Origin of the sequence: Aureimonas pseudogalii (genome assembly GCF_014196835.1) — a bacterium.
Classification (GTDB): Bacteria; Pseudomonadota; Alphaproteobacteria; order Rhizobiales; family Rhizobiaceae; genus Aureimonas; species Aureimonas pseudogalii.
The window spans coordinates 617,692-675,362 of sequence record NZ_JACIEK010000001.1; the positions used below are offsets into that span (position 1 = coordinate 617,692).

At 69.6% G+C, this 57,671-nt stretch carries 42 protein-coding genes (1 of these 42 running past the window's edge); 26 read left to right on the top strand and 16 right to left on the bottom strand.

Features of this window, described 5'->3' with window-relative positions:
* Positions 1–165 precede the first annotated feature (165 nt).
* Genes GGR04_RS24370 through GGR04_RS02795 form a run of 4 tightly spaced genes read left to right on the top strand, consistent with a single transcriptional unit; the run spans position 166 to position 4,536 of the window.
* Positions 166–1,647 carry an FAD-dependent oxidoreductase gene (locus GGR04_RS24370; protein WP_183197609.1) on the top strand — a complete coding sequence of 494 codons (1,482 nt, stop codon included), beginning with the start codon at positions 166–168 and terminating at the stop codon, positions 1,645–1,647.
* Positions 1,644–3,008 carry an MFS transporter gene (locus tag GGR04_RS02785; RefSeq protein WP_183197611.1) on the top strand — a complete coding sequence of 455 codons (1,365 nt, stop codon included), beginning with the start codon at positions 1,644–1,646 and terminating at the stop codon, positions 3,006–3,008. Before GGR04_RS24370 ends, GGR04_RS02785 begins: the two co-directional genes overlap by 4 nt.
* Complete coding sequence (locus tag GGR04_RS02790; protein WP_183197613.1) at positions 3,005–3,742, top strand: thioesterase II family protein; 738 nt, start codon at positions 3,005–3,007, stop codon at positions 3,740–3,742. The genes GGR04_RS02785 and GGR04_RS02790 overlap by 4 nt, the downstream gene beginning before the upstream one ends.
* Complete coding sequence (locus GGR04_RS02795) at positions 3,739–4,536, top strand: 4'-phosphopantetheinyl transferase family protein (protein ID WP_183197615.1); 798 nt, start codon at positions 3,739–3,741, stop codon at positions 4,534–4,536. The genes GGR04_RS02790 and GGR04_RS02795 overlap by 4 nt, the downstream gene beginning before the upstream one ends.
* A gap of 456 nt (positions 4,537–4,992) precedes the next feature.
* On the opposite strand, the gene GGR04_RS02800 is transcribed toward GGR04_RS02795, so the two are convergent.
* Positions 4,993–5,886, bottom strand: a complete 894-nt coding sequence (locus GGR04_RS02800) for a helix-turn-helix transcriptional regulator (protein ID WP_512698875.1) — start codon at positions 5,884–5,886, stop codon at positions 4,993–4,995.
* A 157-nt stretch (positions 5,887–6,043) separates the two neighbouring features.
* On the opposite strand from GGR04_RS02800, the gene GGR04_RS02805 reads away from it, so the two are divergent.
* The 11 genes from GGR04_RS02805 to GGR04_RS02855 all read left to right on the top strand — a co-directional run bounded on the left by GGR04_RS02805 (position 6,044) and on the right by GGR04_RS02855 (position 16,521).
* Complete coding sequence (locus tag GGR04_RS02805) at positions 6,044–6,931, top strand: DMT family transporter (RefSeq protein WP_183197617.1); 888 nt, start codon at positions 6,044–6,046, stop codon at positions 6,929–6,931.
* 343 nt (positions 6,932–7,274) lie between these two features.
* Entirely contained in the window at positions 7,275–7,895 is a 621-nt protein-coding gene (locus GGR04_RS02810) for a cupin domain-containing protein (RefSeq protein WP_183197619.1), read from the top strand.
* 238 nt (positions 7,896–8,133) lie between these two features.
* Positions 8,134–9,069 (top strand): ABC transporter substrate-binding protein, encoded by a 936-nt coding sequence (locus GGR04_RS02815; RefSeq protein WP_183197621.1) that lies wholly within the window; start codon positions 8,134–8,136, stop codon positions 9,067–9,069.
* A gap of 60 nt (positions 9,070–9,129) precedes the next feature.
* The gene (locus GGR04_RS02820) at positions 9,130–9,924 is read left to right on the top strand and encodes an ATP-binding cassette domain-containing protein (protein WP_183197623.1); all 795 of its coding nucleotides are present in this window, start codon (positions 9,130–9,132) and stop codon (positions 9,922–9,924) included.
* Positions 9,921–10,946, top strand: a complete 1,026-nt coding sequence (locus GGR04_RS02825; protein ID WP_183197625.1) for an ABC transporter permease — start codon at positions 9,921–9,923, stop codon at positions 10,944–10,946. Before GGR04_RS02820 ends, GGR04_RS02825 begins: the two co-directional genes overlap by 4 nt.
* A 4-nt stretch (positions 10,947–10,950) precedes the next feature.
* A complete protein-coding gene (locus tag GGR04_RS02830) occupies positions 10,951–12,045 on the top strand; it encodes a phosphotriesterase family protein (protein ID WP_183197627.1) in 1,095 nt (364 codons plus the stop codon).
* A gap of 26 nt (positions 12,046–12,071) precedes the next feature.
* On the top strand, positions 12,072–12,839 hold the full coding sequence (locus tag GGR04_RS02835) for a glutamine amidotransferase (protein ID WP_183197629.1): 768 nt from the start codon (positions 12,072–12,074) through the stop codon (positions 12,837–12,839).
* Between the two features lie 15 nt (positions 12,840–12,854).
* Entirely contained in the window at positions 12,855–13,760 is a 906-nt protein-coding gene (locus GGR04_RS02840; protein ID WP_183197632.1) for a PfkB family carbohydrate kinase, read from the top strand.
* A complete protein-coding gene (locus tag GGR04_RS02845; RefSeq protein WP_183197633.1) occupies positions 13,757–14,599 on the top strand; it encodes a BtpA/SgcQ family protein in 843 nt (280 codons plus the stop codon). The genes GGR04_RS02840 and GGR04_RS02845 overlap by 4 nt, the downstream gene beginning before the upstream one ends.
* Positions 14,596–15,843 (top strand): Zn-dependent hydrolase, encoded by a 1,248-nt coding sequence (locus tag GGR04_RS02850; protein WP_183197635.1) that lies wholly within the window; start codon positions 14,596–14,598, stop codon positions 15,841–15,843. Before GGR04_RS02845 ends, GGR04_RS02850 begins: the two co-directional genes overlap by 4 nt.
* Positions 15,844–15,885: 42 nt before the next feature.
* Complete coding sequence (locus GGR04_RS02855; RefSeq protein WP_183197637.1) at positions 15,886–16,521, top strand: hypothetical protein; 636 nt, start codon at positions 15,886–15,888, stop codon at positions 16,519–16,521.
* A gap of 281 nt (positions 16,522–16,802) precedes the next feature.
* Here the strand turns inward: GGR04_RS02855 and GGR04_RS02860 are convergent, their stop codons facing one another.
* The 7 genes from GGR04_RS02860 to tkt form a co-directional block, all read right to left on the bottom strand.
* Positions 16,803–19,082 carry an NADP-dependent malic enzyme gene (locus GGR04_RS02860; protein ID WP_183197640.1) on the bottom strand — a complete coding sequence of 760 codons (2,280 nt, stop codon included), beginning with the start codon at positions 19,080–19,082 and terminating at the stop codon, positions 16,803–16,805.
* A gap of 125 nt (positions 19,083–19,207) precedes the next feature.
* A complete protein-coding gene (locus GGR04_RS02865) occupies positions 19,208–22,312 on the bottom strand; it encodes an efflux RND transporter permease subunit (protein WP_183197642.1) in 3,105 nt (1,034 codons plus the stop codon).
* Complete coding sequence (locus GGR04_RS02870; RefSeq protein ID WP_183197644.1) at positions 22,309–23,604, bottom strand: efflux RND transporter periplasmic adaptor subunit; 1,296 nt, start codon at positions 23,602–23,604, stop codon at positions 22,309–22,311. The genes GGR04_RS02865 and GGR04_RS02870 overlap by 4 nt, the downstream gene beginning before the upstream one ends.
* A 122-nt stretch (positions 23,605–23,726) precedes the next feature.
* Positions 23,727–27,521: a methionine synthase gene (gene metH / locus GGR04_RS02875; protein ID WP_183197646.1), complete on the bottom strand. Its 3,795-nt coding sequence runs from the start codon at positions 27,519–27,521 to the stop codon at positions 23,727–23,729.
* Between the two features lie 109 nt (positions 27,522–27,630).
* On the bottom strand, positions 27,631–28,485 hold the full coding sequence (locus tag GGR04_RS02880) for a Cof-type HAD-IIB family hydrolase (protein ID WP_210291608.1): 855 nt from the start codon (positions 28,483–28,485) through the stop codon (positions 27,631–27,633).
* The gene (gene gnd / locus GGR04_RS02885) at positions 28,482–29,459 is read right to left on the bottom strand and encodes a phosphogluconate dehydrogenase (NAD(+)-dependent, decarboxylating) (RefSeq protein ID WP_183197648.1); all 978 of its coding nucleotides are present in this window, start codon (positions 29,457–29,459) and stop codon (positions 28,482–28,484) included. Before gnd ends, GGR04_RS02880 begins: the two co-directional genes overlap by 4 nt.
* 77 nt (positions 29,460–29,536) lie before the next feature.
* Positions 29,537–31,639, bottom strand: coding sequence for a transketolase (gene tkt / locus GGR04_RS02890; protein ID WP_183197651.1), 2,103 nt, complete (start codon positions 31,637–31,639; stop codon positions 29,537–29,539).
* A gap of 394 nt (positions 31,640–32,033) precedes the next feature.
* Here tkt and exbB point away from each other — a divergent pair, with 394 nt between their 5' ends.
* From exbB to GGR04_RS02905, 3 genes are read left to right on the top strand one after another with little or no spacing between them, the layout of a single operon-like run.
* On the top strand, positions 32,034–33,137 hold the full coding sequence (exbB, locus tag GGR04_RS02895) for a tonB-system energizer ExbB (protein ID WP_376769813.1): 1,104 nt from the start codon (positions 32,034–32,036) through the stop codon (positions 33,135–33,137).
* A 4-nt stretch (positions 33,138–33,141) separates the two neighbouring features.
* Positions 33,142–33,645, top strand: a complete 504-nt coding sequence (exbD, locus tag GGR04_RS02900; RefSeq protein ID WP_183197655.1) for a TonB system transport protein ExbD — start codon at positions 33,142–33,144, stop codon at positions 33,643–33,645.
* The gene (locus GGR04_RS02905; RefSeq protein ID WP_183197657.1) at positions 33,642–34,637 is read left to right on the top strand and encodes an energy transducer TonB family protein; all 996 of its coding nucleotides are present in this window, start codon (positions 33,642–33,644) and stop codon (positions 34,635–34,637) included. The genes exbD and GGR04_RS02905 overlap by 4 nt, the downstream gene beginning before the upstream one ends.
* Positions 34,638–34,736: 99 nt before the next feature.
* On the opposite strand, the gene GGR04_RS02910 is transcribed toward GGR04_RS02905, so the two are convergent.
* Complete coding sequence (locus tag GGR04_RS02910; protein WP_183197659.1) at positions 34,737–36,056, bottom strand: NAD(P)H-dependent oxidoreductase; 1,320 nt, start codon at positions 36,054–36,056, stop codon at positions 34,737–34,739.
* A 247-nt stretch (positions 36,057–36,303) separates the two neighbouring features.
* On the opposite strand from GGR04_RS02910, the gene GGR04_RS02915 reads away from it, so the two are divergent.
* The 5 genes from GGR04_RS02915 (at position 36,304) to GGR04_RS02935 (ending at position 42,870) form a co-directional block, all read left to right on the top strand.
* Positions 36,304–36,978 (top strand): response regulator transcription factor, encoded by a 675-nt coding sequence (locus GGR04_RS02915; RefSeq protein WP_183197661.1) that lies wholly within the window; start codon positions 36,304–36,306, stop codon positions 36,976–36,978.
* Complete coding sequence (locus GGR04_RS02920; RefSeq protein WP_183197664.1) at positions 36,968–39,451, top strand: sensor histidine kinase; 2,484 nt, start codon at positions 36,968–36,970, stop codon at positions 39,449–39,451. Before GGR04_RS02915 ends, GGR04_RS02920 begins: the two co-directional genes overlap by 11 nt.
* Before the next feature lie 266 nt (positions 39,452–39,717).
* Positions 39,718–40,671, top strand: coding sequence for a Bug family tripartite tricarboxylate transporter substrate binding protein (locus GGR04_RS02925; protein WP_183197666.1), 954 nt, complete (start codon positions 39,718–39,720; stop codon positions 40,669–40,671).
* The gene (locus tag GGR04_RS02930) at positions 40,668–41,162 is read left to right on the top strand and encodes a tripartite tricarboxylate transporter TctB family protein (protein WP_183197668.1); all 495 of its coding nucleotides are present in this window, start codon (positions 40,668–40,670) and stop codon (positions 41,160–41,162) included. Before GGR04_RS02925 ends, GGR04_RS02930 begins: the two co-directional genes overlap by 4 nt.
* Before the next feature lie 97 nt (positions 41,163–41,259).
* Positions 41,260–42,870: a tripartite tricarboxylate transporter permease gene (locus GGR04_RS02935; RefSeq protein ID WP_183197670.1), complete on the top strand. Its 1,611-nt coding sequence runs from the start codon at positions 41,260–41,262 to the stop codon at positions 42,868–42,870.
* Between the two features lie 111 nt (positions 42,871–42,981).
* On the opposite strand, the gene GGR04_RS02940 is transcribed toward GGR04_RS02935, so the two are convergent.
* A complete protein-coding gene (locus tag GGR04_RS02940; RefSeq protein ID WP_183197672.1) occupies positions 42,982–43,161 on the bottom strand; it encodes a hypothetical protein in 180 nt (59 codons plus the stop codon).
* Positions 43,162–43,418: 257 nt separating this feature from the next.
* On the opposite strand from GGR04_RS02940, the gene GGR04_RS02945 reads away from it, so the two are divergent.
* Positions 43,419–45,407: an AI-2E family transporter gene (locus GGR04_RS02945; protein WP_246392640.1), complete on the top strand. Its 1,989-nt coding sequence runs from the start codon at positions 43,419–43,421 to the stop codon at positions 45,405–45,407.
* 527 nt (positions 45,408–45,934) lie between these two features.
* On the opposite strand, the gene glgX is transcribed toward GGR04_RS02945, so the two are convergent.
* Positions 45,935–48,211 (bottom strand): glycogen debranching protein GlgX, encoded by a 2,277-nt coding sequence (glgX, locus tag GGR04_RS02950; RefSeq protein WP_246392648.1) that lies wholly within the window; start codon positions 48,209–48,211, stop codon positions 45,935–45,937.
* Positions 48,212–48,351: 140 nt separating this feature from the next.
* On the opposite strand from glgX, the gene GGR04_RS02955 reads away from it, so the two are divergent.
* Positions 48,352–48,780 (top strand): CBS domain-containing protein, encoded by a 429-nt coding sequence (locus GGR04_RS02955; RefSeq protein ID WP_183197675.1) that lies wholly within the window; start codon positions 48,352–48,354, stop codon positions 48,778–48,780.
* On the opposite strand, the gene GGR04_RS02960 is transcribed toward GGR04_RS02955, so the two are convergent.
* Genes GGR04_RS02960 through GGR04_RS02970 form a run of 3 tightly spaced genes read right to left on the bottom strand, consistent with a single transcriptional unit; the run spans position 48,758 to position 53,158 of the window.
* Positions 48,758–49,363 carry a DUF533 domain-containing protein gene (locus tag GGR04_RS02960; RefSeq protein ID WP_183197678.1) on the bottom strand — a complete coding sequence of 202 codons (606 nt, stop codon included), beginning with the start codon at positions 49,361–49,363 and terminating at the stop codon, positions 48,758–48,760. The genes GGR04_RS02955 and GGR04_RS02960 overlap by 23 nt on opposite strands.
* Positions 49,364–49,391: 28 nt before the next feature.
* Positions 49,392–49,778 (bottom strand): response regulator, encoded by a 387-nt coding sequence (locus GGR04_RS02965; protein ID WP_183197680.1) that lies wholly within the window; start codon positions 49,776–49,778, stop codon positions 49,392–49,394.
* Positions 49,775–53,158: a response regulator gene (locus GGR04_RS02970; protein ID WP_183197682.1), complete on the bottom strand. Its 3,384-nt coding sequence runs from the start codon at positions 53,156–53,158 to the stop codon at positions 49,775–49,777. Before GGR04_RS02970 ends, GGR04_RS02965 begins: the two co-directional genes overlap by 4 nt.
* A 121-nt stretch (positions 53,159–53,279) precedes the next feature.
* Here GGR04_RS02970 and GGR04_RS02975 point away from each other — a divergent pair, with 121 nt between their 5' ends.
* Positions 53,280–55,052, top strand: coding sequence for an SLC13 family permease (locus GGR04_RS02975; RefSeq protein ID WP_183197684.1), 1,773 nt, complete (start codon positions 53,280–53,282; stop codon positions 55,050–55,052).
* A gap of 4 nt (positions 55,053–55,056) precedes the next feature.
* On the opposite strand, the gene GGR04_RS02980 is transcribed toward GGR04_RS02975, so the two are convergent.
* Together GGR04_RS02980 and GGR04_RS02985 are read right to left on the bottom strand one after the other, a co-directional pair.
* Positions 55,057–56,505: an alkaline phosphatase D family protein gene (locus GGR04_RS02980; RefSeq protein WP_183197686.1), complete on the bottom strand. Its 1,449-nt coding sequence runs from the start codon at positions 56,503–56,505 to the stop codon at positions 55,057–55,059.
* 165 nt (positions 56,506–56,670) lie between these two features.
* A protein-coding gene (locus tag GGR04_RS02985; RefSeq protein ID WP_183197689.1) for an ABC transporter ATP-binding protein crosses the window boundary here: on the bottom strand, positions 56,671–57,671 show its 3' portion. 115 nt of this gene lie beyond the right edge of the window; 1,001 of the gene's 1,116 nt are visible here — the last part of the coding sequence; the start codon falls outside the window, past its right edge; it ends in the stop codon at positions 56,671–56,673.

Below are 57,671 nucleotides of genomic sequence, written 5' to 3' on the forward strand. Positions count from 1 at the left end.
GCTGAGCCTGCATCCGATCCGGGGGTCGGCAACCCCCGGCGCCCTACGGACCGCGCCGATCGAGCGACGGCCGGTCATCGACCCATCGACCGATGCGGAGCCCCGTGGTCGGCAGCCCCGGCTGCCCGGCCGGCCCCCTCGCGCCGATCCCACCGGAGTATCGCCGTGCCCGAAGCCAGACCCGCCGCCTTCGCCGGACAGAAGATCGTCATCGTCGGCGCGGGCCTTGCCGGAACGCTCTGCGCGATCATGCTGGCGCAACGCGGCGCCCGCGTCGAGATCATCGAGCGACAGACCTTCGATCCCAAAGACGACTACAGCAACCGGCGCTCGTTCAACGTCACGGTGAGCAGCCGCGGCGAGGCGGCGATGAAGGCCGCGGGGATCTGGGACCGCGTGAAGGCACGCACCATCGCGATCACCGGCCGCACCTGCCACGAGGGCCTCGGTTCGACCTTCTTCTCCTACAGCCGCGACCGGTCCGTCGCCCTCCATGGGGCGCGCCGCTCGGACGTGAACGGCGAACTTCTGGCTGCGGCGGCCGAGCACGAAGGCATCGCCATCCGCTTCGGCTGGACGCTTCGCGATCTCGACAAGGCGAGCGGCGCCCTGACGATCGCCCCCGTCGCCAGCGACGCGCCGGCCGAGACGATCGGCGACGCCGACTTCGTCATCGGCGCGGACGGGGTTCATTCGGCCGTGCGGCGCCTCATCCATCGCGGCGAGCGCGCCGACTTCACGCAGCGCTATCTCGACTGGAACTATCGCGAGATTGCCATCCCCGCCGGCCCGGACGCGGACCATCCCTGGCGGATGGATCCGAACTCGCTGCATCTCTGGCCACGCGGCGATCTCATGATGTTCGCGCTGCCGAACCCGGACGGCTCGTTCACCGGCAACTTCATCTACCCCTGCGCGAGGGAGGCCGACTTCGCGGCGATCGGTCTCGTCGGCGAGATGTTCCGCCGCGAGTTTCCCGACGTGGCCGCGCTCGTTCCGGACGCCGAGGAGCGCCTGCGCGTGACGCCGCCCTCCTACTTCCCGACCCAGCGCAACTCGAAATGGTCGCATGGCGACCGGTTCGTGCTGCTCGGCGACGCCGCCCATGCCACGGTCCCCTTCTACGGGCAGGGCATGAACTCGGCCTTCGAGAGCGTGCTCGAGCTCGTCTCCTGCCTGGAGCGCTTCCCGCGTTCCGAGCGGGCGCGGGCGTTCGAGGCCTATCAGAGCGCCCGCAAGCCCCACACCGACGCGGTGGCCGACCTCTCGATCGAGAATTTCGACGAGCTGCGTTCGCGCTTCCGCCACGTCGTGCCGCAGGCCCGGCGGCGGGTCGAGGTCCTGCTCAACCGCCTGCTGCCGAACGCCTTCGTGCCGCTGCACGTCAGGGTCTCGCATTCGCTGGAGGGCTACCGCACGGCCATCGACGCCTGCGCCCGGCGCGATCGCCTCCTGCGCTGGTTCGGCTTCGATCTCCTCGTCTACGCCGCGGCGGGCGGGCAGATCGCCGCCACCGCGCTCCACCGCGTCTGGCACGGCGGCACGGGGCTGTCGGAGCATCTCGCACGGAGGCGCGCCGTGGCCGCGGCGCATGTCGAGGCCGAGGCGCTGCTGCCCGGCGATCCGTCGTCGGAGCGCCCGGCGTGAGCCCCGCCGCTCCGACGCGCAGCCTCGCCCCCTTCGCGATCCTCATCGGCGGCCAGCTCGTCTCCTTCGTCGGCACCACCCTGACGGGCGTGGGCATCGGCATCTGGGTCTTCGGCCAGACCGGCTCGGTGATGACCTTCGCCTGGCTGACGATCCTCACCCTGGTGCCGGCCATCCTGATCTCGCCCTTCGGCGGCGTCATCGCCGACACCTGGCGGAAGAAGCCCGCGATGCTCGCCGTCGACAGTCTCTCGGCGCTGTCGAGCGCGACGATGCTGGCGCTGCTTCTGTCCGGGCGCCTCGAGTTCTGGCATCTCTACGCCAATGCCGTCGTCAGCGGGCTGGCGCTCGGCCTGCAGCGTCCGCTCTTCGAGAGCACGACGCCGCTGATGGTGGACGAGCAGCGCCTTGCCGGCGTCAACGGCATTGTCCACTCGGTGGCCGGCATCGGACAGGTGGTGGCGCCCGTCCTCGCCGGCACGCTCGTCGCCACGCTCGGCCTCTCCACGCTCCTGATCCTCGACGCCTGCACCTTCCTCGTCGCCTTCGGCTGCACGCTTGGCGTGAAGGTGCCGAACGCCCCCCGCCGGGACCGGGCGGACGAGAGTTTCGTCGCGGCCTTCCGCGAGGGCTGGCGGTTCGTGCGCGAACGCCCGGGCCTCTACGGCATGTTCTGGTTCACGACGATGAGGAACTATCTCTTCGCCACCTGCGAAGTCGTGGTGGTGCCGCTGCTTCTCGTCGTCACCACCCCCGAAAAGACCGGCGCGGTGCTCTCGGTCGGCGGCCTCGGCGTGCTCGCCGGCGGCCTCGCGATGGGCCTTCTGGCGCGCCGCCGCCGGCTGATCGTCTGGGTGATCCTGGCGCAGGGGCTCACCGGGCTGGCGATGATCGTCGGCGGGCTCTCGACCGACCTCGTGGTCATCGCGGTGGCCCTGGCGCTCGCCTTCATGGCCTTCCCGATCGAGGAGGCGAGCAGCACCACGATCATGCAGCGCAAGGTGCCGGCCGCGCTTCTCGGCCGCGTCGCCAGCGTGCGCAACATGATGAGCATGAGCGCGCCGCCGCTGGCCATGCTCGTCGCCGCGCCGCTCGCCGACAAGGTGTTCGAGCCGCTGATGCGCGACGGCGGCCCGCTGGCGAGCTCCGTCGGCCTCCTGACCGGGACGGGACCGGGACGCGGCATGGGCCTTCTCCTCGTCGTCACCGGGCTCGCGACGCTGGTGCTGACCATCGTCGGCTGGCGCAGCGCGGCGCTGCGAAACGTCGAGACGGATCTGCCGGACCAGCACCACGAGAGCGCCAAGCAGACCCCGGCCCCGGCGCGCGGTCTGGCCGAGGCGATCGGACGGGACCGATGAGGCCGGCGGCCCTGTCGCTCCATCGTCCGCTGCCGGGCGCGGCCTTGCGGATCGCCGCCTTTCCCCATGCCGGCGGCGGCGCCTCCGCCTTCCGGGGCCTCGCCGCAGCGCTCGGCGCGCGCGGCGTCGAGCTCTGCCCGCTGCAGGCGCCGGGACGCGAGAACCGCATCGCCGCGCCGTTCCACCGGACCGCCGAGGCGATGGCGGCGGAGTTCGCGGCGGCGCTCGCCACCCTCGCGCCGCTGCCCACGGTCTATCTCGGCCACAGCCTCGGCGGCCTCGTCGCCTATCTCACCGCGCGCCTGCGGACCGCGGACGGCGCGCCGCCGCACCATCTCGTCGCCTCCGCCAGCCTCTCGCCGCTGCTGCGGTGCGGGCGCGGCGCGGCGGCGGAGCGGCCGTCGCCCGCAAGCTTTCGCGAACGCATCCTGGCGCTCGGCGGCGTTCCCGAGGCCATCGCCGCCGATCCCGACCTCTTCGCTCTCTTCGAACCCGCGATCCGCGCCGATTTCGAGCTGGCCGACCGCTACCAGCACGAGACGGCCGAGCCGCTCCCCTGCCCGATCACCGTCTATTCCGGCCTCGGCGACACCGCCGCGCCCGCCGCGGCGGCGCCATCCTGGCAGGGCCTGACGCGCGCGCCGGTGCGCCGGCGAAGCTTCGAGGGCGGCCATTTCTTCCTCTACCGGCAGCCGGACGCCACCGCCGCCGCGCTGATCGAGGATCTCGCGTGAGCGGGACCGCCCTCCCCGCCGAGGGCTGCATCGATCTCTGGCTCCTCGACGGATCGAACCCACCCGCCGGGATCGACGCGATCGATCTCGACGGCGAAGAGGAGGCGCGGGCCGGCCGCATGGCGACCGCCGAGCTGCGCGCGCGGCTTCGTCGGCGGCGGCGCTTCCTGCGCGCGGTGCTCGCCCGCTATCTCGGCCTCGCGCCGGGCGACGTCCCGTTGCGCGCCGCGCCCGGCGGCAAGCCGGCGCTCGCCGGCGAGACGCGCCTGCGCTTCAGCCTGTCGCACAGCGGCGAGCTCACGGTTCTGGCCGTCGGGCGAACCGAGCTCGGCGTCGATCTCGAGCAGCGCAAGCCCTTCGACCGGCTGGCGGAGGTGGTCGCCCATTCCTGTTCTTCGCGCGAGCGGGCCGCAATCGCCGCTGCGCCCGATGCCGCGACGGCCTTTCTCGATCGCTGGGTCGTCAAGGAAGCCGTCCTGAAATGCCGGGGAACCGGGCTCGTCGAAGACCTCGCCGGCATCGATCCCGGTCCCGTCTCCCGCGAGCCGCGGGACTGGCAGGGCCTGACGATCCGCAAGCTGCGCCCGCCAGCGCTTCCCTCCGGGCCCGATCTGCATATGGCCCTCGCCGTCGAGGGACCTGCCGAGCGCATCGCATGGCGTGGGCTCGAATCGCCGGTGGCGATCCCCTTCCGCCTCTCGGACGGGACAGGGAGCAGATGGGCTGCTCCCCTGACAGGGGAGGGCATTCTGGACATCGCGCCGCCCGCCTCTCGAACGCAACGCAACTCATAAAGTCCTGCATCCAACGACGCCCGACGGGGTCGCTGATGCCGTCGGACGTCGCAGGCGATCGCCTCTGTGCGGTCCAGAACGATGCACGAGACGCATTCGGCGTCTCGAAGAACGTCCTTCGTGGGGCGCCGTCGATGCCATGTGCGCGTCTTCCCGGTTCCGCCGTCTGCTTCCCCATTCGAGCGCCCAGTCTGCCGGCCTCACGCCGGAATGGCTTTTTCTGGATTTGACCGCAGGCACGATTCTGAACGGCCGCGTTGGCAAGTTGACGTTCTCGAAGAGGACGGTGGACTGGATCCATCGGTAGACGGCGATGTGGTCGACGGAAAGACCAAGCTCGGCCGTCGTCTCTTCAAGATCGGGACGGCTGAGGACGTAACGGCCGTACCAGTTCGTGCAGAGGAGTGGCTTCGGCGGAAATCGGATAGCATCCGTCGTCCGTCGAGCATCATGCTTTCAAGCTGTAGCGTCCTCCGTTCCATGCCGCCCCTCACCAACGCGATGGCGGTAGGCGCCGGGCGTCATTCCCGTCGCGGTCCTGAAGGCCCGGGTCAGATGGCTCTGGCTGCTGAAGCCGCAGGCGGAGGCGATCTCGGCGATCGGCTCGACGCCCTTCAGCAGGGATCTGGCGCGCACGATGCGGCGGTGGCCGACGAAGGCATGGGGCGAGATGCCGAAGCTCGCCCGAAACATCCGCTGGAGATGAAACTCGCTGAGCTGCACGAGGCGCGCGAGATCCTCCAGGCGGATGGTGCGATGCAGGTCGGCCTCGATCTGGTCGCGCAGGCGGCGACAGAGATGCGGGGCCAACCCGCCCCGGACGCCGTCCCGCTTCGCTCCGCCATACCGTGGATCGTCGTAGAGGCGAACCAACGCCGCGATCCCCGCCGTTTCCGCCCGCATGTGATCGCCGACGAGCGTCGCCTCGGCCAGGTCTCGCAACACGGGGGCGAGCATCGGCGCATCGCCGAACGTCACTTCCGGCATCACCATCATCCGCGCATCGCGGTCGAAGGTCTCCGCAAAGACCCGACGCGCCTGATCGTCGGGAATGTAGAGATGCACGAAGCGGAAGGCGTCGGTGATGTCCCATTCGGACGACTGGCCTTGCGGCATGATGCATAGCGCACCGGGCCACCCGCCGGCGGTATCGATGTCGAGCCGCCGCGTGCCGGTCCCCCCGGCGAGATAGAGGCTGATCGTATGCCCGCCCGGCCGCTCGTAGGACATGCGGTCGCGTTCGTTGGCCCAGATCGCGGCGGACCGGTTCGATCCGAGATCGAGATGCTGGAGAACCCGAGCCGACGGCGAGGCCGAGAGCGAGTTGAACACGGTGGGAAGGCTTGGCATCATCGCGAGACCCCGGCGGAACACGTCGACCGTCGTAGCATCGACGATCCGGCGAGCCCACGAGCGGATCCGCCGGCTTGTCCGTTCACCGCAAGATCCTGCAAGCCGTCGCGCCGTCGATCTCCTAACGGTCGTGAGCCCAAGGGAGCCGACCACCATGAATGCAGCGCTGTTCGTCTCCACCGTCCTCATCTGGGGCACGACCTGGATCGCCATCGCGCTTCAGGTCGGCCCCGTGCCGGTTCTCGTTTCCGTCTTCTACCGCTTCGCGCTCGCCGCGCTCCTCCTCGTCGCCGTGCTGGCGGCCACGGGACGCCTGAAGCGGCCGCCGCTGCGCGACCAGCCCTTCGTCCTGGCCCAGGCGCTCTGCCTCTTCAGCCTGAACTTCATCTGCTTCTACAGCGCCGCCGCCTACATCCCCTCCGGACTGGTCTCGATCGTGTTCTCGCTGGCGACCATCTACAACGCGGTGAACGCGCGCCTGTTCTTCGGCGACCGGATCACGGCCCGCACGCTGGCGGCGGCTCTGCTCGGCGCCAGCGGCCTCCTCCTTCTGTTCGGGGAAGCCGTTCTGGTCGGCATGAACGTCGATACGTTGAAGGGCGTCGGCCTCGCCGCGCTCGGCACGCTGTTCTTCTCGCTCGGCAACATGGTCTCCCGCCGCAACAGCGCCACCGGCATCGCCCCCGTCACGGCCAATGCCTGGGGCATGACCTATGGCGCGCTCTTCCTTCTCGTCCTGATCGGCCTGACGCGGACACCGGTCGTCGCGCCGCCCTCCCCAACCTATCTAGCCGCTCTCGTCTACCTCGCCGCCATCGGGTCGGTGGTCGGCTTCACCACCTACCTGATGCTGGTGGCGCGCATCGGCTCGTCCCGGGCTGCCTACACGACCGTCCTCTTCCCGATCGTCGCGCTGTCCCTTTCGACGATGTTCGAGGGCTACCAGTGGGACGGGACCTCCGTGGCCGGACTGGTTCTGACCCTCTTCGGCAACGTGGTGATCTTCACCGGTGGCAAGGCTCGAAGGATCGAACAGTCCTGACGAAGCCTTCGGCTCATTCATCGAGATCATGCGTGTCTCGTACTTGGTCGAACGCCTTGGGTACCGTCGTTATCGCTGACAAAGCGGGATCGAACGTCGTCACCGGGCCCAAGTTGTTGACCCACCGGTTCCCTTTATCGGCGCAACGTCGTCATTCGTGATCAGGCAAATCCACGAGAGTCTCGGCGCAGGACCGCCTGGGGACGATGTCGTTCTCGCTCTTGCCTCTCGACGTCCCTGACGGCCGTCCACCGACTGACCGATTGAATGATGTTCAACCGACTTGAAAATCGGCGACACGTCCATTCTATCTTGCGGCATGACAATGCCGTGGAAGACGTGAATGAACTCGAAACCGAAACCTTCGGACGGATCGCGGGTCGCTCGCAGTGATGTCTTGGCCTCCCCGAACAGGCTTGGTGTGCGACTGAAGCTGGCTCGCCAAACCAAGGAGATGACGCTGAAGAACCTGGCGGCGTCCGCAGGCTGTTCCGAGAGTCTCCTGTCGAAGATCGAGAACGGCAAGGCCTCGCCGTCGCTCCCGATGCTGCATCGTCTGGTGGAGGCCTTGGGAACGAACATTGGCCGCATGTTCGAGGAAGTGGATGGCGAAGAAGGCATCGTCTTTCGCGCCGGACAGCGCCCCTTCATCACCCTCGACCCCCTTCGCCAAGGAGAGGGCATCACTCTGGAACGGGTCATTCCCTATTCCGTCGGCCATCTCCTCCAGTGCAACATCCACCATATCGATGCCGGTGGCTCCAGCGCGGGGCCGATCCAGCATGTGGGCGAGGAAGTCGGCTACGTCGTTGCGGGCGAGGTCGAACTGATCGTCGACGACCTGTCCTTTCGGCTGTTCGAAGGCGATTCGTTCGCTTTCCAGTCGGGGAGACCCCACCATTATCGCAACGCCGGAACCGGGCGCGCCAGCATTTTCTGGGTCAACACGCCGCCCACGTTCTGAACAACAGACGGGCAGGTCGGTACAATGGTTCGCTGTTTTGTCGCGGCGGCGCCGGATGCGCGGCGCCGCGGCCGCAGCGCACAAATGACGTGCGGCAATGCACAATCAAAGGGCAGACGCACGCATCGGCGCGAAACCCATCAAGATAATTGATAAATGTTCAAGTCTCTTGAATTCTCTCCTTGCTGACGACGGCACGGCCCGATGGACGGGTGTCTCGATCAAGGAGAACTGGAACATGCGCCTTTCCCATTTCCTCGCCGGTGCCGCCGCCCTGACGCTTCTGGGCGGCACCGCCTCGGCGGCTCTGGCCGACACCTTCGCCCTGGTGACGATCAACCAGCAGGCCCTCTTCTTCAACCAGATCAACGACGGCGCGAAGGCGGCGGCCAAGGCAGCCGGCGCCGAGTTGGTGATCTACGACGCCAACAACGTTCCCGCCGCCCAGAACACCGCGATCGAGAACTACATCACCCAGAAGGTCGACGGCATCATCCTGATCGCCATCGACGTGAACGGCGTGAAGCCCGCCATCACCGAAGCCAAGAAGGCCGGCATCCCGGTGATCGCGATCGACGCGCAGATTCCGGGCGGCGACAACGTCTCCTTCGTCGGCGTCGACAACATGAAGGCAGGCGAGGAGATCGGCAGGTTCTACGCCGAGTACGTGAAGGCGCAGATGAAGGGCGAGGCGACGGTGGGCGTCGTCGGCGCTCTGAACTCCTTCATCCAGAACCAGCGCCTCGACGGCTTCAAGAAGGCCGTGACGGAGAGCGGCGCGAAGGTCGAGTTCCTCGACACGGTGGACGGGCAGAACGTCCAGGACGTGGCGCTCGGCGCCGCCGAGAACCTGATGACCGCCAACCCGACGATGGCGACGCTCTACGCGACCGGCGAGCCGGCGCTGATCGGCTCCGTCTCGGCCGTCGAGAGCCAGGGCCGGCAGAGCGACGTGAAGGTGTTCGGCTGGGACCTGACCGCCCAGGCGGTCAAGGGCATCGACGAGGGCTGGGTCGCCGCCGTGGTGCAGCAGGACCCGGCCGGCGAGGGCAAGGCGGCCGTCGAGGCGCTCGCCAAGCTGAAGAAGGGCGAGAGCGTCGAGCCGATCATCAACATCCCCGTGACGATCGTCACCAAGGAGAACGTCGACCAGTTCCGGGGCATGTTCCAGTAACGAGCCCTCCGGGCGGGCTTCGGCCCGCCCCTCCCCGTTTTTCTCCAGCCGAGCGGCGCCATGACAGCCACACCCGACCGGGTCCGGATGACCGGCATCTCCAAGCGTTACGGTCCCATCCAGACGCTTCACGACGTTTCCCTGCATCTGGCGCCGGGCGAGGTTCTGGGGCTCGTCGGCGACAACGGCGCGGGCAAGTCCACGCTGTCCAAGGTGCTGTCGGGCGCCGTCGTGCCGGACAGCGGCACGATCGAGATCGACGGGAAGGCCGTCGCCTTCGCCTCGCCCGCCGACGCGCGCGCCGCGCATGTCGAGATGGTCTACCAGGACCTGTCGCTCTGCGACACGGTGGACGTCGCCGGCAACATCTTCCTCGGGCGCGAGCCGCGTCGCCGGGTGGCCGGGCTCAAGCTCCTCGACAAGCGGCGCATGCACGACGAGGCGAAGGCGATGCTGGAAACGCTCGGCATCGTCATCGCCGACACCCGCCTTCTCGTCGAGAACCTCTCGGGCGGGCAGCGCCAGTCGATCGCCATCGGCCGCGCCGCCTCGTTCGAGCCGAAGATCCTCATCATGGACGAGCCGACCGCCGCACTCGCGGTGGCCGAGGTCGAGGCGGTGCTGGAGCTCATCCGCACCGTGTCGGCGCGCGGGGTCAGCGTCATCCTGATCACGCACCGGCTGCAGGACCTCTTCCTCGTCTGCGACCGCATCCAGGTCATGTACGAGGGCCGCAACGTCGCGGAGCGGCGCATCGCGGACACCAACATCGAGGAGGTCGTGAACCTCATCGTCGGGCGCCGGTTCCAGGCGCGCTCGGCGCGGGCCGACCACGCGCAGGGAGCACGGGCATGACCTCGGGCATCGCGGGCCAGGGCGGCCATCTCCATGCACCTGCCGCGCCGCGCGTGCGCAAGGCGACCCTGCGCGACCGTTTCGTCGCCAATGGCGCCGTGGGCTCGATCGCCATCTTCTTCGCCGTCGTCTGCCTGCTCTTTGGCCTGGCGACCGACGCGTTCCTCTCGACGCCCAACCTCCTCAACATCGTCCGCCAGTCCGCACCGCTCCTCATCGTCGCGGCGTCCATGACCTTCGTCATCACGACGGGCGGCATCGATCTCTCGGTCGGCTCGGTGCTGGCGCTGGTCTGCGCCCTCTCGGCGGCGCTTCTGCAGCTCGGTCTCTCCTGGCCGCTGACCATCCTCGCGATGCTGGCGCTCGGCGCCGGCATCGGCGCGCTGCAGGGCTTCTTCATCGCCTATGAGGGCATTCCGGCCTTCATCGTGACGCTCGCGGGCCTCTCGGTGATCCGCGGCGTCGCCCTGCTCATCACCGGCGGCTATTCCATTCCGATCGAGCCGACGAGCATCTTCGTCACCCTCGGACGCGGCTGGTTCCTCGGCGTGCCCATTCCCGCGTGGATCGCGCTCGCGGTTCTCGCAGGCGCCTATCTCGTCTTCAACGGCACGCGCTTCGGACGCTACGTCACCGGCATCGGCGCGAACAAGGAAGCCGTGCGCCGTGCCGGCGTCGACGTCCGGCGCACGCTGCTCTTCGTCTACATGCTGTCCTCCACCGCCGCGGCGCTGGCCGGGGTCGTGCTGGCCGGACGCCTCGGCTCGGGCTCGTCCAATTCCGGCCAGGGCTTCGAGCTCGAGGTGATCGCGGCGGTCGTGCTCGGCGGCACCTCGCTCTTCGGCGGACGCGGCACGATGGTCGGCACGCTGCTCGGCGCGCTGACGGTCGCCGTCATCGCCAACGGGCTGATCCTCGCGCATATGTCGCCCTTCCTGACGCCGATCATCACCGGCACCATCATCCTCGTCGCGATCTGGCTGAACTTCCGCCTGTTCCGCGGCGCCTCGCGCGGGCGCTGATCCGATGGCGCTCGACTTCCGCGATCCCGCCTCACGTCGTCCGTCCGCCGCCGGGATCGGCGTTCGCTCCGGTCACGTGATGACGGTGGATGGCCCCCTGGCCGTCGCCGACATGGGCGTGACGCTCATGCACGAGCACGTCTTCCTCGACGGCGCCAAGTCCTGGCGCTGTCCGTGCCATCCGCCCGACCCGGTGCTCAACGAAGGCCCCGTGCGCCTCGAGATCATCGGCGAGCTGCGTATGAACCCCTACATGAACCGCGACAACGTCTCGCTGGACGACGGCGATCTCGCCCTGTCGGAACTGAAGATGTTCCAGGCGCTGGGCGGGCACACGGTGGTCGATCCCACCAATTTCGGCATCGGACGCGACCCGGAGGGGCTTCGCCGCATCCAGCGCATGAGCGGGCTGAAGATCGTGATGGGCTCGGGCTTCTATCTCGAGTTCAGCCATCCCGACTGGCTGAAGGCGATGAGCGTCGACGAGGTCGCCGATTTCATCGCGCGCGACGTCGGCGGCACCGAGGATCGCCCGGAGATCGTGGCCGGCATCATCGGCGAGGTCGGCGTCTCCAAGGACTTCACCGCCGAGGAGCGGAAGTCGCTGACGGGCGCCGCCCGCGCCTCGGCGCGCACCGGCGTGCCCCTCTCGATCCACCTGCCGGGCTGGGAGCGCCTCGCCCACGAGGTGCTCGACGTGGTGGAGGGCGAAGGCGCGGACCTCGGCCACACCGTCCTCTGCCACATGAACCCGAGCCACGACGACCTCGACTACCAGACGAGCCTCGCCCGGCGCGGCGCCTTCCTGGAATACGACATGATCGGCATGGACTACTACTATGCCGACCAGGACGCGCAGTGCCCCTCCGACGAGGAGAACGCCCGCGCCATCCACCATCTGGTGGACGCCGGCTTCGCCGACCGCATCCTCCTCAGCCAGGACGTCTTCCTCAAGATGATGCTGACCCGCTACGGCGGCTTCGGCTACGCTCACGTGCTCCGCCACTTCGTGCCGCGCCTCAAGCGCCGCGGCGTCGAGGACGCCGTGATCGACCGCATGATGGTCGACAATCCCCGTGCCGTCTTCTCGGCCACCTGATCCCGTTGCCTCAAGGAAACATCCCCATGTCCCGTAAGAAGGTTCTCCTGGCCGGCGAAAGCTGGGTGTCCACCGCGACCCACATCAAGGGTTTCGACCAGTTCCCGACCGTGACCTACCACCAGGGCGCGGACGAGCTTCTGGCCGCGCTGAAGGACAGCCCCTTCGACATCACCTTCATGCCCGCCCATCAGGCGCAGAGGGACTTTCCCCAGACCCTCGAGGCGCTCGGCGAATACGACGCGGTGATCCTGTCGGACATCGGCGCCAACACGCTGCTGCTGCATCCCGATACGTGGATCCACTCCAAGCCGACGCCGAACCGGCTGAAGCTCCTGCGCGACTACGTGGAAGGGGGCGGCGCGCTGCTGATGTTCGGCGGCTACTACTCGTTCCAGGGCATCAACGGCGGCGCCCGCTACGCCCGCACGCCGGTGGAGGACGTGCTGCCGGTCACGTGCCTGCGCTTCGACGATCGGGTGGAGGTGCCCGAGGGCTTCGTTCCCGTGGTGACGGGCGACGCCTCGCACCCGATCCTCGACGGGCTGGGCACGCAGTGGCCGCTGCTTCTGGGCTACAACGAGGTGGAGCTGAAGCCGGGCGCCGAGGTGCTGGCCACGGTCTCCGACGACTACGGCGCGCAGCCGCTGCTCGTCACCGGTACCTACGGCAAGGGCCGCTCGCTGGTCTGGACGTCGGACGTCGGACCGCACTGGCTGCCGGGCGAGTTCATCCGCTGGGACGGCTACGCCAGGCTCTTCGGCGCCATGCTCGCCTGGGCGACGGCGAAGTAGGGAGGCGCTGGGCGCATGGCCGTTCACGTCGTCGGCAATGTCGGGCTCGACACGACGTTCCGTCTCGCCCGCTTTCCCAAACCCGGCGAGACGCTGAACGCGTCGGGCGTCGGCGTCGCGCTTGGCGGCAAGGGGGCCAATCAGGCCCTCGCGGCCCTGCGCGCCGGCGCAGAGGTGACACTCTGGTCGGCCGTGGGGTCGGACGCGGAGGCCGCCGTGGTGCGGCGCGGTCTTCTGGACGCGGGCCTCTGCGACCGCGGCCTGTTGGTCCTCCCCTTGCCGACCGACCGCTCGGCGGTGCTGGTCGATGCCGACGGCGAGAACCAGATCGCCAGCGCCGTCGCCTGCGCCCTCGCCTTCGATCCCGTCTCCAGCCGCTGGTTCGAGAGGGCGCAGGGCGGCGACGTCCTCGTGCTGCAGGGCAATCTGACGCCGAACGCGACCCGCGCGGCGCTCCGGACCGGCCGCGCGCTCGGCCTGCGGACGATCCTCAACGCCAGCCCGCTCGGAACGCACGCCGACATGCTCGACGGCATGCCGCATGTCGTCGTCGTCAATCGCGTGGAAGGCGAGACGTTGACCGGCGAGCACGCGCCCGACCGGATGGTCGAAGCCCTGTGCGGGCGTATCAGTGGGGCGGCGGTCGTCACGCTCGGCGCGGAGGGCTTCGTCTTCGCGGAAGGGCCGGACGAAAGGCCCCGATCCCGCGCCGCCCACGCTGCCCGCGCGGTGGACACGAGCGGCGCGGGCGACGTCTTCTGCGGCACCCTTGCCGCGCGCCTGTCGCTTGGGCACGGGTTCGAGCCGGCCCTCCGCCTCGCGGGATGGGCGGCGGCGATCGCCGTCACGCGGGCCGGCACCTTCGGCTGCGGTCCGGACCGCGGCGAGTTTCAGACATGGTATGAGAGAGAACGCACATGAGCCCTTCATCCCAGCCCATCGGACAGGCGCCCGGCGACACGCTCCAGGCCATCTTCGGCACCCGGCGCGCGATCATCGGGGTGGTGCATCTCGCCCCCCTCCCCGGCAGCCCGCGCTTCGACGGCGAGGCGGTCGAGACGATCTACCGGCGCGGGCTCGACGACGCGCGCGCCTATCTCGGCGGCGGCTGCGACGGCGTGATCGTCGAGAACCACGGCGACGTGCCGTTCTCCAAGCCCGATGCGATCGGCCCGGAGACGTCGGCGTACATGGCGGTCGTCGCAGACCGGATCCGGCGCGAGCTCGGTCGCCCGATCGGCATCAACGTCCTCGCCAACGCCGCCATTCCCGCGCTCGCGATCGCCAGCGCCTCGGGCGCCGCCTTCGTGCGGGTCAACCAGTGGGCCAACGCCTACGTCGCCAACGAGGGCTTCGTCGAGGGCGAGGCGGCGCGCGCCATGCGGTATCGCGCCCAGCTTCGTGCCAAGGGCATCCGCATCTTCGCCGACGCGCACGTAAAACACGGAGCCCACGCCATCGTCGCCGACCGGCCGGTGGAGGAGCAGGTCAAGGATCTCGTCTTCTTCGACGCCGACGTGGTGATCGCCACCGGCCAGCGCACCGGCCATGCCGCCGAGCTGTCCTACATCCGCATGATCAAGGAGGCCGCCAACCTGCCGACGCTCGTGGGCAGCGGCGTCACGCACGAGAATGTCGGCGACATCCTGTCCGTCGCCGATGGGGTCATCGTTGCCAGCTCCCTCAAATACGACGGCGTCTGGTGGAACCAGGTCGACCCCGAGCGCGTGAAGGCGTTCACCGCCGGGCTGCCGCGATGAGCGGACGGCCGGCGATCCGGCCCGATCGGCTTCAGGATCGCCTCGCCCGCTTCGCCGCGATCGGCGCCACGCCGAAGGGCGGCGTCGATCGGCAGGCCCTGACGCAGGGCGACCGGCAGGCGCGCGCACTGCTGGTGGACCTCGCGGGAAGCCGCGGCTTCTCCGTCCGTCAGGACGCGGCCGCCAACCTCTTCCTGCGCCGCCCGGGCGAGGACGCCGACCTGCCACCGCTGCTTCTCGGCAGTCATCTCGACACCCAGCCGACCGGTGGCCGCTTCGACGGCGCGCTCGGCGTCCTCGCCGCCTTCGAGGTTCTCGAAGCCCTGGAGGACGCGGGAGTCAGCGCCCCGCGCTCCGTCGAGATTGCGGTGTGGACCAACGAGGAAGGCAGCCGCTTCGCGCCCGGCGCGATGGGATCGCAGGCCTTCGCTTCGGGCCTGTTGCCAGCGGAATGGCTGGACGCACGCGCCTCCGACGGCGCGCGGCTCGGCGATGAGCTGGCGGCGACGATCGGATCGCTTCCTGCCCCGGTGACGTCTCTCGGCTTTCCCATCGCCGCCTATCTCGAACTCCACATCGAGCAGGGTCCGGTTCTCGAACGGGAGAACACGCCGATCGGCGTCGTCACCGGCATCCAGGGAACGCTCTGGCTGGCCGTCGAACTTGAAGGCCGGGCGGCGCATGCGGGAACGACACCCCTCGACTTCCGGCAGGATCCGATGCGGGCCGCGGCGACCGCGATGGCCGAGCTCTATCGAACCGTCATGCCGACCGATCCCGACGCTCGTTTCACCATCGGTCGGATCGAGGTGCAGCCCGGCTCGATCAACTCGGTTCCCGAAAGCGTGCGCTTCACGATCGATCTGCGCCATCCCGATGCGGCGGTCCTCGCCGGTCTCGAACGCCAGGTTCGGGCCGCCTGCAAAAACGCGTCCGCGGATTCCGCCTGCCGGCTGTCGATCCATCGGCTTCTCGACATGCCGCCGATCGTCTTTCCGGAGACGATGGTCCGCCTGGTCGAGGAGAGCGCGCAGCGTGCCAAGCTCGCCACGCGCCGCATCGTGTCGGGCGCCTTCCACGACGCGGTCCATCTCGCACGCTGCGCTCCGACCGCGATGATCTTCTGCCCTTGCCGCGACGGGATCAGCCACAACGAGGCGGAGCATGTCGAACCCCACTTCGCGGCGGCTGGAACGACAGCCCTCTTGGAGGCGACATTGTCCGTGTTGGCCCGTGTTCGTTAGAGCCGGTCCGGAAACAAACGCGTCGATCTTCGTTCGAAGCGGATGAACCGCCACGACGTCAACGCCGACTCGCAGCTCGTCGCGGAGTGGCCCTTCCCGATGGCAGCCGCACTCGGCTCCAGCGTGCGGGCCAAAGGGATCGAGCGCGAGATCAAGGGACATCTGTCCTTTCCCGACCGCAAGCACCTCGCCGTCGACGAGGGTGCCATCCGGCTGACCTTCGAGGCGGGAGAGGACCACCGTCTCACCGAAGCTTCCAAGGTCGTGGAACAGGTGCTCGGCGGGGTCGACACACTGGCCGTCCTGCCACGCGAGGTCGATGACATCCTGACCATCTCGCCGCGCGAGCGGCTGAAGTGGACGAAGGACGGTCGGTTGAAAAGCGCGGGCATGCGGACCGTGAAACTGCGTGGGCGCGCGAAGGCCGTGACATTCCATGTCTTCGATCCCAGGCATATCGAGGACGTTCAGGACCGCGACCTTGCGTCCGTCTGGCGCAACGAGGATGCGCAGACAACCGCCGAGAACCGCCGTCGAGCAGGCGCCAGAGCCGCCCTGACACGAGGGGCGAAAGATGCGCGCAAAACAACCGCTGCGAAGAAACGGACCGGCGGTCGAGATCAAAGCCCGACCTTACGCGAATGGGATACCTTTGAAACCGAAGGCCTGCTGCGCTGACGATGCTCCCGGCATCGTCGCGCGCAACTCGGCGGATCGACATTCAGGACTCCCCGTCGAGCAGCCGCCGACGCGCCTTGCGAAGGGAGATCACCCAAATGGGGGCTCTGGCCGTCATTCCTTCGAACCAAAGTCGCGAGATCCTCGTTCCCCACGACGCCGACACGCATCGCAACCGCATCGAGCGATGCGTCTCGAAAGCTCCGCGGCCAAAGAAGACGGAGAGCCGATCCGGGGAACCCGTGTTCGCCGGATCGGCTCTTCGTGCGCCGGCGCCGCGCCTACTCGCCCGCCGAGAAGGCCGCGAAGGCGGCCATGTTGACGATGTCGGTGTCCTTGGCGCCGAGGCCGACGATCTGCACGGGCTTCTCGAGGCCGACGAGGATCGGGCCGAGCACGGTGGTGTCGCCGAGTTCCTGCACCATGCGGGTGGAGATCGAGGCGGAGTGGAAGGCCGGCATGACGAGGACGTTGGCCGGCCCGGTGAGGCGGCAGAACGGATAGGCGGCCATCAGTTCGGGATTGAGCGCGACGTCGGCGCCCATCTCGCCGTCGAATTCGAAGTCGGCGCTGTTCTGAGCGAGGATGCCGACGGCCTCGCGCACCCGCTCGGAGCGCTCCGAGGGCGGGTGGCCGAAGGTGGAATGGGCGAGGAAGGCGACGCGCGGCGTGTGGCCGAGCTTCTTGGCGAAGCGCGCGGCCTCGATGGCGATGCGCGCGAGCTGCGCGGCGGTGGGCATGTCGTGCACGGCGGTGTCGGCGACGAAGGTCGTGCGGCCCTTGGCGATGACGATGGAGATGCCGATCACGGCGCGTCCGGGCTTGGGATCGATGACGTGGCGCACGTCTTCGAGCACCACGGAATAGTTGCGGGTGAGGCCCGAGACCATCGCGTCGGCATCGCCGAGCGCCACCATGGCGGCGGCGAAATGGTTGCGGTCGGTGTTGATGAGGCGGTGGCAGTCGCGCTGCAGGTAGCCCTCGCGCTGCAGGCGGGCGTAGAGATGCTCGGAATAGGCCTGCGTGCGGGTCGAGAGCTTGGCGTTCTGGATCTCCATCCCGTCCTTCAGCTCGACGCCGGCAAAGCGCGCGGTCTCCTCGATGCGATCCTCGCGGCCGACGAGCACGGCGCGGCCGAGCCCCTGCGCCACGTAGGACGCGGCGGCGCGGATCACCTGCTCCTCTTCGCCTTCCGCGAACACCACCTTGCGCGGGCTCTGGCGCAGCTTGGCGAAGATGTTCTGGAAGGTGCCGGCGGTGGGGTCGCGGCGTGAGGCCAGCTGGTTGCGATAGGCGCCCCAGTCCTCGATGTCCTTGCGCGCGACGCCCGATTCCATCGCGGCGCGGGCGACGGCCTCGGGAATGTGGGTGATGAGACGGGGGTCGAAGGGCGCGGGGATGATGTAGTCGCGGCCGAACTTCGGGCGTCCCGCGCCCTTGTAGGCGGAGGCGACGGCATCGGGCACGTCCTCGCGGGCGAGCGCGGCCAGCGCCTGCGCCGCCGCGATCTTCATGGCGTCGTTGATCTGCGTGGCGCGCACGTCGAGCGCGCCGCGGAAGATGTAGGGAAAGCCGAGGACGTTGTTGACCTGGTTCGGGTAGTCCGAGCGCCCGGTGGCCACGATCGCGTCGTCGCGGATGGCGTGGGCTTCCTCGGGCGTGATCTCGGGATCGGGATTGGCCATGGCGAAGATGATGGGATTGGGCGCCATTGCCGAGACCATCTCGGGCGTCAGGGCGCCCTTGGCCGAGACGCCGAAGAACACGTCGGCATCGACCAGCGCCTCCTGCAGCGTGCGCGCCGGCGTGTTGGCGGCGTGCGCCGACTTCCACTGGTTCATGCCCTCGGTGCGGCCCTGGAAGATGACGCCCTTGGTGTCGCAGAGGATGACGTTGTCGTGCGGCACGCCCATCGCCTTGACGAGTTCGACGCAGGCGATGCCCGCAGCCCCCGCACCGTTGCACACGAGCCTGATGTCGGAGATCTCGCGGCCCGTCAGATGCGCGGCGTTGATGATTCCGGCCAGCGCGATGATCGCCGTGCCATGCTGGTCGTCATGGAAGACGGGAATGTCCATGAGCTCGCGCAGGCGCTGCTCGATGATGAAGCATTCGGGGGCGCGGATGTCCTCGAGATTGATGCCGCCGAACGAGGGCCCGAGATAGCGCACGGCGTCGACGAACTTGTCAGGGTCTTCCGTGTCGATCTCCAGATCGATGGAATCGACGTCGGCGAAGCGCTTGAAGAGCACCGCCTTGCCCTCCATCACCGGCTTCGAGGCAAGCGCGCCGAGATTGCCGAGGCCGAGGATCGCCGTGCCGTTCGAGATCACGGCCACCATGTTGCCGCGCGTCGTGTAGTCGAAGGCCTTGGACGGATCGGCGGCGATGGCGTTGACGGGCACCGCGACGCCCGGCGAATAGGCGAGGCTGAGGTCGCGCTGCGTCGCCATGGGCTTGGTCGGCGTGATCTCGAGCTTGCCGGGCCGCCCCTCGGCGTGGAAGGCCAGCGCCTCCTCCGGCGTGGTGCGAATGCCGCTGCGACGGTTGTTCTCGGCCATGGACTGCCCTCGCTCGGGCCGCGCGAACCCTCGCCGGCCTCCTTGGCGTCCTGTTTCGCCATCGCCGCGGGCGCCGTCAACCGGCCGGCATGGTGCGGCGCGGCAGGGCTAGACCGTGCCGAGCCCTACTCCGCGGGCGCCGGCATGCCGCCGCGCGATCCGCCGAAGCGGGTGCGCAGGAAGCCCGCGAGGCGCTCCACGAAGACGAAGATGACGGGCGTGATGAAGAGCGTCAGCACTTGGCTGACGAGAAGCCCCCCGACCACGGCGACGCCGAGCGGCTGGCGCAGTTCCGACGAGGCGCCGGACCCCAGCGCGATGGGCAGCGCGCCGAGGAGCGCGCAGAAGGTCGTCATCATGATCGGGCGGAAGCGGCGCACCGCGGCTTCGCGGATGGCGCCCTCGGCGTCGTGCGTGCCGTCGCGCCGCAGTTCCAGCGCCACGTCGATCATCATGATCGCGTTCTTCTTGACGATACCGATCAGCATCAGCAGCCCGATCACGGCGATGATCGAGAGGTCGTAGCCGAATAGCGCCAGCGAGGCGAGCGCGCCGAGCGCCGCCGAGGGCAGGCCGGAGAGGATCGTCAGCGGATGGAGGAAACTCTCGTAGAGGATGCCGAGCACGATGAAGATGGTGAGGACGGCCGCGCCGATGAGGAGGCCGAGATGGCCCGTCGCCTGCTGGAAGACCTGCGCCGTGCCGGCATAGGAAGTGATGATGCTGGCGGGAACGCCGATCTCGGCCTTTAGCGCTTCGACGCGCGCCGTGGCGGTGCCGAGCGAGACGCCTTCGGGCAGGTTGAAGGAGAGGGTGACGGAGGTGAGCTGGCCCGTCTGGTTGACCGTGACCGGGCCGGCCGTGCGGGTGACGGTGGCAAAGCTTGCCAGCGGCACGAGGGTGCCGCCGCCGGCCGGCACGCGGATCGCCTCCAGCGCCGCCTCATCCCATTGGAAGCGCTCGTCATATTCGAGGATCACGTCGTAGCTGTTGCCGGTGGACTGGATCTGCGTCGCCGTGAGCGTGCCGAAGCCGGCTTCGAGCGCCGCGCGCAACGCCGTCGCGGAGACGCCGAGCGCGTCGGCGCGCGGGCGATCCACCGTGATGCGGGCCTGAAGTCCGTCGTCCTGCAGGTCGGTCGCGACATCCGAGAAGGTGGCGCGGTCGGTGCGCAGCGCGCCTTCGAGCTTCGACGACCAGTCGCGCGCGACGGCGGCATCGAGCGACTGCACCACGAGCTGATACTGGCTCTGCGAGGAGCGGCCGCCGAAGCGCAGGCTCTGTACCGGCGTCGGGAAGCTCTTGAGGCCGGGGATCTCGGCGAGCGCGCGACGCAGCCCGGCGATCGTCCGGTCGAGCGGCGGCCGCTCGGCCTTCGGCGTGAGTTGCACGAACATGTTGCCGGAATTGGTGGCGGAGCCGCCGGGCCCGCCGCCGAGCGTCGAGGTGACGTGCAGCACGGCCGGATCGGCGGAGACGACGGCGGCGGCCTTCGCCTGCAGCACCGCCATCGCGTCGTAGGAGATGTCCTGGCGCGCCTGCGTCGACACGGTGAGGAGGCCGGTGTCCTCCTGCGGGAAGAACGAGCGCGGCAGGTCGGCCATCAACACGGCCGAGGCGGCGAAGGAGAGGAGGAAGATCGCGAAGACGAAGCCCTTGCGCCGAAGGCACCAGTCGACCGCGCGGCCATAGGCGGCGGTGACCCGGTCGAAACCGCGCGAGAAGCGGAAGGCGAGCCCCCGCGTCGCCGGCTCGGCGTGCGGCAGGCGCGCGGCCAGCATCGGCGTCAGCGTCAGCGACACCACGGCCGAGGCGAGGATGGCGAGCGTCACCACCATGCCGAACTCGACGAGGACGCGCCCGACGACGCCGCCCATCAGCAGGATGGGCAGGAACACCGCGACGAGCGAGAGCGACATGGAGACGATGGTGCCCGACACCTCGCCCGCGCCCTTCAGCGCGGCCTCGAAGGGGCGCATCCCCTCCTCGGTGTGGCGCACGATGTTCTCCAGCATGACGATGGCATCGTCGACCACGAGGCCGACCGACAGCGTCAGGGCGAGAAGCGAGAGATTGTCGATGGAGTAGCCGAGCCCATACATGGCCGCGAAGGTGGCCACCAGCGACAGGGGCACGGCGAGCGCGGGGATGAGCGTCGCCGAGACGCGCCCGAGAAAGAGATAGATTACCAGCACGACGAGCGCGATCGTCAGCATCAGCGTGAACTGGACATCCTCGACGGCGGCCCGGATCGAGGTGGAAGCGTCGTTCGTCGGCTGGATGTGCATGGAGGCCGGCAGGCTGGCCTCGATCTCCGGCAGCTTGGCCTTGATCGCATCGACGACCTCGACCGTGTTGGCGCCGGGCTGGCGCTGCACGGCGAGCACGATGGCGGGCCGGCCATCGAGCCAGGAGCCCTGGCGCAGGTTGTCGACGCTGTCGACGACGTCGGCGACGTCTTCGAGATGCACGGACTGGCCGTTCGAGCGGGCGATGACGAGAGTGCGGAATTCGGCGGCGCTGGTGCGCTGCGTCGGGGCATCGACGGTCAGCGTCTGCGTCGCGGTCTGGATCGTGCCGACGGGGGTCTGGTCGTTCGAGGACTTCAGCGCCGAGGCGACATTGGCCATCGACAGCGAGCGCCCTTCGAGCTTGGCAGGATCGACCTTGACGCGCACCGCATAGGTCTTGGCGCCGTAGACCTGCGCCTGCGCCACGCCCGAGACGGTGGAGAGCGCCGGCGAGACGACGTTCTCGGCGAGGTCGTCGATCGTCGTCAGCGGCGCCCCGTCGGAGACGAGCGCGAGCAGCAGCACCGGCGCGTCGGCCGGGTTGGCCTTGCGGTAGGAGGGCGGCGTCGTGAGATTGTCCGGCAGCTGGCGCGTCGCCCGCGCGATGGCGGCCTGCACGTCGGCGGCGGCCGCGTCGATGTCGCGCGACAGGTCGAACTGCAGGGTGATGCTGGTGTTGCCGAGCGAGGAGCGCGCCGAGATCGTGTCGATGCCGGCGATGGTCTCGAACTGCTTGATGAGCGGCGTCGCCACCGCGCTCGCCATCGTGTCGGGCGAGGCACCGGCGAGCTGCGCCGAGACGTTGACGGTAGGATAGTCGGCCTGCGGCAGGCTGGCCACCGGCAGCAGCCGATAGGCGGCGATGCCGGCGATGAGGACGGCGAGCGACAGAAGCAGCGTCGCGACGGGCCGGCGGATGAAGAGGGCGGAGACGCTCATGTGGCATTGCCAGTGCGCGAGGCGGTGGCCGGCAGCGGCATCGCTGGCCCATCCGCGGACGCTCCGGCCGGCACCTTGACGGTCTCGACGCCGCCTGCGGGCGCGCTGGCGGGCTCGGGCGCCTTGACGCTGACATGCGCACCGGCGGAGAGCGCGCCCTGCCCTTCCGTCACCACGCGTTCGCCCGCCGCAAGGCCGGCCGAGAGCCCCGCGAGGTCGCCGACCCGCAACGCCACCTCGACCTTGCGGACCTCGATCGTGTCATCGGGCTTGGCGACATAGACCACCGATCCGTCGTCGCGCGGCTCCACCGCGACGCCGGGCACCAGCACCAGCCCGTCGCGGTTGCCCGCATGCGCCTCGACCGCGATCGACTGGCCGGGCACGAAGGCGCCGTCGTCGTTGGGCAGGAGCGCGCGCAGGCGGATCGTGCCGGAATTCTGGTCCACGGCATTGTCGATGAAGACCACGGGGCCCTCGCCCTCGCTCGACGTCGCGCCGGCGGGTCGCGCCGTCGCGGTCAGCGTCCTGGCCTTCCAGGCGGCGTGCAGGAGGTCGAGATCGTTTTCGGGCAGCGAGAATTCGGCATAGACGGGCGCGCTCTGCGTCAGCGTCACGATGGCGGTGCCCGGCGTCACCAGCGCGCCGGCCGAGAGCGCGATGGCGCCGAGCCGCCCGTCGAAGGAAGCGCGGATCTCGGTCTTGGCGAGCGCCACCTGATCGGCGAGGAGCGTCGCGCGGTCGACGTCGAGGCTGGCGGTGGCGCTGCGCACGGCGGTGGTGGCGTCGTCGCCGGCCTGCTGCGTGTTGGCGCCGGACTGGACGAGGCGTTGGATACGGTTGAGCGAGGCGGTGGCGGCGTCGAGCGTCGCCTGATCGCGGGCGATCGCCGCCTCGTCCTTCGTGACCAGCGCCCGTGCCGCGCGATCGTCCAGCCGCACGACGAGGTCGCCCGCCTTCACGCGCGCGCCGTCGTGGCCCTCGATCTCGGCGACGACGCCGGTGGCCTCGGTGCTCAGCACCGTGGAGGCGACGGGGCGCACCCAGCCGACGGTGGCGCGCAGGATCGGCAGCGAGCCGGCCTCGGCCTCGGCGACCACCACCGCGACCGGGCCGCCCGATCCGCGCCGCCCGGAGCTCCCGGCGCCCCCGGCCCCATGACCTCCTGCGGCCGGATCGGCCGGCGCAAGCCAGGCCGCGAGCGGCGCGGGCGCATAGGGCGCGATGCGTTCACGCTCGTACCAGCCGCCGACCAAGAGAAGACAGAGGACGAGAAGGGTCCATCGACGCATGCCGGCCGTCCCCACGGCGAGCCTACCCGATGTCCGCCACGCCGCTTCCCTCGTTCTACGCCACGGGACCGCGTCTTCAACGCAGCGGCCTCCTTAAATTCCGGCAATGCAACGTGAGCGGACTACTCGGCAGCCTCTGCGCGCGACGGCACGTAGTTGAGGATCGGCCCGAGCCAGCGTTCCACCTCCGCGACGGGCATGCCCTTGCGGGCGGCATAATCCTCGACCTGATCGCGCTCCACCTTCGCCACGCCGAAATAGTAGCTTTCTGGATGCGAGAGATAGAGGCCCGAGACCGACGAGCCCGGCCACATGGCGAAGCTCTCGGTCAGCGTCACGCCGGTCTGCGCCTCGGCATCGAGAAGCTCGAACAGCGTCGCCTTCTCGGTGTGGTCGGGCTGCGCGGGATAGCCCGGCGCCGGGCGGATGCCCCGGTAGGGCTCGCCCACGAGATCCTCCGGCGCGAAGGTCTCGTCGGTGGCGTAGCCCCAGAACTCGCGGCGCACCGTCTCGTGCATGCGTTCGGCGAAGGCCTCGGCGAAGCGGTCGGCCAGCGCCTTCACCATGATGGCGGCGTAGTCGTCGTTGGCCTTGGCGAAGCGGTTGGAGATCTCTTCCTCCTCGATGCCCGCCGTCACCACGAAGCCGCCGACATAATCGGGCTTGCCCGAAGAGACGGGCGCCACGAAGTCGGCCAGCGCCACGTTCGCCCGCTCGCCGCGCTTCGAAAGCTGCTGGCGCAGCGTGAAGAGCGTCGCGCGCTCGGTGGCCCGCGTGTCGTCGGTGAAGAGGCGGATGTCGTCACCCACCGCGTTGGCCGGCCAGAAGCCGACCACGGCGCGCGGCCGGAACCACTTTTCCTCGACGATCTGCGCCAGCATCGCCTTCGCGTCCTCGAAGAGCTGGCGCGCCGCCGCACCCTGTTTCTCGTCGTCGAGGATCGCGGGATAGCGGCCCTTCAGCTCCCAGGTCTGGAAGAAGGGCGTCCAGTCGATGTAGCGGGCGAGGTCGGCGAGGTCCCAGGTCTCGAAGGTGCGGGTGCCGAGGAAATTCGGCGCGGGGGGCGTGTAGCGCTCCCAGTCGAGCTTCACGGCGTTCTCGCGGGCGCGCGCCAGCGGCAGGCGCTGCTTCTCGGCCTCGGAGCGCGCGTGGTTGGCCGCCACCTTCTCGTATTCGGCGCGGATGCCCCCGACATAGCCGTCGTGCTGCTCGGGCGAGAGGAGGCTGGAGACGACGCCGACGGCGCGCGAGGCGTCGGTGACGTAGACCGTCTGGCCCTTGTTGTAGCGCGGGTCGATCTTCACCGCCGTGTGGACGCGGCTCGTCGTCGCCCCGCCGATGAGGAGCGGGATCGAGAAGCCCTCGCGCTCCATCTCGCTCGCGACATGCACCATCTCGTCGAGCGACGGCGTGATGAGGCCGGAGAGGCCGATGACGTCGACCTTCTCGTCGCGCGCGATCTGCAGGATCTTGGCGGCCGGCACCATCACACCGAGGTCGATCACCTCGTAATTGTTGCAGGCGAGCACGACGCCGACGATGTTCTTGCCGATGTCGTGGACGTCGCCCTTCACCGTCGCCATCAGGATCTTGCCGGCGTTCTTGCGCTCCTCGGCGCCGCCCGCCGCGATGCGCTGGCGCTTCTCCTCCTCCATGAAGGGCAGGAGATGGGCCACCGCCTGCTTCATCACGCGAGCCGACTTCACCACCTGCGGCAGAAACATCTTGCCGGCGCCGAAGAGGTCGCCGACGACGTTCATGCCCGCCATGAGCGGGCCTTCGATGACGTGGAGCGGGCGCTCGGCGGCGAGCCGCGCCTCTTCGGTGTCTTCGTCGATATACTCGGTGATGCCGTTGACGAGCGCGTGCGCCAGTCGGTCGGCCACCGGCTTCTCGCGCCAGGAGAGATCCTTGGCCTGCGCCTCGCGCCCCGCCGTGCCGCGATAGCGCTGGGCGATGTCGAGCAGGCGCTCGGTCGCGGTGCCCTCGCCCTTCGGCCGACGGTCGAGGACGACGTCCTCGCAGGCCTCGCGCAGCTCCGGGTCGATCGTGTCGTAGACCGCGAGCTGCCCGGCGTTGACGATGCCCATGTCCATGCCGACCTGGATCGCATGGTAGAGGAACACCGCGTGCATGGCCTCGCGCACCGGCTCGTTGCCGCGGAACGAGAAGGAGAGGTTGGAGATGCCGCCGGAGATATGGGCATGCGGCAGCGTCTCGCGGATCGTGCGCGTCGCCTCGATGAAGGCGACGCCGTAGCCGTCGTGCTCCTCGATGCCGGTGGCCACCGCGAAGACGTTGGGATCGAAGACGATGTCCTCGGGCGCGAAGCCCGCCTCGGTCGTCAGAAGCTCGTAGGCGCGGGTGCAGATCGCCACCTTGCGCTCGAACGTGTCGGCCTGCCCCTCCTCGTCGAAGGCCATGACGACGACGGCCGCGCCATAGGCGCGCACCAGCCGGGCGTAATGCAGGAAGGCTTCCTCGCCCTCCTTCATCGAGATCGAGTTGACGATCGGCTTGCCCTGCACGCATTGCAGCCCGGCCTCGATCACCTCCCACTTGGAGCTGTCGATCATCACGGGCACGCGGGCGATGTCGGGCTCGGCGGCGACGAGGTTGAGGAACTCGACCATCGCGGCCTTCGAGTCGATCAGGCCCTCGTCCATGTTGACGTCGATGACCTGCGCGCCCGCCGCCACCTGGTCGCGCGCCACGTCCAGCGCCGCCGCATAGTCGCCGGCGGTGATCAGCTTGCGGAATTTCGCCGAGCCCGTGACGTTGGTGCGCTCGCCGACATTGACGAAGGGAATGTCCTTCGTCAGCGCGAAGGGCTCGAGACCCGACAGGCGCATCACCGGCGCGGCCTTCGAGAACCGGCGGGGCGCCAAGCCTTCCACCGCGTCGGCGATGGCGCGGATGTGCTCGGGCGTCGAGCCGCAGCAGCCGCCCACCACGTTGAGGAGGCCCTCCTCGGCAAAGCCCCGGATCTGCCGGGCCATCGCCTCCGGGCTCTCGTCGTACTGGCCGAACTCGTTGGGCAGGCCGGCATTGGGATAGGCGCAGAGATAAGTGTCGGCCGCGCCTGCGATCTCGGCGAGATGCGGGCGCATCGCCTCGGCGCCGAGCGCGCAGTTCAGCCCGATCGTGAAGGGCTTGGCGTGGCGCACCGAGTTCCAGAAGGCCGTGGGCGTCTGGCCCGAGAGGGTGCGGCCCGAAAGGTCGGTGATCGTGCCGGAGATCATCACCGGCAGCGTGACGCCAGCCTCGCGGAACACCTCCTCGGTGGCGAAGATCGCCGCCTTGGCGTTCAGCGTGTCGAAGATCGTCTCGATGAGGATGATGTCCGAGCCGCCGTCGAGAAGACCGCGCACCTGCTCGCCATAGGCGATGCGCAGCTCGTCGAAGGTCACGGCGCGGTAGCCGGGATTGTTGACGTCCGGCGACATGGACGCCGTGCGGTTGGTCGGGCCGATGGCGCCCGCCACGAAACGCCGGCGCCCGTCCGCCTCTTCGGCGCGAACCGCCGCGCGGCGCGCCACGGCCGCGCCCTCGCGATTCAGCTCGTAGACCACCGCCTGCATCTCGTAGTCGGCCTGCGCGATCGTGGTGCCCGAAAACGTGTTGGTTTCCAGGATGTCGGCGCCGGCCATGGCGTAGGCGAAGTGGATGTCCTCGATGGCCTTGGGCTGCGTCAGCACGAGAAGGTCGTTGTTGCCCTGCAGGTGGCATTCGCAGCCGAGGAAGCGCTCGCCCCGGAAATGCGTCTCGTCGAAGCCGAGGCCCTGGATCTGCGTGCCCATGGCGCCGTCGAGGATGAGGATGCGCGTCGCCGCCGCCTTGCTCAGCGCCGTCCACACGTCGTCTCGCGCGCCACTGGCGGCAGGGGCGGCGAACAGGCGGTCGCTGACGAGACTCATGGGGAACCCTCGGGATTCGAAAGACGCGCAACCGGCGGCATCGCCGGCCATGCGCCCTATCATATAAGGAGTTCCTTATATCATTCCGCAAGCCTTGGCGAGGCAGGCGTCAGACCAGCCGGCGTGCCGCCGCCTGCACCGCGACGAGCGCGTCGAGAAACCGCGCGACGCCGTTCTCCTCGTTGGTGGGAGCGACGAGCATCGCCTCGCGGCGCACCTCCTCGGGCGCCTGCCCCATGGCGACCGACAGCCCGGCGCGGGCGAACATCGGCACGTCGTTCGGCATGTCGCCGAGCACCGCCACGGCGTGGAGCGGCACGCCCATCGTCTCGGCGAGAAAGGCGACGCCGTCGCCCTTGTTGGCGGATTTCGCGGTGACGTCGAGGAAGTAGACCTGCGAGCGCACCACCGTCGCGGCCTCGCCGATGGCGGCGGCCACCTCGGCTTCCAGCCGGCGCATCAGCGGGTGGTCGTCGCTGACGCCGGAGATCTTGTCGGCCCGCGCCAGCGCGTCGTCGAAGGATGCGACGGTCGTCGGCGCGAGGCCCGAGGCGAGACGCTCGCGCGGGCCGTGCGGCGAGGCGTCGGCATCCTCGCGCGCCAGCCATTGGCCGTCGGCGAAGACCCAGACGAGGACGCCGGCTGCGTCGAGCATCTCCACCGCCTGCCGCGCTTCCCGTTCGGGAATGCGGTGCGAGCCGATCACCGTGCCGTCGCGCCGCGACAGCGCGCCGCCGTTGAAGGCGCCGATCGGCTCGTCGGTGATCTCGACCTTCGCGGCGATCTCGCCGAGGCCGGAGGGCGGCCGGGCCGAGATCAGCGTGAAGGCGATGCCGGCGGCCCGCGCCCGGCGGATCGCCGCCACCGTCTCGTCGGCGAGCGACTTGTCGTCGCGCACCAGCGTTCCGTCGATGTCGGAGACGACGAGGCGGATGCCGGCGGCGGCGGGAGGCAGATCCCTCACTGCGGGATCTCGACATGGCCGCCGAAGCCGAAGCGCATGGCCGAGAGCAGCTTGTCGCCGAACGTGTTGTCGGAGCGCGAGCGGTAGCGCGCGTAGAGCGCGGCCGAGAGGACGTGGGCGGGCACCGCCTCCTCCATTGCCGCGTCGATCGTCCAGCGCCCCTCGCCGCTGTCGGCGACCCGGCCCGAGAAGCGCTCGAGGCTGTGGTCGGAGGCGAGCGCGTCGGCCGTGAGGTCGAGGAGCCAGGACGAGACCACCGAGCCGCGGCGCCAGACCTCGGCAATGTCCGGCAGGTTGAGGGCGAAGCGCTCGTCGGCCGGCAGGTGCTCGGAATTCTTCGAGGCGAGGATGTCGAAGCCTTCGGCATAGGCCTGCATCAGGCCGTATTCGATGCCGTTGTGGACCATCTTGACGAAATGGCCGGCGCCGGCCGGGCCGGCATGGATGTAGCCGCGCTCGGCGCGGTCGTCCGGCGCATCGCGCCCGTGGGTGCGCGCGATGTCGCCGTAGCCGGGCGCGAGCGCGGCGAAGATCGGGTCGAGATCGCGCACCGTCTCCTCGGGCCCGCCGATCATCATGCAATAGCCACGCTCCAGCCCCCAGACGCCGCCGGAGGTGCCGACGTCCACATAGGCGATGCCGCTCGGCTCCAACTCCTTGGCGCGGCGGATGTCGTCCTTGTAGAAGGAATTGCCGCCGTCGATGATCACGTCGCCGGGGGCGCAGAGGCCGGCGAGGTCGCGGATCGTCGCCTCCGTGGGATCGCCCGCCGGCAGCATCACCCAGAAGACCTTGCGGCCGGAGAACTTCGCGGCGAGCTCGCCGAGCGAGGCGGCCGGCACCGCGCCTTCGCCCGACAGCGCCGCGACGGTCTCCACGGAGCGGTCGTAGACGAGGCACTCGTGGCCGTTCTTCATCAGGCGGCGGGCGATGTTGCCGCCCATCCGGCCGAGGCCGATGATCGCGATCTGCATGGGATGTCTCTTCGAGATGATGGGTGGGAATGAGCGACCGCCGCCTCCCGCCGGCGGTCGCGAAGGTCGAGGACGGATCAGCTTCGGCGCGCGGCGATCTGCCCGCGCGCGGCCTCGGCGACATGGTCGGGCGTGAAGCCGAACTTCTCCTGCAGCTTGGCGAGCGGCGCCGAGGCGCCGAAGGTGGACATGGTGATCTTGGCGCCCTTGGCGCCGGTGTAGCGGTCCCACCCGAGCGAGCCGGCCTGCTCCACCGCGACGCGCGCCATGATCTCAGGCGGCAGCACGCGGTCGCGATAGGAATCGTCCTGCTTCTCGAAGAGCTCCCACGAAGGCAGCGACACGACGCGCGACGTCACGCCTTCGGCTGTCAGCTTCTCGTGTGCGGCAAGGCACAGCGAGATCTCCGATCCCGTGCCGATGAGGATCACCTCCGGCGTCTCGTCGGGCGAGCCGGCGAGCACGTAGCCGCCTTGTCGCAGGCCTTCGGCGCTCGCGTATCTGGTGCGGTCGATCGTCGGCAGGTTCTGGCGCGAGAAGACGAGGCAGGTCGGCTCGTGCGTCTGCTCGACGGCGATCTTCCAGGCCTCCACCACCTCGTTGGCGTCGCCCGGGCGGATCGTGTTGAGGCCGGGAATGGCGCGGAGCGAGGCCAGATGCTCGATCGGCTGGTGCGTCGGCCCGTCCTCGCCGACGCCGATGGAATCATGGGTGAAGACGAAGATCGTCGGCACTTCCATGATCGCGGCGAGGCGCAGCGTCGGGCGCATGTAGTCGGAGAAGACGAGGAAGGTCGCCGTGAAGGAGCGCAGATAGGAAAGCGCCATGCCGTTGGCGACGGCGCCCATGCCATGCTCGCGAATGCCGAAATGCAGGTTGCGCCCGCCATAGGACCCCGCCTCGAAGGAGCCGGCGCCCTCGAAGGTGAGCTTGGTCTTGGTGGAGGGCGCGAGGTCGGCGGAACCGCCGACGAGGAAGGGCACCTTCTCGGCGATGGCGTTCAGCACCTTGCCGCCGGCATCGCGCGAGGCGACGCCCTTGGCGTCCGCCTCGAAGCTCGGCAGGTTCGCGTCCCAGCCCTTCGGCAGCTTGCCCTGGCGCATCAGGTCGATCTCGTCGGCGAGATCGGGATGGGCCTTCCGGTAGGCCGCGAAATCGCGCTCCCATTCCTCGCGCCGCGGCCGGCCGCGTCCGGCGACGGCCGCGTTGAACGCCTCGGCCACGCCGGCGGGCACGTGGAAGCTCTCGCCCTCCGGCCAGCCGTAGGAGCGCTTGGCGGCCTTCACGTCGTCGGCGTCGAAGGCTTCGCCGTGCGCGGCGGCCGTGCCCTGCTGCTTGGGCAGACCGTAGCCGATGACGCTGTCGACGACGATCAGCGTCGGCCGGTCGTCGGTCTCGCGGAACTCTGTGAGCGCCTTCGCGATGGCCTCGGCATCGTTGGCGTCGGTGACGTGCAGCGTCTTCCAGCCGTAGCCGCGGAAGCGCTCGGCGACGTCCTCGGAGAAGGCGAGCTCGGTGTTGCCCTCGATCGAGACGTGGTTGTTGTCGTAGATCCAGCAGAGGTTGGAGAGCTTGAGGTGCCCGGCGAGCGAGGCCGCCTCGCTGGCGACGCCCTCCATCAGGTCGCCGTCGCCGCAGAGCACGTAGACGTCGTGGTCGAAGACGGTCGCCTCCGGCCGATTGTAGTGCGCGGCGAGATAGCGCTCGGCGATGGCCATGCCGACCGAGTTGCCGCAGCCCTGCCCGAGCGGGCCGGTGGTGGTCTCGACGCCCGTGGTCATCCGGTATTCGGGATGGCCGGGGGTCTTCGATCCCATCTGCCGGAACTGCTCGATGTCCTGAAGCGACACCGCCGGCTTGCCGGTCTTGGCGCCGTCGGCGTCGATCTCCTTCACGCCCGCCAGATGCAGCAGCGCGTAGAGCAGCATCGAGCCGTGGCCGACGGAGAGCACGAACCGATCGCGGTTCGGCCAGTCCGGCTGGTCGGGATCGGTGCGCAGGAAGCGGCTCCAGAGCGTGTGCCCGACCGCGGCGAGGCCCAGCGGCGCGCCGACATGGCCGGAATGGGCCTTCAGCACGGCGTCCATCGCCAGGGTGCGGATCGTGTCGATCGCCCGCTGGCCGGAGGCGTCGCCGGTCTGGCCGGTGTCGTGGGGGGAAACGGATTTGACCGCGCTCATCGGATCGTCCTCTTCGCGTCTCGATGGGACCGGCCGATCGCATCGGCCGAATGTCCCTGCGGTCCGGCGGGCGCTGCGCCGTGCAGCCGGGCCGGCGTCGAACCGATTGAAGCGCTATGGTGGAGCACGCCGGCGTGATGTCGATGGGCGGCAACGGGGGAAAGCGCGAGAGGCGCGAGAGAAGAGGGGTTGCACCGGAGACCCGCCCTCGCCTATGGAAACATGACTACTGTAGTCATGATTGACGGGTGCGGCGAAGGATCGCCGATCGAGCGTGTTCGGCGAGACGGACCGGCTCGACGTCCCGTCCGCGGGAAGGTTCGCCATGAACGATACGACGCCTCTTCGCCCTCGCGCCCACCGGGCCGCCGGCAGAGCGGGCCGGATTTGGCTCGTGGCGGCGATCGGCGTGGCCGGTTCGAGCCTCGCCTTCGCGCAGGAGGCCCCTGCCCCGCAACCGCCGGCCGTCTCCGCGCCTGCTGCGTCGCAGCCCCTCACCATCGCACCGGCTCCGTCCCAGCCCAGCGTCGCGGCGCCCGTGGTCGAGGCGCCCGCCGCACCGGCCTCGAATGCGCCGGCCGTGCCCGTGACCGACCCAGCCGCCGCCCCCACCATTGAGGCGCCGGCCGCGGCGCCGATCGTCTCTCCCTCTCCTGCGGCGGTGCCGGCACCGGCCGCGTCGTCCCCCGCGCTCGTCGGCATCCCGCAGGAGAGCGGCACTGCCGCGCCCGCGGCGGGCAGCGGCGAGGAGGCCGAGATCGCGCCGGCGGCCACCGGCGCGCTGCCGCACGATCTCTCGCCCTGGGGCATGTTCCTCGCGGCGGACTACGTGGTGAAGGCGGTGATGATCGGCCTCGCCTTCGCCTCGCTCGTCACCTGGACGATCTGGCTCGCCAAGGTGCTGGAGCTCGCCGCCGCCAAGCGCCGGGCGCGCATCGGGGTGCGCCGCCTCGAAGAGGCCTCCGCGCTGCCGACGCCCGACAGCCTCGCGGCGAACGGCTGGAAGGGCGGGCCGGTCGCCGCCCTCGTGAGCGCCGCCGCCGAGGAGCGCGCGCGCTCGGTCGACCTGCCGTCCGATGGCGTGAAGGAGCGCGCGGCCGCGGCGCTGCACCGCATCGAGGCGCGGGCCGGGCGGCGCATGGCGCGCGGCACGGGGCTGCTCGCCACGATCGGCTCGACGGCCCCCTTCGTCGGCCTGTTCGGCACGGTCTGGGGCATCATGAACTCGTTCATCGGCATCAGCCAGGCCAACACCACCAACCTCGCAGTGGTGGCGCCCGGCATCGCCGAGGCGCTGCTCGCCACCGCCATCGGCCTCGTGGCGGCGATCCCCGCCGTCATCGTCTACAACGTCTTCGCCCGCGCCATCGCCGGCTACAAGGCAGTGCTCTCGGACGCCTCGGCCGCCGTGCTCCAGCACCTGTCGCGCGATCTCGACCGCGCGAAGGCGGCGGCGCGCCCGGCGGGCGGTCGTCCCTCGCTCCAGGCGGCGGAGTGATCCGATGGGCGTGAGCCTCAAGACCGGCGACGACGACGACACCGGCGAAGTCGCCGACATCAACGTCACGCCCTTCATCGACGTGGTGCTGGTGCTGCTCATCATCTTCATGGTGGCGGCGCCGCTTTCCACGGTCGACGTGCCGGTGGACCTGCCGGTCTCCAACGCGCGCCCGCAGGAGCGGCCGGACGAGCCGCTCTATCTCACCGTGCAGGACGACCTGAACCTCGTGCTCGGCGAGGCGCCGGTGACGAAGGAGACGCTGCGCGCCGCGATCGACGCGCGCACCGGGGGCAACCGCGAGGAGCGCGTGTTCCTGCGCGCCGATGGCGCGGTGGCCTATGGCGACCTGATGGAGATCATGAACGCGCTGCGCGACGCCGGCTATCTGAAGATCGCACTCGTCGGCCTCGAGAATGCCGCGTCCGAGAGCACATCGCCCGCCGCCCCCGGACCGACCGCCGCGCCCGCCTCGCCCGCACCCGCCGGATCGCCGCCGCAGCCATGACACTCGCCAACCCGCAGGATTGGGAGAAGCCGGACGGCTGGTTCGGCGGCCTTCACTGGGGCGTGGCCGCGCTCGTCGTGGTGAGCCTGCATGCGGCCGGCGCCTGGTTCTTCGTGCAAATGCCGCCCGTCGCCGCGCCGCCGCAGGGCGTGCCGGAGGCGCCGATCCTCATCGACCTCGCGCCGCCCGAGCAGTCGGCGCCCGCCGCGCCCGCCGTGGAGGCGCCGCCCACCGAGGCTGAGCCGGAACCCGCCCCGCCCGAGCCGACGGCCGAACCCGAGCCCCTGCCGGAGCCGGTGACGCCGCCGCCGCCCGAACCGCCGCCGCCGGAGCCTGCTCCGCCCGAGCCCGTGGTGCCGCCCGAGCCCGAACCTCTGCCGCCGGAGCCGGTGGTTCCCGAACCCGTGGTGCCCGAGCCGCCGGAGCCACTCCCGCCGGAGCCTGTCATCCCCGAGCCGCCGCCCGAGGTGCTGCCGCCGGTGCTGCCGGTGACCGAGCAGCAAGCGGACGCCGTGATCAACGCGCCGGTTCCGCGCGCCCGCCCCGCGCCGCCGCGCCCGCCCGAGCGGGCCGTGACCGAGCGCCGCCGTCCTCCGCCCGAGAGGCGGGAGACGCCGGTTCGCCGCGAGGCGCGGCCGCGCGTCGAGCGCAAGACCGCGCCGCCGCCCTCGCGCGCCTCCACGGCGAAAGCGGCAGCAGAGGCGTCGCAGGGCGCCAAGTCGAGGGTTTCGGCTAACGACGAGCAGCGTTGGCGTGCCCAGATCAACGCCCGCGTTCGTCGGTTCAGGCGATCGGTACAGGGATCGGGAACGGCGCAGGTGACGTTCCGGGTTACGACCAGCGGGGCGGCGACCGGCATCCGCCTGTCCTCCTCGTCCGGAAACGCGATCGTCGATCAGGCAGCAGTGTCGGTGATCCAGCGGGCCAGCCCGTTTCCGCCCCATCCCGACGGAGAGGCGACGAACGTGACGATTCCGTTTAACTACAAGTGATCGGCGTAACCAAAGGCGAGAGGCGGGTCGTCGCGATGCGCCGGCGGACGTGGTAAAAGGCCGCCCGCTTCGAGCTCATCTCTTCACGAGCACCGCTCTTCACGCGAACCGCGCGTCGGCCGCGTCGAGCCGGCGGCGGATCTGCGTCACCTCCTGCGTCTCGTCGGGCGCGCAGTTGGCATAGGTCAGCTTGTCGCCGGCCTTCACCGCTTGCGTCACGCGCCCGCCCTCGGCAAGGCCCAGCGGCAGGCCGCCCGCGGCCCGCGCCTCGGCCCAGACCATGGCGAAGCCGCGATACTGCGTCTCGCCGATGCGCCCGAGCGTCTCGCCGACCGCCAGATCGCGCTTGGCCACCGCGATGCATTCGGCCACGGGGCGCTCCAGCGGCTCCATGTGCGGCACGCCGCGCATCACCGCGTGGATCGCCGAGAGCGGCACCTCGATACTGGTCAGATGGAAGGGCCGGTAGAGCGCGAAGCAGGGGCCGGGCCCGACTTTCAGATCGGCGATGCGTTCGAGGACGCGGGGATGGCGCGGCTTGACGATGCAGAAGACGCCGGGCGCGACGCCCCGGCCGATGGAGTAGTCGACGCAGCCGGGCTTGGTCAGAATGCCGCCGTCCTCGCGCGTGCAGAGCACCTGCGCCAAGTCTTCCGCGGTGGCGTTCGGCCCGTGCATACCGGGCACGTCGGGCACGAGACCGGTGGCGTTGGCGATGGCGGTCATCTCCACCATCGTCTTCGAGCCGTCGACGAACTCCACCAGCATGCGCGCGTTCATGTTGCGCCGCGCCGCCTCTTCCTCGTAGTCGGCGGGCACGGCGGCGAAGTCGAGCGGATTGTTCTTGCCCTTGCCGGCCGCCACGATGTCGAGCCCCAGCGCCTGCGCGAGGCCGATCAGCTCCAGCGTCGCATGCGGCTCGTCGCCGGCCGCCCCCGTGTAGACGACGCCTGCCGAGCGCGCCTCCGCCGCCAGCGCACGCCCGATCGTGATGTCGGCCTCGACGTTGAGCATCACCACGTGCTTGCCGTTGCGGAAGGCGTCGAGCGCGATGCGCGTGCCCGCGCTCGGGCTACCTGTGGCGTCGATCACGACGTCGATGCGCCCCGCCGCGCAGAAGGTGCGGAAGTCCGCCACCAGCGCCACGCGCCCCGCCTCGATCGCGGCGTCGACCGCGGCGGGCGAGCCGGCCTCCACGACGTCGCCCGCTTCGTAGCCGGCGAAGCGCAGCGTCTCGCGCGCCGCACCCGGCCGCGAGGTCGACACCGCGCCGAGCCGCACGCCCGGCATCAGCCGCAGCTGCACCATGAGATCGGTGCCCATCTGCCCGGCGCCGGCCAGCCCCACCGTGACGGGGCCGTGGCGCTCGGCATGCGCCAGCAGTTCGGCGGCGAGCCCGACCTTCGCGATCCCATCCATTCGTGCAGCCCTTCCGGTTCGCTTCGACGGCCGCGCGTAAGGGAGGCGTCGGTGCGTCTTCGATTGCCGAGACCGATAGGCGGTTCTGCCCGCCGGGATCAACCGGGCGCGGCGAATGCGCTCGTCAGACGAGCCGGCCGCCGGCCTTGCATCGCGGGCCGCCCAACCTATGCTGCGGCGACCCGCGAAGGCCCCGCCCCTCCCCTCGCCCATTCCGTCCTTCGGTGCGACCCACGAGACATCTGCGATGCGCATGCTTCTGGTGGAAGACAACGAGGGCCTCGGCGACGCGACCAACCGGCACCTGCGCCAGGCCGGCCATTCCGTGGAATGGGTGCGCACCGGTGAGGAGGCGATCGAGGCCTGCGCGGCCGAGCCGTTCGACGCGGTGATCCTCGACCTGACGCTGCCGGGACGCGACGGGCTGTCGGTGCTGGCGGAGCTTCGCCGTCGGCGCAACGCCGTGGCGGTGCTCGTCGTCACCGCGCGCTCCGAGATCGACGACAAGGTGAGCCTCCTCGACCAGGGGGCCGACGACTATCTCGTGAAGCCCTTCGACCTGCGCGAATTGGAGGCCCGCCTGCGGGCGCTGCTGCGCCGCCCCGCCGGGCAGACCACCAGCCTGCAGCGCCATGGCGACGTCGCGATCGACCTCGCGGGCCACGAGGTGACGGTGGCCGGGCGCCCCGCCGATCTCGGACGCCGCGAGTTCCGTCTGCTCGAGATTCTTCTCTCGCGGCCGGGCGCTGTGGTGCAGAAGGAGCAGCTGATGGCCCAGCTCTTCTCGTTCGACGAGATGGTCTCGATCAATGCGCTGGAGCTCTACGTCTCGCGGCTGCGGCGCAAGCTGGAGGGCTCCTCGGTGGAGATCGCCACCGTGCGGGGCGCGGGCTACGTCGCGCGGGTGCGCGATGTCCGCTAGGCCGGTGTCCATCCGCCGGCGTATCCTGATCGGTGCAACGGCGCTGCTGCTCGTCGCGGCCCTCGCGCTCGTCGCCTTCCTCCACGCCTATGCCGAGCGCTCCGCCGACCGCGCCTTCGACCGGCTGCTGGCGGCTTCCGCGCTCACCATCGCCGGGGCGGTGCAGCTCGAGGACGGCACCGTCACCGTCGAATTGCCGCTCGCCGCCTTCGCCATGTTCTCCGGCGAGGACCGCATCTTCTATTCCGTGCTCGCGCCCTCCGGCGCGGAGGTCACCGGCGATCCCGATCTCGGCGCGTCGTTGCCGAAGGCGGGCGACGACGACGCCGCCTTCGCGGACGACCGCTACGGCGGCGAACCCGTGCGCATCGCCACCGTCGGGCGCCTCGTCTCCTCGGCGGCGGGCACCGGCTGGGTGACGATCCGCGTCGCGGAGACGCAGGGGGAGCGCGACGCGCTGTCGCGCGAGATCCTCGGAAACGCGCTGTTGCCGGTGGCGGCGATGACGCTCCTCTCGCTCGCCCTTCTCTGGTTCGGCATCGGCCGCGTCTTCGCGCCGCTGGCGGGTCTCGAACGGCATCTGCGCGGCCGCGCACCGGAGAATCTCGAACCGGTGGAGGCGCGCGCGCCGATCGAGGTGGCGCAACTCGTGGGCGCCCTCAACGGCTTCATGGCGCGGCTGCGCACGGCGCGCGAGCGGCTGGAGGCGCTCGTGGCCGAAGCCGCCCACGAGGTCCGTACCCCGCTCGCCTCCCTGCGCGCGCAGGCCGAGGTGGCGCGCGGCGAGCCCGACCCGGCGGAGCTGCGCCGGCAGGTGGCGCGCATCCACGACGGCGCGGTGCAGGCGAGCCAGCTCGTCAGCCAGCTCCTGATGGACGCCACGATCTCGCATCGGCTGGAGACCCCGAACGCCACCGGACCGACCGAACTGTCGGCGGTGCTCGCCGAGGTCGTCGGCCGGCTCGACCCCGATCTCGCGAGCCGCGTCGGCGTGCATGTCGATCCTGCCGCCGCGGAGGCGCGGCTCGACGGCGACCGCGTCGTGCTGCGCGAGATGCTGCGCAACCTCCTCGACAACGCGTTGCGCTACAGCGAGGGCCCGGTGTCGCTTTTCGTGGCGCCCGCCCGCGCCCTCGCGGGAGCGGCAGCCTCGGTGGAGATCCACGTCTCCGACCGCGGCCCCGGCATCGCGGACGCCGAGAAGGCGCTGGTCTTCGAGCGTTTCCGGCGCGGCGCGGCGGCGGAAGGGCGCACTGGCTCGGGGCTGGGTCTCGCCATCGTGCGCCGCGTGGTGGCTGCGCAGGGCGGCGCGATCGCGCTGAAGGACCGCAGCGGCGGCGGCCTCACCGTCTGCGTGACGCTGCCGCTGGCGCTTCGGGTGGATCGCCCCGCGCCTCGCGCCGCGATCGCAGGGGTTCTGGCGCTGGCCTCGCTCGCTCTCACCATGCTCGCCGAGACACCGCCTGCCACAGCCGCCGAGACGCTATACCCCGCCCCGAACGGCTCCACCGCCGACGTGCTGCGCGTCGCCGGCACCACCGACACCCCGCTCTTCACCCCGCTCGTCCAGGCCTTCCAGGCAACCCGGCCGAACGTCGCCGTGGCCTACGAGGAGGGCGACACGCGGCCGATCTTCGAGCGCTTCGTCGCCGGCGACGGCGCCAGCCCCGACATCCTGATGAGCTCGGCCTCCGACCTTCAGGTCAAGCTCGTCAACGGCGGCCTCGCGAGGGCCTACGATTCGCCCTTGGTGCGCGCCCTGCCGGCCTGGGCGCGCTGGCGCTCGCAGGTGTTCGGCTTCTCCTTCGAGCCCGCGGTGATCGTCTACAACACGCGGGCCATCACCGAGGGCGAGGTGCCGCGCACGCATCTCGGCTTCGCCGGACTCCTCGAGCGCGAGCCCGAGCGCTTTCGCGGCCGCGTCGCCACCTACGACGTGGCGACCAGCGGCGTCGGCTATCTCCTGGCGACGCAGGACGCGGCGATCTCCTCCTATTTCTGGCGCCTCGCCAACGCCTTCGGGCGCACCGACGCGGTGGTGAGCGGATCGAGCCCGGCGATCCTCGACGGGCTGGCGAACGGGAGCCTCGCGATCGGCTACAACGTGCTGGGCTCCTACGCCTTCGCCCGCCAGCAGGCCGGCGCGCCGATCGCCATCGTGGTGCCCGACGACTACGTGCTCGTGCTCACGCGCACCATGCTCATCCCCGTGGCGGCGCCGCGCCCCGATCTCGCCGAGGCCTTTCTCGACTTCACGCTCTCGCCGGCCGGCCAGGCGGTGCTGGCGGGGCCCGCGGCGCTCGGCTCGGTGGTGCCCGGCTCCGCCGGCCGCTGGACGGCCGAACACATCGCCTCGCTCGGGCATGGCGCGGTGCAGCCGATCGCGCTCGGCCCCTCGCTGCTCGTTGGCCTCGACCGGCAGCGCCGCGCGCGCTTCCTGGAGACCTGGCGTGAGATCGTCTCGCCGCGCTGAACGCGGCGCATCCAGTGGCCGCAGGGCCCGTGACAGGTTTTTGACAGGTCGCGCCCGTAAGATCGTCAACGACGGCCGGGAGGCTGGAGGTGCAGTCACGACACGAGGGATCGGTTCGCCGCCGAAAGCTGCGGACCGCCCCGGCGACGAAAAGGTCTGGAGGGACCGCTCGTCACCGGTTTACCCAGCCCATCGTTCATGATCTCTTCTCGCCGACCCATGCCGCGCAAAGAGCATCGGCATTGCCGCCTTTCGGGAGGAAGATCATGAAGACCCTTATCGTGGGCGCGTTCGTCGCGCTTCTCGCCTCGACCAGCGCCTTCGCGCAGACCGCCAGCTACGAGATCATGGCGCCGGCCTCGCCCGGCGGCGGCTGGGACCAGACCGCCCGCGCCATGCAGAACGTGATGCAGGAGGCCAAGATCGCGAGCGGCGTGCAGGTGGTGAACGTGCCCGGCGCCGGCGGTACGATCGGCCTCGCGCAGTTCGTCTCGGCGAAGTCCGGCAACCCGGAAGCGCTGCTCGTCGGCGGCTACGTGATGGTCGGCGCGATCCTCACCAACAATTCGCCCGTCAGCCTCGACGACGTGACGCCGATCGCGCGCCTCACCGGCGAGACCGAGGCGATCGTGGTGCCGGCGTCCTCGCCCTATCAGACGATCCAGGACTTCACGGCCGCGATGAAGGCCGATCCCGGTGCGGTGGCCGTCGCCGGCGGCTCGGCGGGCGGCGTCGATCACATCGCGGCCGGCCTCATCGCGCAGGCCGCGGGCGTCGATCCCAAGCTGATCAACTACATCGCCTTCTCGGGCGGCGGCGAGGCGCTCGCGGCGATCCTCGGCCAGCAGGTCGCGGCAGGCATCTCCGGCTACGGCGAGTTCGAATCGCAGATCAAGGCCGGCACGCTGCGCCTTCTCGCCACCACCGGCGACGCGCGCATTCCCGGCACCGACGCGCCGACGCTGAAGGAGGCCGGGCTCGACGTGTCGCTGCAGAACTGGCGCATGGTCGCCGCGGCGCCCGGCATCTCGGCCGAGCAGCAGGCCGCCATCACCGGCGACATGGAAAAGCTCTCCAAGTCGCCGGAGTGGAAGGCCGTTCTGGAGCGCAACAACTGGCAGGACGCGTTCCTCGCCGGCGACGCGTTCAAGACCGAGCTTGCCAAGAACATCGCCGACACCAAGACCGTGCTCACCGCGATCGGCCTCGTGCAGCAATGAGCGATCGGCTCGATCCGATCGACACCCCGAGCCATCGCCGCCCCGACCGGGCGGCGATGGCCATCGGCGTGGCGCTGTTCGTGCTCGGCCTGCTCGTCGGCTGGGACGCCAGCCATGTCGGCGGCGGCGCCTATGCGCGGGTCGGCCCGGCCACCGTGCCCTACCTGATCGCCGCCGTGCTCGTGGGCTTGAGCCTCTGGACGATGGTGGAGGCCTGGCGGGGCGAGTTCCCCGAACGCGAGCACGACGAAGTCGCGCCGATCGTCTGGATCGTCGGCGGCCTCGCGGCGCAGCTGATCCTCCTCAACATGGCCGGCTTCTCCATCGCCACCGGGCTTCTCTTCGCGGCCACCGCCCGTGCCTTCGGCCGACGCAAGCTCTGGATGACGATCCCGATCGGCATTCTCCTGTGCTTCGCGATCTGGATCCTGTTCACGCAGGTGCTGCGCCTCGCGCTGCCCGCCGGCCCGCTCGAACGCCTCTTCTTCTAGAGGCGCGCCGGTCTTTTCGAGGCGCGCCGCCAGCCGCGCCCGCACCATCCCGCCTGCCGCCGCCGCGGCTCTTCCCTTCTGATCGCGGGTCCCATCGATGGATACGTTCGCACTTCTCGGGCAGGGGCTGCTCACCGCCACGCAGCCGATGAACCTCGTCTACGCCCTCATCGGCGTGACGCTCGGCACCGCGGTGGGCGTGCTTCCCGGCATCGGCCCGGCGCTGACGGTGGCGCTGCTGCTCCCCGTCACCTACCAGCTCGACGCCGCCGGCTCGCTCATCATGTTCGCGGGCATCTACTATGGCGGCATGTATGGCGGTTCGACGACGTCGATTCTCCTCAACACGCCGGGCGAGAGCGCCTCGATCATCACCGCGCTCGAAGGCAACAAGATGGCCCGGGCGGGCCGCGGCGGCCCGGCGCTCGCCACCGCCGCCATCGGTTCCTTCGTCGCCGGCCTCATCGCGACGCTGGGTCTGGCCTTCCTCGCGCCGGTCATCGTCTCCTTCGCGCTGTCCTTCGGCCCGGCCGAATATTTCGCGCTGATGCTGCTGGCCTTCGTCACCGTCTCGGCCGCCTTCGGCGCCTCGGCGCTGCGCGGCCTGACCGCGCTGGCACTCGGCCTCACCATGGGCCTCGTCGGCATCGACCTGCAGACCGGACAGGCGCGGCTGACGCTCACCGGCGCGGCACAGACCTTCCGCCGCCTCGCCGCCGATCCCGACGCGGCGCTCGCGCCCGTCTACGGCGGGCTCGCCTCGTTCTTCGGCGGCATCTCTGCCAATCTTCTCGACGGCATCGAGGTGACGACGCTCGCCGTGGCGCTCTTCGCCATCGGCGAGGCGCTGGTGGTGGCCGCCGCGGCGTCGCGCACGCCTGACGTGATCGAGGCCGTGAAGGGCTCGCTCTGGATGACCAAGGAAGACTGGAGGCGGTCTTGGAAGCCGTGGCTGCGCGGCACCGCGGTCGGCTTTCCGATCGGCGCCATGCCGGCGGGCGGCGCCGAGATCGGCACGTTCCTTTCCTATTCGATGGAAAAGAGCCTTTCCAAGCACCCCGAGGAGTTCGGCCACGGCGCCATCGAGGGCGTCGCCGGGCCGGAGGCGGCCAACAACGCGTCCGCCGCCGGCACGCTCGTGCCGCTCCTGACGCTCGGCCTGCCGACCTCGGCGACGGCAGCCATCATGCTCGCGGCCTTCCAGCAGTTCGGGCTGCAGCCGGGACCGCTCCTCTTCATCACCTCGCCGCAGATCGTCTGGGGTCTCGTCGCCAGCCTTCTCATCGCCAACCTGATGCTGGTGGTGCTCAACCTTCCGTTGATCGGGCTCTGGGTGCGGCTTCTCACCATCCCCCGCCCCTGGCTCTATGCCGGCATCCTCGTCTTCGCGACGCTCGGCTGCATCGGCGCCAACCCGTCTTCCGTCGAGCTCGGCATGCTGCTAGCCTTCGGCCTTCTCGGCTACATGCTGCGCCGCTTCGGCTATCCGATCGCGCCGGTGGTGGTGGGGCTGATCCTCGGGCCGATGGCCGAGCAGCAGCTGCGCCGGGCGCTCGCCATCAGCCAGGGCGATCCGAGCGTGCTCGTCCACTCGCCGCTGGCCATCGCGCTTCTGACCATGGCCCTGTTGGCGCTGGTGGTGCCGATGATCCTGCGGGCCCGCGGCCGCGGCAAGCTGCTCACCGCAATGGCGTCCGACGAAGATTGAGGGGCTTCGCGTCCGCAAAGACGCGAGCATCCAACGAAAAAAGGGCAGCCGCTCGATGCGGCTGCCCTTTTGGCATGAGATGACCGGCCCAATGGCCGGCAAAGCCGTCGATCAGTCGCGGCCGATACCGTAATAGGCGTCGGCATCGATGCCGACGGCGGTCAGTGCGGAACGCGACGGACGCTTGCCCGCCTCGGCCGCCGAGGCACAGGCCACGGCGCCGCCGACGGCGGTGCCGATCGAGCGAAGCTGGCGGCCGAACTGGCGCAGGCGATTGGGCTGGGCGGTCATGACGGTTCCTCTTCGTTTCTCTGTTGCACTGAAGATGGACCTGTCGGCGTCTTCATTGAAGACACGATCCGGCCGGCGCTGCCATGCAAAAACGTGATGGCTCGTTCGATAGCGCCGTTAACGAAACGTTGCGCATTTGCGCCGCGAAAGGGGGAACGATAAAATCTGCGACCGGTCGGGAACCGGTTGACCTCGTCATAGCTTTCGCTGCGTTGGATCGCGGTCGCCATCGGCCGCGAGGTGGCCGGAGTACACCCTTGGATATCGTCACCTCGCAGATGCTGCGCAAGGCACTGCCGCTCTTCACGGCGCTTGCGGTCAGCGTGCTGATCCTGACCGTCTCGTCGATCCTCTATCTCGGCCGCGAGATCTTCGTGCCCTTCGCCTTGGGCATTCTCCTGTCCTTCATCCTCGCCCCGATCGTGATCGGGCTGCAGCGCATGCGCGTGCCCCGCATGCTCGCGATCTCCGGCGCCATCACCTTCGCGACCGTGGTGATCACCGCGCTCGGCTTCGTCATCGCGGTGCAGATCACGGCGCTCGTCGGCGAGATTCCCTCCTACCGCACGACGGTGCAGCAGAAGCTGCGCTCGCTTTCGGAATCGGCGCAGGCGCAGGGCGACGGTCCCTTCAGCCGCGCCGCCCGCTCGCTCGAAGAAATGGCCGCCGACATCCAGCAGATGGGCGCGCCCGCCTCTCTCGAAAGCGACGCCTCCGGCACCCTGCCGCGCCAGCCGATCCCGGTCACCGTGGAGAACGGCTCGAGCATCATCGACACGGTCACGACCTACGTGTCGCCGCTCCTGCATCCGCTGGCGACCTTCGGCGTGGTGGTCATCTTCGCGATCTTCATCCTCCTGCAACGCGAGGATTTGCGGAACCGCTTCATCCGGCTGGCGGGCACCGACGATCTTCAGCAGACCACCGCAGCGATCGACGACGCGGCCTCGCGCCTGTCGAAGCTCCTCCTCTTCCAGCTCGGCGTGAACACCGCCTTCGGCCTCATCACCGGCGGCGGCCTCTGGCTGATGGGCGTGCCTTCACCCTTCCTCTGGGGCATTCTCGGCGGCATCCTGCGCTTCATCCCCTATGTCGGCGGTATCGTCGGCGCGGGCCTTCCCATGCTGCTCGCCTTCGCGGTGGACCCCGGCTGGAGCCTCGTGATCTGGACGGCGGTGCTCTTCCTCGGCGTCGAGACGCTCCTGTCCAACGTCGTGGAGCCCGTCCTCTACGGCCACTCCACCGGCCTTTCGCCGGTCGCCATCCTGCTGGCCGCCACGGTCTGGGCGCTTCTGTGGGGCGCAGTCGGCCTGATCCTCGCGACGCCGCTGACCATCTGCCTGGTGGTGATGGGGCGGCACGTTCCACGGCTGGCCTTCATCGACGTGATGTTCGGCGATCGACCTGCCCTGTCGCCGCCACAGATCTTCTACCAGCGCATGCTCGCAGGCGCGCCGCAGGAGGCGGCCGATCAGGCGCGCGAGTTCCTGCGCGAGCGCGAGTTGGCGACCTATTACGACGAGGTGGCGCTCGAAGGTCTGCGCATCGCGCACGAGGACGTCGCACGCTTCGCCGTGCGCGACGCGCGCCTGGACACGCTGAGGGCCTCGACCCTCGAACTGATCGACGATCTAAAGGCGATCCCCGTCCATACCCAGAAGCGGCGCAAGAAGCATCTGACCGCCGAGGCGGCCGCCGCAGTCGACGCCGCCGGACCGGACCAGGCGGTGACGCGGGTCATTCAGCGCCGCGAGGATCTCGCGCCGGAATGGCAGGGCGAGACGCCGGTGATCTGCATCTCCGGCGTCAGCGCGCTGGACGAGGCGGTGACCGCGATGCTGTCGCAGGTCTTCAACCGGCAGGGGCTGACCTCGCGCCATGTCGGCTGGAAGGAGCTGCAGGCGAACCCGCCGACGGCCGAGGACGCGCGCGGCGTGGCGCTGGTCTGCCTCTCCTTCATCGAGCCGCTGTCGATCGTGCACCTGCGCCAAGCCGTGCGGCAGGTGCATCGCGTCGCCCCGAAGGCGCGCATCCTCATCGGCATCTGGCGCCAGCGCGATCCCGCGATGCTGTCGGAGCTGCGCCGCCGCGTCCATGCCGACGCGCTCGTGACGACCCTCAACTCGGCCCTCGCCGCCGCGCTCGAAATGTCGGGGCCCCGCGCCGTGCCGGAGACGCGTGAGAAGCTGCGCGGCGCCGAGCCGGCCGACCAGACCCGCGTCGGCGCCGCCGTTCCCGCGGAGTAGGGGCGAGGCATCTCTCGGTCGTGGGTGCGAACCCACAGGCGTGAGGGGCCGATCGCACACGACGAACCGCCCGGTCGAGCGCCTGAGGAGTTGAGGCGCGACGCTGCCATACGCGGCGGCGCCTTGCCGACCTCGACCGTCCGGTGTCTGCGATGTCGGCTGGAAAAAGACCCCTGCCCCATCCGTGATACCCGGCAATCGTCCTCCATCCACCGCGGGCGGGATCGACCGGTATCGCTGCGTCGCCAAGGCAGGACGGGTCGAGGTCACGAGCCGCCGTTCGCCTGCCGTCGCCGTTCTTCGCCAGACGAAACGGCTCAGATGACCGATGGCGCAAGACGTTTTTCGGCGAGCGTCGCAAAGCCCGCTCACCCCCCGAGAGCACCGCCGCTCATCGACCTCCCTCGTAACGCAGCGCTGACCGTCACCGCCACAGCGGTCGATGCGGCGGGCGCGCGACCGCTCACGAAAAAGGGCCGCATCCTGCGATGCGGCCCCCAACTCGTTCTATGGTTCGAACGACGACGTCAGTCCTTCGGGCTCTCGACGAAGTGCACGCGATCGGCCGCGGCCGTGTCGAAGGCCTCCGACACGTGCAGGAACGCACGATGCGCGGCCTCCGAGGTCGGGTGCCCCTCCTCCGGCTCCAGCAGGAAGACGAGGAAGGACCGGCCCGTCACCATGTACTCGGTGCCGAAATCGAACGGCTCGAGTTCGTTGCGGTCGGGCAGATTGGTGTCGATGATGCAGCGCCAGCGCTTGCCGCCAGGTGCCTCCGGCAGCTTGAAGTTGACGACGTCGTAATGGGCGTTGAGCACCATCAGCATGGTCGCATCGCTGCCGAGACGGCGAATGCCCTCCGACTGCGCGCGACCGTCGAGCAGCATGCCGAAGCAGCGGGCGCCGGCGTCCGTCCATTCGCCGTCCTGCATCTCGCCGCCGCCGGGCGAGATCCACGAGACGTCCTTGACGCCGATCTCCTCGTCGAACGTGCCGTGCAGGAAGCGTCCGCGACGCAGCATCGGCAACGACTGGCGGATGAGGATGAGCTTCTGCACGAACTCGGCGAGGTCGATGCCGTCGGGCGAGACGTCCCAGTTGACCCAGCCGATCTCGTTGTCCTGCGCATAGGCGTTGTTGTTGCCGTTCTGCGTTCGCGCGAACTCGTCGCCCGCCAGGATCATCGGCGTGCCACGCGAGAAGAGGAGCGTGGCGAAGAAGTTGCGCAGCTGGCGGAAGCGGGTGTCGTTCAGTTCGGCGTCTTCGGTCGGTCCCTCGACGCCGTAATTGTTCGACAGGTTGTGCGAGTGACCGTCGCGGTTGCCCTCGCCGTTCGCCTCGTTGTGCTTGTCGTTGTAGCAGACGGTGTCGTGCAGGGTGAAACCGTCATGCGCGGTGATGAAGTTCACCGACGCCCACGGGCGACGGCCGCGCTTGTCGAAGAGATCGGCGGAAGCGCTGATCTTCGAGGCGACGGCGGGCACCTTGCCCTCGTCGCCGCGCCAGTAGGAGCGGATCGTGTCGCGGTAGCCGTCGTTCCACTCGGCCCAGCCCGGCGGGAAGCGGCCGACCTGATAGCCGCCGGGGCCGCAATCCCACGGCTCGGCGATGAGCTTGACCTGCGCGAGCAGTGGATCCTGCATCGAAGCGTGGAGGAAGGACGATTCCTCCGAGAAGCCGTGCGGCTCGCGCGCCAGGATCGTCGCGAGATCGAAGCGGAAGCCGTCAACGCGCATCTCGCCGGCCCAGTAGCGTAGGCTGTCCATCACCAGCTGCATCACGCGCGGATGGCTGGTGTTGACGGTGTTTCCGGTGCCGGTGTCGTTGATGTAGTAGCGCGGGTTGTCCGGCATCAGGCGATAGTAGGACGCGTTGTCGATGCCCTTGAAGGAGAGCGTCGGCCCGTTCTCGTTGCCCTCGGCCGTGTGGTTGTAGACGACGTCGAGGATCACCTCGAGGCCGGCATGGTGGAAGGTCGACACGAGTTCCTTGAACTCGTTGACGAAAGGTCCGGCCATGTAGCGCGGATCGGGCGCGAAGAAGCCGAGGGTGTTGTAGCCCCAGTAGTTCTTCAGGCCCTTCTCTACGAGATAGCTGTCGTCGACATAGGCATGGATCGGCAGCAGCTCGACCGAAGTCACGCCGAGACTCTGAATGTATTTCACGACGTCGTGGTTGGCGAGGCCGGCGAACTTGCCGCGCTCACGCTCGGTCACCGACGGGTGGCGCTGCGTGAAGCCCTTCACGTGCGTCTCGTAGAAGATCGTGCGCTCCCACGGAATGCTCGGACGGCGCTCGCTGCCCCAGGTGAAGGCGGGGTCGATGATCTGCGACTTCGGCACGAAGGGCGCGGAATCGCGCTCGTCGAACGACAGGTCGCCGTCGGCATGGCCGATCGTGTAGCCGAAGACCGCATGGTCCCAGGTGAGCGAGCCCACGTGCTGCTTGGCGTAGGGGTCGAGCAGCAGTTTGTTGGGGTTGAAGCGATGACCGGCCTTCGGCTCGTAGGGACCATGGACGCGGTAACCGTAGATCAGGCCGGGACGCGCGTCCGGCAGATAGCCGTGGAACACCTCGTTGGTGTATTCCGGCAGCACGATCCGCTCGATTTCCTGGGTGCCGGTCTCGTCGAAGAGGCAGAGCTCGACCTTCGTGGCATTGGCCGAGAAGAGCGCGAAGTTGACGCCCAGCCCATCCCAGTTCGCGCCGCGCGGATAGGGGCGGCCGGCTTCGACGCGGGAACGCTTGAGGCCGGGCTTGGAGAGGCCGGACGTCAGCGACGTCGCTGTGTTCTGAATGTTCAAGGAGTAGATCCCGTCCTGTCTGGGAATGACGCGACGTTAGAAGGCTTCGATCCGGTGAATGGTTCCTTGGCCGAGGGCGAACTCTTCGCGGTGCAGCGCGTTGAGCACACTCAATCCGCCTGCGAGGAGCCCGAACGCCCGTGAAGATCGAAAGCCTGATGACCCGCCACGTCGAATTCGCCTCGGGAGACGACAGCGCCGCGGAACTCGCGGTGGTGATGGGCGATCTCGACGTCGGCGCCTTGCCGATCGGCACCGAAGGCGATCTTCTCGGGGTGATCACCGATCGCGATATTCTTTACCGCGTGGTGGCCAAGGGCCTCGACCCGACGACGACTGTGGCCCGCGACATCGTGTCCTTCCCGGTCATCGGTTGCCGGCCGGACGACAGCCTGCAGGTGGCGATGGACCTCATGGGCGCACACCGGATCCGGCGTCTCGCGGTGCGCAGCGAGGACGGGACCGTGGTCGGCTGGCTGACGCTTGCCGACGTGTCTCGGGCGCTGCTCTTGGAATCCGGAACGGTCCAGTCGGGTCTGCGCGAGCTCAGCCGCGAAACCGCCGGTTGAGACTGCCGATCACCTGCTGGGTCAGCCCCAGCCGGGCCGCAAGATAGGCGAGGAACAGGCTCGACACCGGCGAGCGCGTCTCGGCGGTCAGGAGCGCCACGGCATAGGCGTGCGCCGCGATGTCCTGCGCGCGCGCCTGCCCGACGAGTTCGGCGAGCGAGGTCGCTGCGCCCCGCCCCTTCCGAAGACGCTCGACCATCGCGTCGTCGGCGCCGACGCGGCGTAGCCGCTCCTCGGCGCGCCCGGTGCGCGCCGGCGGGCTTTCGCCGTCCGCCGCGAGGGTGGCCGAGACGACGTCGACGAGGCAGTCCGCTTGATCCACCGCCAGCGAACGGAAATCGAGGGTCAGCGGGTAGGAGATCTGATGCCGGTTGGCCAGATGCGCCCCGAGGAGCTTGGCGGACAGCTCGGCCTCGACGCTGTCGCGCCGGCGTCGTCGAATGCCGGACTCGGCCGCGACGGGGCTCGGCTCGCCGGCGCCCAGCTTCTCGACGTCCGGCACCAGCGCGTCGAGATTGAGCGCCGCGCCGTCGCGCGCGCCCGGCGCCCGCGCAGCGAAGCGCCACAGCCACTCGAAGCTCATCACCGATCCCCTGCCGTCGCGCTCACGCCTATTGCGCCGCCTGCTCGGTCTTGGCCGGAAGTAGCGCCTCGATCTGGCCGAGCAGCTTGGAGAAGTCGACGGGCTTGGCGTGGTAGTCGTCGCAGCCGGCGGCAAGCGTCTTCTCGCGGTCGCCCGACATGGCATGCGCGGTCAACGCGATGATGGGCACGCGCGGGATCGAGGTGTCGGCACGGATCGTCTTGGCCGCCGTCCAGCCGTCGAGGATCGGCAGGTTCATGTCGAGGAGCACGATGTCGGGGCTGGCGACGCGCGTCTTCTCGACGCCGTCCTGGCCATCATGGGCGAGAATCACCTCATAGCCCCGGCGCTGCAGGCGGCGCGACAGGAAGTCCCAGATCTCTTCGTGGTCCTCGACGAGCAGGATGCGGGTCATGGCATGGTCTCCGGTTCGACCTGCCGCTCGTGCCGGTCCGCTTGTTGTTCGTCTGGTGTCTGCACCATAACGCGTATCTGGGCCGCAAGGTCCCGCAGGTCGATATCCCCCTTGGTCAGAATTCGCTCGGTCTGTCCCTGAAGCTGGTTGAACTCCTCGGTGGTGAGATCCTTCGAGGTCAGCACGATCACCGGAATGTCGCGCCAGTCCTCGCGCGAGCGCAGCGCGTGGAGGAAGCCGAAGCCGTCCATCACGGGCATCACGAGATCGAGCAGGATCAGCCCCGGCCGCTCCAGAGCGACGCGCTCCAGCGCCTCCTGCCCGTTTGCCGCCGTCACCACGTTGAGGGTCTCGCGCTCCAGCATCGTGGCGGTGCGCTGCAGCGCGTCGGCGTCGTCGTCCACCGCGAGCACGAGCGAGTTACCCGGTGTGCGGTAGCGGGTCATCACCGACTTCAACCGGCTCCATTCCACCGGCTTGATGAGATAGTCGGACGCGCCCAGCGCATAGCCGAGCGAATGTTCGTCGAGGATGGTGATCATCACCACCGGGATCGACGCCAGTTCGGGGTCGGCCTTCAACTCGGTCAGCACCGTCCAGCCGTCCATCTTCGGCATGGTGACGTCGAGGAGGATCACGTCGGGGTGCAGCATCCGCGCCATCTGCAGGCCGCTCAGTCCATCGGCGGCCGTGCGCACCGCGAAGCCCTCCTTCGTCAGGAAGCGCACCACCAGTTCGCGGGCGTGCGGGTCGTCGTCGATGGCGAGCACCAGACCGGACGAGGCCTCGCGCTCGGCCGGCGCCACGGGCTGGTTCGCTTCGGTCTCGTCCTCCGCGGGCGGGGCGTCGGTGATCGCGGCGGGAATGCGGATGGTGAAGGTGGTGCCCTCGCCTTCCTCGCTGCGCACGCCAATGTCGCCGCCGAGCAACCGACAGAAGGCACGGGTGATGGCGAGGCCGAGGCCGGTGCCGCCGAACTTGCGGGTCGTGGAACTGTCGGCCTGCGCGAAGCGCTCGAAGAGCCGGCCCACCTGTTCGCCGGTCATGCCGATGCCGGTGTCGGCCACCTCGAAGGTGATCCAGTCGCGCCCGTCGTCCGTCACCCGCTTGGCCGTCAGCCGGATCGTCCCGTTCTCGGTGAACTTCGAGGCGTTGGAGAGGAGGTTGATCAGGCACTGGCGCAGCTTCACCTGATCGGTGTGGACGCTGCCGAGATCGCCCGCATGCTCGACCACGAGACGATTGTCCTTCTTGGCCACGAGCGACCCTACCGTCGAGGCGACCTCCTCCATGACCGTGCCGAGATCGAAGGTCTCGGCATAGACGTCCATGCGCTCGGCCTCGATCTTCGAGAGGTCGAGGACGTCGTTGATCAGGCTGAGGAGATGGCGCGCGTTCTGCTCGATCTTCTTGAGATCGCCGAGCAGGTGCTTCTCGCCGAGATCCTCGACCTCCTCCTCCAGCATCTCGGCATAGCCGATCACGGCCGAAAGCGGCGTGCGCAGCTCGTGGCTCATGTTGGCGATGAACTGCGACTTGGCGCGGTTGGCGTTCTCGGCCGCCTCCTTGGCGGCTGCGAGTTCCTGTTCGGCGGCGCGCTGCGTGGTGACGTCGGTGTTGGTGCCGAACCAGCGCACGATCGCCCCGGTCTCGTCGCGGATCGGCACGGCCTGACTGAGGAACCAGCGGTAGCTGCCGTCGGCGCTGCGCAGCGGGAACGTGTCCTCCCAGGGCTCGCCCGCCGAGAAGCTGCGGTTCAGCCCCAGCATCACGCGCTCGATATGATCGGGATGGTGCACCGTCTGCCAGCCAAGACCCTTCATTTCGGCGAAGCTCTTGCCGGTGTAGTCGAACCAGCGCTGATTGTACCAGCCGATCGCGCCGCTCGTTTCCGCGATCCAGGCGAATTGCGGAATGTTGTCGGCAATGGCGCGGAACTGCAGGTTGGTCTCGCCGAGGGCCGCCGCGGTGCGCTTCTGCTCGGTGATGTCGGTGTGGGTGCCGATCCACTCGCGGATCTCGCCGGTCTCCTCGAAGATGGGCGCCGCACGCGCCTGCATGTCGCGCCACTCGCCGTCGGCCCGGCGCAGGCGGTGCTCGATCGTGTAGGGCGTCCGCGCCTCGGTCGCCGCACGCCAGGCGATCGCCGACTTCTCCCGGTCGTCGGGATGCACGGCATCGACCCAGCCGAAGTCGGAATATTCGGCCTCGCTCTGGCCGGTGAAACTCGACCAGCCCGGCTGCTCGCCGCTGAAGCGGCTGGACGAGGGAACCGACCAGACGATGGCGGAGGTCGCCTCGATCAGGGAGCGGAACCGGCTTTCGGAATTGACCAGCTGCTCTTCGGCGAGGATGCGCTGGGTGGCATTGACGAGAACGACGCCGACGCCGACCGTCTCTGCGGTGATCCGCCCCTCGGTGCGCAGCGGATAGAGGCTCGCCAGATAGATCGCCTCGTCGCCGTCCTCGCCGACGCGCAGTTCGACATTGTCGTGCTCGGCGCCCCCGTTCAGCGTCTCGGCGAACATGCCCTGCAGGCGCTCCGCCTCGCGCGGGAAGAGATCGAGCAGACGATCACCGATGGCGACGGGGCGACCGAGCGCCGTGCCGGCCGCCGCGAAGGAGGAGTTCAGGCGCCGAATGCGCCCGTCGCGGTCGGCGAAACCGATCGCCACGGGCGAGTTGTCGAGCACGGACGACAGGAGGTCGGAGGCCCGCCGCCCTTCGAGGTGGCGGCGGAACGCCAGCACCGCGAGCGCGGCGGCCGAAAGGATGGCGGCGAGAAACGCGATGTTGGAGATCACCTCGTTTCTTGCGGCGGCGGCGGCGCCCACCGACACCCGGTCGACCGCGTTGCGCTGGGCTGTGGCGATCTCCGCCCGGATGCGATCCATGATGGCCTTGCCCTGGCCGGTGCGCACGAGCGCCGCTGCCGGCTCGAAGCCCACGGTCTCGCGAAGCCGTACCACCTCGCTCTCGAACGCGCTCTCCTGCGCCACCAGCGAGCGCAGCCGGACCAGACGGTCGGGATCGGCACCCGCTCCCTTCCAAGGGTCCGACATGCGGGCGAACTGGGCGTCGAGCCCCGCCTGCGAATGGCGGAACGGGTCGAGGAACTCGGGCGTGCCGACGAGCACATAGCCGCGCGTCGAGGATTCGAGGCTCGCCATGATCGACAGCAGCCGCTCGGACTCCGCGATGACGCTGGTATTGGCCGCGGTGACGGTCTCGCGCTGCGTCGATTGCCAGAGGGTCCAGCCGAACGCCGCGATCGCCACCATCAAGAGGAGCCCCGCCAGGATGGCGGTTCGTCCCAATCCCGCGTCCGGTGTCGCCGCGCCCATATTGCCGGAAGCGCTTCCGGCGCCATTCTTCGTCATCACTTTTCCCCGGACGATGCGGGCGGGACACCACGCGACGGATGACAACGCCGATGGCAGCGTTTCGTTCGACGCGGCGATGGCTGCCCGCAAGCCTTTTCTACGCAAGACGAGCCCGCCCATGACCCTCGACCAAGCCCTCGCCTTCGCCCTGGTCGGCTTCACCGTCGCCGGCTTCGTCTGGGGCCGGCTGCCCTACGACCTCATCGCGCTGCTCGGCCTCCTCGCGGGCGTCGCGACGGGCATCGTGCCGATCAAGTCGGCCTTCACGGGCTTTGCCGACGACGTCGTGGTGATCGTCGTGGCCGCGCTCCTCGTCAGCGCAGCCATCGCGCGCTCGGGCGTGGTGGAAGACATCATGCGCCCGCTGATGCCGCATATGAAGACGGTGCAGCGGCAGGTGACGATCCTCGTCGCCGCCGTCACGGTGCTCGCGATGTTCACCAAGAACGTCGGCGCGCTCGCCATGTTCATGCCGGTGGCCGGCCAGGTGGCGCGCAAGAACGGCACGTCGGTCTCCAAGCTTCTGATGCCGATGGCCTTCGGATCGCTGATCGGCGGCCTCGTCACGCTCGTCGGCACCTCGCCCAACATCATCGTCTCGAAGATCCGGCAGGACGTGACCGGCGAGCCGTTCCGCATGTTCGACTACGCGCCGGTGGGCCTGGGCGTCGTGGCCGCGGGCTTCCTGTTCCTCGCCTTCGCCTCGCGGCTGATCCCGGAGCGCCGGCCCGGCGGCTCGATGGCCGACGCCTTCGCCATGGACGCCTACACGGCGGAAGCCGAGATCCCCGAGGGCTCGGCCATCGCCGGGCGCACCGTGGCCGATCTCGAGGCCGCCGCCGACAACGACATCCTCGTGCGCACGATCATTCGCGAGCGCTTCCGCCGGCTGGAGCCGAGCCCCGCCATGGTGGTGAAGGCCAACGACCTGCTGCTTCTCGGCGGCGAGCCGGACGGCATCGAGCGGGCGGTGGCGCGGGCGGGCCTGCGCCTCACGGGCGACGCCGCCGCGCGGCGCACCGACATCGAGAGCGAGAGCGTCGTGGAGGGCGTGGTGACGCCGCAGTCGCCGGCGATCGGCTCGCGCATCGGCAAGCTGGCGCTGGAGACGGCGCACGGCGTCTCGATCCTTGCGGTCAGCCGCGCCGACACGCAGATCGAGCAGCGCCTCTCCTCGGTGCGCCTGCGCGAAGGCGACGTGCTCGTGCTGAAGGGCACGAGCGAGACCGTGCCGCCGGCGCTCGCGGCGTTGCGCATCCTGCCGCTGGCCGAGCGCTCCATCGTGCTCGGGCGCAATCGGCGTTCGTTCATCCCGCTCGGCGTGCTCGCCTGCGCCATGCTGCTCACCGCCTTCGGCGTCGTCAGCGCGGTGGCGGCCTTTTTCGCAGCGGCGGTGATCCTGCTGCTGCTGCGCGTCATGAGCATGCATGAGGCCTATCAGACGGTGGAGGCCTCGGTGATCGTGCTGCTGGCGGCCCTCATCCCGCTGTCGGAGGCGATCCAGACGACGGGCGGCACCGACCTCATCGCCGGCTGGCTCTCGGCCCTCCTGCACAATCTCTCGCCGACGCTCTCGCTCTTCATGGTGACGCTCTTGGCGATGGCGGTGACGCCCTTCCTCAACAACGCCGCGACGGTGCTGATGCTCGGGCCGATCGCCGCCGGCCTCGCGCAGCGCCTCGGCCTCAGCCCCGACCCGTTCCTGATGGCGGTGGCGCTGGGATCGGCCTGCGACTTCCTCACCCCGATCGGCCACCAGTGCAACACGATCGTGATGGCGCCGGGCGGCTACCGCTTCGGCGACTACTGGCGCCTCGGCCTGCCGCTCTCGGTCATCGTGCTCGTCGTCGGCGTGCCGCTCATCGCCTTCTTCTGGCCGGTCATGCCGTGAGTGGTCAGAGCGGGAGCGGCGCGGTCGTGCCGCTCTCTTCGAGGTTCCAGCGTGCGGTCCAACTCGTGCCGGATCGCTCCAGCACGAGAAAGTTGCGCTCCGCCGTGTAGGTCGCCTTCTGTCCCGGCAGCGCCTTCAGCCGCACGGGGCGGCCGCGCAGCGGCGCATGACCGAGCCGGGACAGGAGGCCCAGCCCCACCGCCATGGCGCGCGGGGGCTTGGGATGGGTGATGCCGGAGGCGACGAGCTGGTGCAGCACCGAGCCGTCGCGCAGCCGCATCTCGGCGCGGGTGGCGAGATGGATCTCGCCCGACACCACCGTCACGGCCCCCGTCTCGATGGCCTCGCGCTCCAGCGCCGAAAGGAAGCGGACCCACTCGGCGCGGTGAGCCCGGCTCTGCCACTGGTCGCGCAGATCGTCCTCGTATTGCTGCTGTCCGGGATAGAAGTCGAGGAGCGACTCGATCAGGCTGAGGCGCGGTCCGAGCGCCGGGACCGAGGACACGACGATCTGCCGGTCGCCCGCAGGCACAGCGCCCAGCATCGCCTCGAAGGCGGCCCAGCCGGTATCGCCCATCACGCGGGTGGGCGTGCGCTCGGAGCGAAGATCGGGCAGGAGGACCGAAAAGCCGGGAAAGCCCGCCCCTTGCGTGAAGCTCGCGCCCGTGCGGTCCGGGCAGGTCTCGGGCAGCGCGTCCGGCGATCCGCCGAGTTGGAACAGCACGAACATCTCGCGCGCCGCGGCGAAGAGCCCGCGTGCCACCGGGCTCTCCTGCAGCGCCGGCGGATGGCTGCCCCAACCGTCGAAGATGTCGTGATCGTCCCAGATCATCAGGGTCGGGACGCCTGCGGAAAGCTCACGCATCGCCGGCTGGCGGAAGGCCTGCAGGTAGCGGCGGAAGAAGTAGCCGCGCACGGCCTCTTCCATCTCGGCGGTCCAGGCGACGGAGGGGCGCTCCTCCAGCGGCAGTCCCTGCCAGCGCGCGGCGTCGGGATGGGCCTTCACGGCCTCGTCGGCATAGAGCTGGTCGCCGCCCTGCAGCAGCAGCGCGAAGGGGCGCTCGCGATGCTCGGCCGCGAGGCGCCGCCACATCACGTCCCGGTCCTCGTGCGTGCGGTCCTCGTCGCCCTCCTCCTGCCCGTTGCAGGAGACGAAGGCCACGGCGAGGTCGCCGGTAAGATCGGTGCGCAGCGCGTACTCGCGCCCGTTGACGCCGTAGACGGCGCGCTCGCTCGCCGGCAGCACCAGTTCGGCGCCCCAGACGTCATGGCCGAACAACGCCGCACGATGCGTCATCGCGGCCGGCATGTCGTCGCCCGCGCCGATGAGCGGCGCCGGATCGCCGCTCCGCGTGACCACGACGACGCCGATCCGGGCGGCATGGGCGTCCGCGCCCCGGGCATATAGGATGGGGCCGGCTTCAAGCGGCCGATCGGTGGAGGACAAAGGCAAGATAGGCGTGGCTCCGGCATCGGTCGGCGACGGGGTCGAAGCGCAGATGTCGGTTCCGCCGCCGCCGAAACAAGGGGCGGACGCCTCGCGAAGGCCCCCTCGACGGCCATGACGGGAGGGGCGCCCCGATCCCGCCCCGGCATGTCCGTCCGGCCGCGGGCCGCCTCAGACCGCGACCGGCTCGGCCGATGCGACGGCGGCGCGCGCCAATGGGCGATGGCTGGCGCCGGTGGCGGCGTCGAGGCACTGGATGTCGGCGGGCGAGAAATGCACGGTGACGGCGGCGCCGCGCTCGGGCGGGGGCGTCGCGGGATCGTTGAACGTGTCGATCAGGATCTCGTTCTCGCCGAAGCGGGCGCGGATGCGCACCACCGAGCCTAGAAACGCGACGTCGGCGATCTCGCCGGTGAGGCGGTTGGAGCGTTCGCGCGAGGTCACGAGCGACACGGCTTCGGGCCGCAGCGCCAGCGTCACGGCCTCGCCGACGCCGTGGCCCGGCGTCTCCGCCTCGATCTCCTGCCCCGCCACCACCACGCGCTCGCCGATCACGGTGCGGCCTTCGAGAAGGCTGAGCGTACCGACGAAGGAGGCCACGAAGCGCGAGCGCGGCCGGTTGTAGATCTCGAAGGGCGTGCCGACCTGCTCCATGCGCCCGTCCGACATCACGACGATGCGGTCGGACATCGAGAGCGCCTCCTCCTGGTCGTGCGTCACGAAGATCGTGGTGATGCCGAGCGCCCGCTGCAACTCGCGGATCTCCTCGCGCAGCGACACGCGGATCTTGGCGTCGAGCGCCGAGAGCGGCTCGTCGAGCAGCAGCACGCGGGGTTTCGGCGCGATCGCGCGCGCCAGCGCCACGCGCTGCTGCTGGCCGCCCGAGAGCTGGTAGGGATAACGGTCGCGCACGTGCGGCAGGCCGACGAGGCGCAGCATCTCGTCGACGCGGGCCTCGCGTTCGGCTCGCGCCATGCCGGCGATCTTCAAGCCGAAGGCGACGTTGTCGGCGACGTTCATGTTGGGAAACAGCGCGTAGGCCTGGAACACCATGCCGATGCGCCGCGCGTTGGGCGCGAGATCCGTGACGTCCTCGCCGCCGATCCGCACCGTGCCGGCGCTCGGAGACTCGAAGCCTGCGACGATGCGCAGCATCGTGGTCTTGCCGCAGC

Bases quoted from the DNA above. Each gene is read 5' to 3' on its own strand.
- metH (WP_183197646.1), bottom strand. From the start codon at position 27,521: ATGAGTCTCGTCAGCGACCGCCTGTTCGCCGCCCCTGCCGCCAGTGGC.
- GGR04_RS02840 (WP_183197632.1), top strand. From the start codon at position 12,855: ATGGCCGTTCACGTCGTCGGCAATGTCGGGCTCGACACGACGTTCCGT.
- GGR04_RS02870 (WP_183197644.1), bottom strand. From the start codon at position 23,604: ATGCGTCGATGGACCCTTCTCGTCCTCTGTCTTCTCTTGGTCGGCGGC.
- GGR04_RS02850 (WP_183197635.1), top strand. From the start codon at position 14,596: ATGAGCGGACGGCCGGCGATCCGGCCCGATCGGCTTCAGGATCGCCTC.
- GGR04_RS02965 (WP_183197680.1), bottom strand. From the start codon at position 49,778: ATGACCCGCATCCTGCTCGTCGAGGACCACGAAGAGATCTGGGACTTC.
- GGR04_RS02920 (WP_183197664.1), top strand. From the start codon at position 36,968: ATGTCCGCTAGGCCGGTGTCCATCCGCCGGCGTATCCTGATCGGTGCA.
- GGR04_RS02860 (WP_183197640.1), bottom strand. From the start codon at position 19,082: ATGGCCGAGAACAACCGTCGCAGCGGCATTCGCACCACGCCGGAGGAG.
- GGR04_RS02905 (WP_183197657.1), top strand. From the start codon at position 33,642: ATGACACTCGCCAACCCGCAGGATTGGGAGAAGCCGGACGGCTGGTTC.
- GGR04_RS02805 (WP_183197617.1), top strand. From the start codon at position 6,044: ATGAATGCAGCGCTGTTCGTCTCCACCGTCCTCATCTGGGGCACGACC.
- GGR04_RS02820 (WP_183197623.1), top strand. From the start codon at position 9,130: ATGACAGCCACACCCGACCGGGTCCGGATGACCGGCATCTCCAAGCGT.
- GGR04_RS02830 (WP_183197627.1), top strand. From the start codon at position 10,951: ATGGCGCTCGACTTCCGCGATCCCGCCTCACGTCGTCCGTCCGCCGCC.
- GGR04_RS02960 (WP_183197678.1), bottom strand. From the start codon at position 49,363: ATGAGCTTCGAGTGGCTGTGGCGCTTCGCTGCGCGGGCGCCGGGCGCG.
- exbD (WP_183197655.1), top strand. From the start codon at position 33,142: ATGGGCGTGAGCCTCAAGACCGGCGACGACGACGACACCGGCGAAGTC.
- GGR04_RS02835 (WP_183197629.1), top strand. From the start codon at position 12,072: ATGTCCCGTAAGAAGGTTCTCCTGGCCGGCGAAAGCTGGGTGTCCACC.
- GGR04_RS02865 (WP_183197642.1), bottom strand. From the start codon at position 22,312: ATGAGCGTCTCCGCCCTCTTCATCCGCCGGCCCGTCGCGACGCTGCTT.
- GGR04_RS02815 (WP_183197621.1), top strand. From the start codon at position 8,134: ATGCGCCTTTCCCATTTCCTCGCCGGTGCCGCCGCCCTGACGCTTCTG.
- GGR04_RS02940 (WP_183197672.1), bottom strand. From the start codon at position 43,161: ATGACCGCCCAGCCCAATCGCCTGCGCCAGTTCGGCCGCCAGCTTCGC.
- GGR04_RS02855 (WP_183197637.1), top strand. From the start codon at position 15,886: ATGAACCGCCACGACGTCAACGCCGACTCGCAGCTCGTCGCGGAGTGG.
- GGR04_RS02825 (WP_183197625.1), top strand. From the start codon at position 9,921: ATGACCTCGGGCATCGCGGGCCAGGGCGGCCATCTCCATGCACCTGCC.
- GGR04_RS02910 (WP_183197659.1), bottom strand. From the start codon at position 36,056: ATGGATGGGATCGCGAAGGTCGGGCTCGCCGCCGAACTGCTGGCGCAT.
- GGR04_RS02845 (WP_183197633.1), top strand. From the start codon at position 13,757: ATGAGCCCTTCATCCCAGCCCATCGGACAGGCGCCCGGCGACACGCTC.
- tkt (WP_183197651.1), bottom strand. From the start codon at position 31,639: ATGAGCGCGGTCAAATCCGTTTCCCCCCACGACACCGGCCAGACCGGC.
- gnd (WP_183197648.1), bottom strand. From the start codon at position 29,459: ATGCAGATCGCGATCATCGGCCTCGGCCGGATGGGCGGCAACATCGCC.
- GGR04_RS02790 (WP_183197613.1), top strand. From the start codon at position 3,005: ATGAGGCCGGCGGCCCTGTCGCTCCATCGTCCGCTGCCGGGCGCGGCC.
- GGR04_RS02970 (WP_183197682.1), bottom strand. From the start codon at position 53,158: ATGACGAAGAATGGCGCCGGAAGCGCTTCCGGCAATATGGGCGCGGCG.
- GGR04_RS02810 (WP_183197619.1), top strand. From the start codon at position 7,275: ATGAACTCGAAACCGAAACCTTCGGACGGATCGCGGGTCGCTCGCAGT.
- GGR04_RS02930 (WP_183197668.1), top strand. From the start codon at position 40,668: ATGAGCGATCGGCTCGATCCGATCGACACCCCGAGCCATCGCCGCCCC.
- GGR04_RS02975 (WP_183197684.1), top strand. From the start codon at position 53,280: ATGACCCTCGACCAAGCCCTCGCCTTCGCCCTGGTCGGCTTCACCGTC.
- GGR04_RS02800 (WP_512698875.1), bottom strand. From the start codon at position 5,886: ATGCCAAGCCTTCCCACCGTGTTCAACTCGCTCTCGGCCTCGCCGTCG.
- GGR04_RS02925 (WP_183197666.1), top strand. From the start codon at position 39,718: ATGAAGACCCTTATCGTGGGCGCGTTCGTCGCGCTTCTCGCCTCGACC.
- GGR04_RS02935 (WP_183197670.1), top strand. From the start codon at position 41,260: ATGGATACGTTCGCACTTCTCGGGCAGGGGCTGCTCACCGCCACGCAG.
- GGR04_RS02915 (WP_183197661.1), top strand. From the start codon at position 36,304: ATGCGCATGCTTCTGGTGGAAGACAACGAGGGCCTCGGCGACGCGACC.